The organism is Streptomyces sp. NBC_01431, assembly GCF_036231355.1.
In the GTDB taxonomy this organism is placed as follows: Bacteria; Actinomycetota; Actinomycetes; order Streptomycetales; family Streptomycetaceae; genus Streptomyces.
Window position 1 is genome coordinate 456,327 of record NZ_CP109497.1, and the last position, 57,671, is coordinate 513,997.

Sequence of the window (57,671 nt, forward strand, 5' to 3'; positions counted from 1 at the left end):
CGTGATCAACTTCCGGCATGTCTTCTACGGCCTCTCCTTCCCGCTGCGCGAACTGGGCGGCAAAGCGCGCCGTGCCTATGGGGTGTTCGCACTCACCGACGAGACCTACTCATTGGTCGTCGCGAAGGCGGGGGAATCCCTGTCGGGCCGCCGCATCCAGTTCATCCAACTCTTCAGCCATGCCTGGTGGATCATCGGATCCACCTGCTGTACGGAGCGGTGGCAGGGACGGTGGGAATCTTCGCGGAAGCAATGGGGGCTGTCGCGGTTGTGGGGGCCGTGACCCTCGCCCCGCGTGCCGCTCCCTTCGTGGTGCTGCGGCGGGTGTGTCGGCGCCTACGCTGGATCCGCGCTGGATCCGTGCTGGATCGCGTTCCGCAACCGGGGAGGGGACGCTGGTCATGGCGGAGTCGTCGGCGTACCGGTTCAACGTCTGATGGCTGAGAACGCACTATGCCGCTGAGCCGACATACGTGCAGATCAGAAGGGGTCCGACGCTTCGGTGCCGGGCCCTGGTGCGTGACCGGGGACGGGATGGTACGGGCGACAGGACGGCCGGGAGGCTCGTGATATTCGACCTGTGCCCATGCGGTGCCGTCGCTTATCATCCTCTGCGGCATGGTCATGACCTGGCCTTTTGCTGACACGAGAGGCTGCGAGAACATATGGCGAAGCAGGAGGGCGGGGGGCTGAGTTTCCATCTGCTCGGCCCCTTTGAAGCCTGGTCCGGCGATACGCGGCTGCGGTTGGGCGGGGCGATCCACGAGCGCGTTCTGTCGAGCCTGCTGTTGGAGACGGGCCGGACCGTTCCGGTTTCCCGGCTGGTTCAGGTGGCTTGGAATGACAGCCCGCCCGCGACGGCGGCCCACCAGGTGCGCAAGGCCGTAGCCGATCTTCGACGGCGGTTGCCGGGGGGAAGCGACCTCATCGTCACCCAGGGGCCGGGCTACCGGTCCACGGCGACCACCGCCGAGCTGGACTTCCTGGAGTTCGGCGAGCACGTCCACGAGGCGGCCCGCGCTGTCGCCGACGGGCGTCACTCGGACGGCCGCGCCGCACTGCGCACCGCGTTGTCGCTGTGGCGTGGCCGTGCCCTGTCGGGTTCGGGCAGCGATCTGCTGGAGTCGGTCGCCGCCGGACTGGAGGAGCGGCGGGTGGCCGCCGCCGAGCAGTACTTCGACCTCCGCCTGGCGGAGGGGGAAGCCGCGGCGCTCGTCGCCGACCTGCGCGACCTGATAGCCCAGCACCCGCTGCGAGAGCCGCTCCGCGGCAAATTGATGCTCGCCCTGTATCGCAGCGGCCGCTCGGCAGAAGCCCTAGACGAGTACCGCAAGGTCCGCGAACTCCTGGTGGAGGAGCTGGGCATAGATCCCGGTGCGCAGCTCAGCGGTCTGTACAAGGCGATCCTGCGGGAGGCGCCCGAACTGGGGCTCGACGCGGACGAGTCGTCCGCGGAGCCCCGCCGGACGCCGTCCGAGACGGTGCCGGACCGGACGCACTGCACCCTGCCGCACGACCTGCCCGACTTCACCGGCCGCCGCCACGAACTCGACGTGCTGCTGGCCGCCATGACGCACCGGGCGCGGTCGCGCGGCTCCCGGCGGATCGTGGCGCTCGACGGGATGGGGGGCAGCGGCAAGACGTCGTTGGCCGTTCATGCCGCGCACCAAGTGGCGGCCGAGTTCCCCGACGGCCAGCTGTACATCGATCTGCGGGGGTTCACACCCGGGGAGATGCCGGTCGCCCCCGGTGCCGCCCTGCACGGCTTGCTGCGTTCCCTTGGGGTGCCCGGCGAGCGCATACCGGAAGACCTGGACGGGCGGGCCGCGTTGTGGCGTGCCCAACTGAGGGGGCGCCGGATGCTGCTCCTGCTGGACAACGCGGCGGACGCGGTCCAGGTGCTGCCACTGCTTCCGGCCTCCTCGGCGTGCCTGGTCGTGGTCACCAGCCGGGCCCGACTGGTCGATCTCGACGGCGCGGAATGGCTGTCCATCGGACCCATGTCACTGGCGGACGGCACGCTGCTGGTGGAGCAGGTGCTCGGAGCCGTCCGGATCGGCGCCGAGCCGGACGCGGGCCGGGAGCTGGTGCGCATGTGCGGACAGCTCCCCCTCGCCCTGCGCATCGTGGCCGCCCGGCTGCGCAACCGGCCGCGGTGGACGCTGCAGTACCTGGTGGACCGGCTACAGGACGAGACGCGTCGCCTTGGCGAGCTGAGCGCGGGCGACCGCAGTGTCGCGGCCACCCTCCAGCTGTCGTTCCAGGCCATGGACGAGGAGCACCGCACGGCCTTCCGGCTGCTCGCCCTGCATCCCGGTACGGATGTCGACGTGTACGCGGCCGCGGCCCTGCTGGGCCTGGACGTGCACGCCACCGAGGCCACCCTGGAACGGCTGCTGGACGTGCATCTGCTCCAGCAGCCCGAGCTCGGGCTCTACCGGTTCCACGACCTGGTGCGCGATTTCGCACGCACGTTGAGTTGCCCGGCCACGGCACGGGAGGACCACGCGGCGGTCCGGTCGCTGCTCGGCTACTACGTCACGGTGACGGAGGCCGCTTGCGGCGTGCTGTTCCCCGGCCGCAAGGCCAGTGCTGCGGCCATCGCCCCGTATGACGGCGCGCTGCCGCCGCTCGGCACGATGTCCGGGGCCGCCGGCTGGTTCGACCAGGAGCAGGACGGCCTCATCGCGGCCGTGCACCTCGCCGACCGGGAGGGCCTCGACCGCGAGGCGGCCTGCCTGACCAGGAACGTCGTGTTCCGGCTCAACTCCCTCGGCAGATTCAACGAGTTCCGCGACATCAGCCGGGTCGCGGTGGCCGCAGCCAGGCGCGCCGACGATCTGCCGCTGCTCGGGGTGAGCCTGTCCAGTCTCGGAGTCGTCTGCTGGAAGCTGGGCCATCTCGACGAGGGGGTGGAGGCCGCGCAGGAGGGGCGTGACGTCGCCGCGGAACTGGGCGACCGGCGCACCGAGTCGCACGCCGAGTCCACCCTCGGGCTGCTGCTGACCGTGCTCGGCCGGCACACCGAGGCCCTTCCGCGTCTGGAGCGCGCACTCGACCTCGAACGGTCGCTGGACGCACCGCAGGCCGAGGTCGAGAGCCTGAGCAACCTCAGCACCCTGTACATGCAGTGGGGGCGTTATGAGGAGGCTGCGGCGGCGGCCCGGCAGGCGCTGGAGATCCACCGCACGCTGGACTACCGCGACAACCACGTGATGGTCCTGACCGATCTGGCCTTCGCCCTCACCGGGCTGGGTGCGGTCGAGGAGGCCCACGAGCACCTGGCTCGGGCGCGAACTTTGTGCGACGTGTCCAGCCCGCCCGCCGACGTGGCGCTGGTGCTCGCCCTGTCCGCGGACATCGGCGAGCGTCTGGGCCGACACGCCGTGGTGAAAGGCCTCGCCGAGCGGGCCCTGGCCCTGGCCGGGGCGGGCGCGAGCCCCACGCGCCAGGCGAAGACCGAGAACCTGCTCGGCCGGCTGCACCTGCGCCGAGGGGACGTCGGGCGGGCGCTCTCGCTGCATCTGCACGCGTACGAGATCGCCGCCGCGATGCCCTACCGGGCCGAGCAGGCGCATGCGCTGTTCGGCCTGGCGGCGGTGCGGACGGCCATGGGCGACGACAAGGCGGCGCACCAGCTGCGAGCCCAGGCGGACGAGCTCCTGCGCTCGATGGACGTGCGGGTCCGCTCGGCGGCCTGGTGCCTCAGTGGCTGATGACGGCGGGACCCTGGTGGTCAGCGAGCACCTGCTGGGGTGCGTGTGCGTGTGCGTGTACCTGGGCCTGGCCGGTGTGTGCCGCGGCCACGCCGACGCCCAGAGCCAGGACGGCCGCCGTGAAGAGGCCCGTGGTCTTGGTGAAAATGCCCCGCATATTCTCGTATCCCCCGTGTTGGTGGTGCCGTTCCGCTGACCCCACCGACATTCCTCGTCGTCGTTCCTGAACCGTTCCCATCCCGTTCCCGGCGGCTCACCGACCGGGCAGGGACAGCGCCGCCCACCGTTCCCGCACCGCCGCGAGGCGGTGAGCGACGGTGAGCGGCGCATCGGCCTGGACGATAGCTTCTATCCGGATGCCGCTGTGTGCCCCGCCCACGACCCGGACATCGCGGACATCCGCCATCGCCCGCAGGACATCCAGGTCCGCGGCGTGCGGCAGCGCCATGGCCGGGCAGTCGAGGCGGGCGAGCGCGGCGTACCGGGCGGGCTCCCGCCGTGGCTGCGGGCGGCCGGCCAAGCGGGCCAGGATCTCCGTCTCCGCGGGACGTTCGGTGGCGGCCTGGGTGAGACGCGCGACCGCGTCGGCCGCCGACGGCAGGTGCACCGCGGCCACCCGGGGGCCGTCCCCGGTCAGGACCACGTCGGTGCGCATCAGGCCCTCCTCGTGGCCGACGAGGTCCAGCAGGGCACGGACGACTGACCGCACGGCGGCGGCGTCCCGCGAGGGGAGGGGTGCTGCCGGGTACAGGAGGTCCACTCCCGCCGGCGTGGCACCCCGGCCGCCGGTCATGCCGACGATGTGATGCATGCCCGCGCGGCTGACGCTGTCCACGATCAGGCACGGGCCCACCAGGAGTTCCTCGATGACACACGACACCGGGGGCGTGCCGGCCGCCCAGCGGGCCAGGCCTTCCGAGCCCCGGACGATGTCGGACCGTTGCCCATCGACGGTCTTGACGACTCGGGGCGGGACGAGGTGCTCCAGCCAGGCCCGGGCGATGTCCGGCGACGGGACCGTCACCGCCTCGACACGGGAGACACCGCTCTGGTTGAGGATCCGCCGCAGAGCCGCGGGATCTCTCAGCCGACCCAGGACCTGCGCGCGGGCCGGGAACACCCGGTCCGAGGCCCGCTGCGCGGCCCGCCACAGCACCGGTGAGCGGCCGAAGTACAGGATGTGCGCGACCCGGTGCGCACGGGCGGCGGCCGCCAACTGCTCCGCGTGGACGGCTGCGGACGCCCACGCCTCGAAGCCCAGCTCCGCCGCCGCGTGCAGAACGCGCGGCTCGGGCCTGACCAGCAGGATCCGGTGCGCGTTCTCGTTCACTGGCTCACCTCGTGTCCGTCCAACCGATGTGCGCGGGCGCCCGCCGCAGCAGGGCGCGTCAGCGTAGTGACGCGCTCAGTGCCCGGCAAGGGACCCGGTGAACGCCGCCCGGGCGGCGAACTCGACGATCTGCCCCGCCATGGCGACGAGTTGGCCCTGGATGCGTGGATCGCCGCACACCCCGGCCTCGAAGGGGACCGCGGCGCTGTTCACCGCCACCCCGAGGGGGGTGGGCCAGCCGCGCAGGGCGTGGGTGATGTCCCGCAGGGCCGCCATCGTGGACAGGGCACCCTGCCAGCCGTGGCCGACCGCCACGCAACCGACGGCACGCCCACTGAGATAGGGGCGGTCGGCGTCGCTCAGGTCCTCCAGGTGGTCCAAGGCGTTCTTCACGAGGCCGGACACGCTGCCGTGGTAGGCGGGGCTGGCCAGCACCACGCCGTCCGCGCGGAGCACCTCCTGGATCAGCCGACGGGCCGCGGGTGAGCGCACGGGGCGCGCCGGGTCGTACAGCGGGAGATCGAGATCCGGTCCGCCGAGCAGGGTGGTCTCGGCGCCGAGCCGAGCCGCCTCGGCCAGCACTACCCGCAGCGCCTGCTCGGCGGTCGAACCGGCCCGGGGCGAGCCGCCGATCCCCACGATCCTCACTGTGCTGGACATGGCACCGCCCACGCCTCCCGGCCGTCCACGTGGGGGGCTACGATCCGTCGGAACTCCTCGCTGGCCACGTTTCCTCCCGACAGCACGACGCCGATGCGCAGTCCCCGCGAGTCCGTCCGGCGCGCCAGCACCCCGGCCAGGGCGACGGCGCCGGTCGGCTCCGCCATGAGCCGGCCGTGGGTCCACAACGCGCCCATGGCGGCGGCGATCTCGTCGTCCGAGACGGTCTCGATCCGGTCCACCAGCTTCCGGTTGACTTCGAAGGTGAACTGGCCGGGGCTCTGGTGGCGCAGCCCGTCGGCCAGGGTGGTGGGCGCCGGCACGCGTACCCGGTGCCCCGCCCGCAACGACCGCGCGGTGTCGTCCCCTTCGACGGGTTCCACCCCGATCACCTCGATGCCGGGGCACAGGGCCTTGGCGACGGTGGCGCAGCCGGCCGCGAGCCCGCCCCCGCCGACCGGCACGACCAGTTGGTCCAGCGCACCGGTCTCGGCCAGCAGTTCCAGGGCGACGGTTCCGTGCCCCGCCGCGACCACCGGGTCGTCGGACGACGGCAGCACCGCCAGGCCCTCCTGCGCGGCGATCCGCGCCGTGATGGCGTCACGGTCGTCGCGCACCGGGTCGTAGGTGACGATCCGGGCGCCGCGACGCGCGACCGCCTCCAGCTTGACGTCGGGCGCGTCCCGCGGCAGGACGAGGACCGCCGGGACCGTGAGCATCTGCGCCAGCAGCGCGACCGCCTGGCCGTGGTTGCCGGAGGACGCCGCGACGACACCACGGCCGCGGGTCTCTGGCGGCAGTGAGAGCAGTTTGTTCAGCGCGCCCCGGATCTTGAACGCGCCGGTGAGCTGGTGGAGTTCGGCCTTGAGGTGGAGGGTGGCGCCGAGCCGGGCGTCCAGCTCGGGCAGGCGCAGTACGGGCGTGCGCACGACACGGCCGGCGATCCGGTCGGCGGCGCGGCGCACGTCATCGATTAGCATGGGCCAACTCCTTCGCCGGTTCCGGACCGCGCAGCAGCAGCCACGGCAGGGCGCCCGCGACGGCCACCGCGCCGCCCACCAGCCACCAGACCGGCGCCCCGGAGTGGAGCAGGGCGGTGCCGAGCAGGACCGGGCCCACCAGGTCCTGGCCCACCCGGCCGAGGTTGTAGAAGGACAGGTACCTGCCGCGGGCCTGCGGCGGGGCCAGGGAGAACGACAGCGGGGTGCTCGCGATGTGCAGGCACTCGCCGGCCGTGTGCGCCAGCATCGCCACCACCAGGACGGCCAGCGCGGCGAGCGCCGAGGTGGCGGTGCCCGAGGCCGCGTAGGCCACACAGGCCGCGAGTACGGCGACCCCGGCGAGGGCGGAGGCCCGGGAGGCCGCGTGGTAGCTGGAGAAGAGGCGGTTGACCGGGACCTGGCAGGCCATGGCCAGCACGCCGTTGAGGGCGAGCAGTGTGGTGAGCGCCCAGCGGGGTGCCGCGGTGTGCTCCGTGACCCACAGCGGCAGGACCACGGTGAGCAGCGTGTTGTGCAGCAGCAGCACCGCGTTGACGACGGTGATCATCAGATACGGGGCGCTCCGCAGCGGCGAGCGGATCGTGGTGGCGACGGCCTCGCCGGGCGAGGCCGCGGCGGCTCCGGTGGTCCTGGACGTGTTCGGCATACGCGTCAGGACCGCGGCGGCGACGAGGAACGTCACGGCGTTGACCGCGACACACACCATGTACAGGGCGGGGGAGTTGAACATGACCGGCACCGTCGCGGCGAGCGATCCCAGCACGATGGCGCCGTTGCGCACGGAGAAGACGGTGCCCAGGATCGTCGCCCGTTCCTTCTCGCCGAACAGGCTGCCCATCAGGCTCTGGTTGATGGGCGAGCTGGCCCGGTCGACGGTGGTGACCACACAACTGAGCACGAGGAACGCCCAGTAGGGCTCGGCGAGCAGGTACAGGGTGTATCCGACGGCGCGGGCCACGAAGACGACGATGAGGGTGGACCGCGCCCCGTAGCGGTCGGCGAGGCGGCCCAGGTGCATGCTGAACAGCAGCGCGCAGATGCTGCCGGCGGAGATGCCGATGCCCACCGCGGCGAACGAGAAGTGGCGTACCTGCGTAAAGAACAGCATGGACGTGGCGCTGTACATGCCGGTGCCGAACGAGTCGACACCGGCCGTCAGGAGCAGCAGCCGTGTCTCGCGCCGCCTGAGCATCAGGGCGGCGGCGAGCCTGCTCCACAGGGAGGCGCTCATGCGTACCTGCCCGCCAGCACGGTCAGCGGGGCGATGCCCGCCAGCATGTCCTGGGCGGACAGACCGAAGTCGACCAGGCAGGCGATGTCGTCGACACCGGCCTCGGCGAAGCGGTTGACGGTCGCCGCGCAGGTGTCCGGGGAGCCGATCAGGGAGCCCTGGTGCAGATAGCGCTCGTACGTGACGTCGAGAAGTTCCTCGATGAGGTCCTCGGGTATCTCCTCGTCGGGCAGGGACAGACCGCCGCTGATGGTGCCGCCACCGCCGGCCGCCTGCCGCTCCAGGCCGACCGCCGACCGCAGGTAGGCGCGGAACGGATCGCGGGTGCGGGCCACGGCCGCGTCGGGGTCCGCGTCGAGATGGGTGTGGAGCATCAGCGAGACGACGCCGTCCTCGGGGCGGTGCCCGTGCTCGGCCCTCGCCTTGCGGTACAGACCGATCTTCCCGGCCAGTTCCTCGATGTCCTGGCCGATGAGGTGGGTGAGGATGTTGGTTCCGCGGGCGCCCGCCTCGACGAAGGTGTCGGGGTTGCCGGACGAGGTGAGCCAGACCGGCAGCTGTTCCTGGACCGGGCGGGGGTGCAGCCGGACCTCGGTGGGCCGGTCGGCGCCGTTGGGCAGGGTGACGGGGTCGCCCTGCCACAACGTACGTACGGTTTCGAGCTGTTGCAGCATGACCTCGCGCCGGGTGGCGTAGTGCTGCGGGTTGAGCACGAAGTCGTTGGTGTTCCAGCCCGCCCCGAAGGAGACGGCAGCCCGGCCGCCCGACAGGTTGTCGACCATCGACCATTCCTCGGCGATCCGCACGGTCTGGTGCAGCGGCGAGATGAGGCTGCCGGCCCGCAGCTGGATGCGGGAGGTCGCGGCCGCCAGGGCGGCGCTGGTGATCGCGGGGTTGGCGAAGACACCGCCGAAGGCGTCGAAGTGCCGCTCGGGGGTCCACACCGCGTCCAGGCCGCCTCCGTCGGCGAGGCGGGCGGCGGCCAGCATGGTGGCGTAGGTCTCCTGGGCATCGCCCGTTGCGGAGGAGAAGAACATGATGCCGAAGCGCATGGGGTTCCGATTCGTTTCGAAGGGTGCGGGCGTCACCGGGTCAGCCGCGGGCGGCGGACAGCGGCCGGGCCGTGCAGGCGTACACGTGCCCATATGCCGGGAAGCTCGCGGGCGTCGTACCGCGCTCCAGGGTGGCGGCCGCGTCCTCGATGAGCCGGTCGCCGTCGACGGCGCGCAGCGGCCAGCTGATGGCGATCACGTTGCGGCCGCGGCGCAGCAGTTCGGCAGGCACCGCCAGGTCGCTGTTCTGCCAGCCGATGCCCAGGCGCCGGGGCTCCAGGGCCGTGCCGTTGACCGCGATGCCGACGGTGTCCGTCTCGGACTCCCCGGCGGGCAGCCGCCAGGTGAGCGACAGCGCGGTGTCGGCGGGCTCGTCGACGACGAGGTGGAACTCGCTGGTCAGGTCGGCCGCACGGAGATAGGCGGTAGGTGTCCCGACGCCGGTGCCCATGCGCTCACGGAAGGTGGCGGCCTGCGCCGCGTCCGTCAGCAGGTCGGTCTCGGTACGTGCCTGTTCGGCGATGAGGAGGTCCTCGTAGCGCTTGGCCGTGGGGATGCCGACGTCCTCAAGTGCCTGAACGATGGCCTCGCGCAGGTCGTGGTCGGCGAGCTTGCCGGTCAGACGGGTGTCCGAGACCACGAGGTAGCGGGCGAGTTCGGGGGTCCGTGCGGACTGCTCGAAGCTGGCGCACATCCAGTGCGGTGCGCTGCGGGTCTGGTAGTCGAGGTAGTTCTCCATATGGGCCGAGACCCCCGCGTCCAGGGCGAGGGCACGGTCCAGGTGGTGGCGCAGCACGTGCACGGGCTGCCCGTAGTGGGAGTTGTGCACCGCGGCCAGGAAGTGGGCGACCGCGAGGGTGGCGGGCGCGGGCCGGGTCAGCGCGGGCAGCAGGTCATCGGCGGTGACGGCTGGGGCGCCCAGCTGGTCGGCGAGCCGGGTGGCGGCGGACGCGGCGGTCAGGGCGAGGCCCTCGTAGCTGAGGTGGCAGTAGTCCATGAAGAAGCGCCGGCCCGGGGTGCGGTCGGCGTCGGCCGTGCGCAGCAGCTTGGGCAGGTCCACCACGAGGAACCCGTGCTCGGCCGCCTTGCGCCGCATCTCGTCCTGGACCACGGACAGGACCCGTGGCGAGTGGATGGTGAAGGGTGACACGACGGTGTCCTTGGCCGTTTCCAGGGCCCGCTCGGCGTCCCCGGGGCTCTGTCCGGCCAGTGCGTCGGCGAGCAGCCGCGAGCCGACGTGGCTGGAGCCGCCGTCCAGGCTCAGCATCTGCCGGGCGGCCTCGGCGCACTGCTCGTGTTCGCCGCGTGCCAGGTGCGTCCGTGCTTGCTCGCGCAGTTCCAGCCAGGTACGGGAGTCCCGGGCGGGCAGCACCGGACAGACCAGGGACCGCTCGTCCTGCCAGTCGGCGAGGTTGAACTCGGGGACGACCAGGGTGACCGGGGTGTTGGTGGTGCGGGCGGCGGCGGCCAGGGCGTCCAGGGTGCGGGCCGCCTGGTCGACGACCAGCTCGTGGAAGAGGGCGCGGGCCGCACCGAAGCCGCCGGTGCGCAGTTCCCCGGCGAGCAACTGCAACTGATCCGGCGTCAGTTCGAGGTTGTGCCAGTTGTTGCCGGCGAACACGACCAGGGCGTCCGGAGCGAGGGCCGAGGCCTGCCGTGCGGCTGCCTCCAGGTCGAGGTGGGTGGCGTTGGTGCGGGCGAGGTCGACGACGTCGACATCGGCGAGACCGGATATCCGGCCCAGGGCTTCGCCGAGGAGGGTGGCCAGATTGTGGGAAGGGTCGAAGAAGTAGCCGCGGGCTGCGGACTCGCCCAGCAGGACGACGCGGCGCCGGTCCGCGGGCAGCGGGACGTCGTCCTGGTCGGCCCAGTAGCGCCACTCGTCACGGCGGTCCGGGTCGCGGACGAGTCCGGTGTCCGTGCGGCGCCACACGCCCACGGTGTCGTCGGCGGCCGGCGTGCCCGGACCGTCGGCCCCGGCGGGCTCGGCGCCGCTGACGCGCTGCAGTTTCTGCAGTATGGCGAGCGTGGCGGCGCCGTCCGCCGAGGACAGCAGCTCGCTCAGGCGCCGGGTGTAGGTGCGGTTCAGGTCGTGGGTGTTCATGGATGCCCCGAACTAGAGAAGGGTGTAGACGGAGTCGCTGACGGCCGAGGTGCGCGGCGGGCGGGTTCCTTCGAACCAGGTCCGCCACGCGGCTGGCAGGGCGGCGCGGTCGATCACGAAGTCCTCGATCACGAGGCAGTCGATGGACGAGCGCAGGAAGCACAGCAGCGCGTCCTCGGGTGTGCGCACGATGGGCTCGCCCCGCAGGTTGAACGAGGTGTTGAGCACGATGGGGCAGTCGGTGCGCTCCTCGAAGGCCCGGATGAGGCGGTAGAAGCGACCGTTGTCCTCCTCGGTCACCGTCTGCACGCGGGCGGAGCGGTCCACGTGGGTGATGGCCGGCAGGTCGAGCGGCGAGGTCACCTCGCAGGTCTCCAGCATGAACGGGGAGGGGTGGTCGAGCCCGAAGTGCTCCGTGGCCTTCTCGGCGAGCACCGCGGGAGCGAAGGGGCGGAACGCCTCCCGCATCTTGACCGACGCGTTGATGCGGTCACGCATGTCGGCGCCGCGCGGGTCGGCGAGGATGGAGCGGCCGCCCAGAGCGCGGGGGCCGAACTCCATGCGGCCGTGGTACCACCCGATGACCTTGCCCTCGGCCAACCGGTCGGCGACGGCTGCCAGCAAGTCCTCCTCGCGGTCCCGGAAGTCGAGGAAGTCCCGCGTCCCGGCAGCCTTGAGTGTGCGGGCCACCTCGTCGGCGGGGGTGGCCGGGCCCAGCAGGGCCGATCGCATGCGCCGTGCCGCGATGCGCCGGCCGGTGAGGCGCTGGTGCGCGACGGCTGCCGCGCCGAGGCTGCCGCCCGCGTCGCCGGCCGCCGGCTGGACGAACACGTGCTTGAAGGGGCCCTCCTCGACCACCCGGCGGGTGGCCACCACGTTCAGGGCGACGCCGCCGGCCATGCACAGGTTGTCGCTGGGCACGAGCCGCTTGGCCCGGTCGGCCAGCGCGAGCAGGGTCTCCTCGGTCACCAGCTGGAGGCTGCGGGCCAGGTCGCAGTGGATCTGCTCGATCTCGGACTCGGGCACGCGCGGCGGGATGCCGAGCAGCTCCGTGAGCTTCTCGGTGCCCATGCCCTGCGGATTGCGGAAGTCGAAGTAGGACAGGTCGAGTTCGAAGGTGCCGTCGGGGGCGACGCTGATGAGCTTGCGCACGCGGTCTGCGAAGCGGGGCGTGCCGTACGGCGCGAGGCCCATCACCTTGTACTCGCCCTCGTTCACCTCGAAGCCGAGGTGGCCCGTGATGGTGCTGTAGAGCAGGCCGAGGGAGTGCGGGAAGCGGGTCTCGCCGACGAGTTCGAGATGGTCTCCGTCGCCGCGGCCCCAGGTGGTGGTGGCCCATTCCCCGACGGCGTCCACGGTCAGCACGGCACTGTCGGCGAAGCCGGAGAAGTAGTAGGCGCTGGCGGCGTGGGAGAGGTGGTGGTCGACGATCTCCACGCGCCCGTCGAAGCCGAGGGCCTCGCGGATGTCACGGCGCGGCCGGTCGGCGTCCAGGCGGAACAGCGCGTCGGGGCGGTTGTCGGGCATCTGGGGCAGGCCCATCCACAGCTGCCGGTCGAGCTTCTTGACCGGGTCCTCGTAGTAGGCGACGCAGTCGACGTCCGCGAGGGTGAGACCGGCCTCGCGCAGGGTGTGGCGCAGCGCCTCGCGGGGGATGCGCGGGTCCTGCTTGACGCGGGTGAAGCGTTCCTCGTGGGCGGCACCGGCCAGTTCGCCGCCGACGAGCACCGCGACGGCGGAGTCGTGGAAGTGTGCGGAGATGCCGACGACTACCGGGCCTTCGGTGTGCTTCTTCATCAGTTCCCCCGCCGCGGCAGCTCGTACTCGTCGAGGAGTAGATTGAATGTGATGACCGTCATGAGTAGATCCTTCTCGAATGGGACGTTGATCCTGAATCCCGGCTCGGAGTACCGCGCGGTGAGCCGGGAGACCTCGTCGGCGTCGAAGTAGCCGTCGGCGCGGATCCGTTCGGGGTCGATCAGCGACGTGATGCGTTCGTCGCGCTGGCGCAGCAGGTAGGGGCTGCCGGGCGCGGTGAAGCCGAACTTCTCGCGGTCGACGATCTCTTGCGGGATCCAGTTCCGCGCGACCTGCTTGAGGAGGTACTTCTCCTCCAGGCCGCGGACCTTGAGGTCGGTCGGGACGGTGGTGAGGAACTCCACCAGCTCGCGGTCGAGGAACGGGTGCCGGGACTCCACGGAGTTGGCGAAGGCCATCCGGTCGCCGTGGTCGCCCAGCAGGTGGTCGGCGAGCCGCACCTTGAGGTCGATGTAGGAGCGGCGGTGCAGCGGATGCAGTCCGACGAGGCGCTCGCGGTCGAGCAGGGGGTGTTCCAGGCAGTCGATGTCGGGGTGGTCCGCCAGCAGGCCGGGTGCGTACAGGCGGCGCTTGGTGGTGCGGAAGGCGACGTCGTCGCCCTCGTAGAAGAAGTTCTCGTCGCCCCACACCCTGGCCCGCAGCTCCGCCTCGCGCAGGGAGTCGCCGTCGAAGCCGGCCTTCTGGCCGGCCCGCACCTGGTCGAAGCGGTAGCCGATGTAACCGCCGAAGAACTCGTCGGCGCCCTGACCGGTGAGCACCACCCGCATGCCGAGCTCGTTGACGCTCTCCGACAGGGCCATCGCCGCGGCATCGAAGGACTCCTTGAGAGGGCACTCGGTGTGCCGGATCACGTCCGGGAGGCGTTCGCTGATCTCGTCACCGTGGATGAAGCGCTCGTGGTGATCCGTCCGCAGGAAGCGGCTCATGGTCCGCTGGTGGCCGGCCTCCGACAACTCCCGCTCGGGGAAGGCCGCGGAGAACGACAGGATCTCCTCCTGCGGCATCAGGCGCCGCATGATGGCACCGACCAGGGAGGAGTCGAGGCCGCCGCTGAGGTAGAGGCCGACGCCGACGTCGGACTGCAGCCGCTTCTCCACCGAGGCGACGAGCAACTCCTCCAGGCGCTGGGCGTAGTAGGTGTCGCTGTGCCGTTCCACCTCCTCGTCCGCGCGCGGATAGACCAGGTCCCAGTACTGCCTCTCGCGCGGCTCCTCGCCCAGCCGGTGGACGACCATGGTGCCGGGCGGGACGCTGCGCACCCCGCGGAACATGGTGCGGGGGCTGACCAGACCGGGCAGGGTGAAGACCTGGTCGAGGCCGACGGGGTCCACGGCGCGCACGACAGAGGGGTGTTCGAGGATCGCCTTGATCTCCGAGCCGAAGACCAGAGTGCCGCCGGTGTACGTGTAGAAGAGCGGCGTCACACCGAAGTGGTCGCGCGCGCCGACGAACAGGCGCTCACGGCGGTCGTAGAGGACCACGGCGAACTGGCCGTCGAGGTGCGTGACGAAGTCGGGACCGTACTCCTCGTACAGGTGCGGCACGACCTCGGTGTCGCAGGAGCTCTTGAACACGTGCCCCTTCGCCGTGAGGCGGGCGCGTAGTTCGCGCTGGTTGTAGATCTCCCCGGTGGTCATCGCGACGACGCGGCCGTCCTCGCTGTACATCGGCTGCTGGCCGCCGCCGAGGTCGTTGATGGCGAGGCGCGCGAACCCGAAGGCGATGCCGGGCTCCACGTGCGTGCCGAAGGAGTCCGGACCGCGGTGCCGGATCGGGCGGTGCATGGACCGGAGCCGTTCTTCGAGCACGGGTGAGGGTTCTCCCCCGCCGACGAATCCGAAAAGGCCGCACATCTGCGAACCTCACCCCCAGGTATTGGCAAATGGTTTCTGACGCAGGACCGCATGGCTTGTCGAAGGCACATGTACGGGACGCCGATACGGTTCGCGCAAAGGGCGAAGAGAACGCGACGGCGGCGGCGAACGTAACATCGCCGCTCTCCGTCGAACAAGGCCCATCGGCGCGGTAACTGGGGGGTATTTCCGCGGGATCGATACGGGAACGCTTTCAGGAATGCTGCTCAGGTCCGCGAGAAATGGAGTCGGAGCGTGGAATCAGTGGATCACAAGAAGCGTCTGTGCCTGGTGGGAGCGAGGGGGGCCTTTCTGCGCGAGGCGCTCTCGCTGGGCGTCGAGATTCTGGCCGTGCAGACCCCGGAGGAGTACCGGGGCCTGCCGGCCGATCTCGCGGCCGAGGTGACCTCGCTCGTCCTGGACTACCAGGACACCGACCGACTCGTGGAGCTGGTCTCCGCGCTGCACGCGGTTCGGCCGCTGGACGCCGTGGTGACCGTCTTCGAAGAGGCGCTGCTGCCCGTGGCCCGGCTGGTGGACGCCCTCGGGCTGCCGGGCGTCCCGCACGCGACGGTGACGCTGCTCACCGACAAGTGGGCGATGCGCCGACACCTGCGCGAGGCGGGGGTCAGCTCGGTCCTCGCGGAGCTGGGCACCGGCCGCGCGGATCTCGCCGCCTTCGGCGGCATGGCCGGATACCCGTTCATCGCCAAGCCGGTTGCCGGTTCCGCGAGCCTGGGAATCTTCAAGGTGGAGTCGGCGGACGACATCGACCGGGTCCACGAGGGTCTCACCGCCGTCGGTCTCGGTACGTTCCTCATGGAGGAATTCCTTGAGGGCCCCGAGATCAGCGTCGACGGACTTTCCTTCCACGGCCGCTATGTCCCGGTGGCGATCTGCGACAAGATTCTCGGTCCGGATTTCGTCGAATTTGGTCACTGTTTGCCCGCACGGCTCTCCCCGGAGACCGAGCAGGAAGTCGTCGAACTGGTCGCGGAATTCCTCGACTGCGTCGGTCTGGCCGAGGGGCTCTCCCACGTCGAGGTCAAACTGACGCCGGCCGGACCGCGCATCGTCGAGGGGCACAACCGGCGCGGCGGCGACCGTCTCAACACCATGGCCGAGTCCGTCTACGGCTTCAGCCTGGAGCGCACGGCCCTCGAATTGGCGCTGGGCGTCATGCCCGAACGGCACGCCCGCCCCGAGGCGAAGGGCGCCTCTTCCGTCTGCTTCTTCGCGGCCGAGCGCGGTGTGGTGAAGGAGGTCACCGGCGCCGAGGAGGTCCGCGCCCACGCGCAGGTGCTCGAACTGCACATCAACTTCCCCGCAGGGCAGGAGGTTCCACCGCTGCGCTGGTCCCTGGACCGGGCCGGATACGTCGTCGTGCACGCCGACACCGCCGACGCGGCGGAGGCCCTCGCCAGGGATCTGGCGGGCCGGATCGCCTTCGCCGTCGAGCCGAAGGACTTCGACACGTCGGCCGAGCGGGACGACCTGCGGGCGCTGGTCGGCGAGATCGACCAGTCGAACCGGCTGGGTTACGCCCGCCCCGCGGCGGACGCGGCACAGGAGCGGCACCCGGCATGAGCGACGGCATGCCGACGACCCTTGACGGGCTCGTGACCCTGCAGTGCGCGCGCACCCCCGACGCGGTGGCCGTGGTGTGCGACGAGGCCTCACTGACCTACGCCGAGCTGGACCGCCGGGCGGCCGCGGTGGCAGCGGTGCTGCGTGCCCGTGGGGCCGGGCCCGATTCGGTCGTCGCGCTGTGCCTGCCCCGCTCGACCGACCTGGCGGTCGCCGTGCTCGCGGTGGTGCGGGCCGGCGCCGCGTATCTGCCGCTGGCCGTGGACGACCCCGGCGACCGGCTGAGGCTGCTGGTGCGCGACTCCCGCGCGGTGGCGGTCCTCGCCTGTGCCGAGACGGCCGGGACGGCCGACCCGTGGGGCGTCCCGGTGCTCGACATCGCCGACTGCCCCGCCGCGCCCGTCGGCCCGGTGCCGGTCACGGCGGGCGAACGGAACCTCGCCTACGTCCTGTACACCTCGGGATCGACGGGGCTGCCCAAGGGCGTGCTCACCGAGCACGCGGCGATCCGCAACCGTCTGGAGTGGATGCAGCGGGCCCTGCCGATCGGCCCGGGGGACACGGTTCTGCAGAAGACCCCGTACACGTTCGACGTGTCTGTCTGGGAGTTCTTCTGGCCGCTGATGACCGGAGCCCGGCTGGCCTTCGTCCGCCCCGGCGGCCACCGTGACCCGCGCTGCCTGCTGCGCGCGATCCACGACAACTCGGTGACGGTGCTGCACTTCGTGCCGAGCATGCTGGAGGAGTTCCTGCATGAGGTGCCGCACGCGCACACGGCATCGGTGCGGCGGGTGCTGGTGAGCGGCGAGGAGCTCAAACTCGCCACCCAGCAGCGGTTCTTCGAGCGGCTGCCCGGCGTGGAACTGCACAACCTCTACGGGCCCACCGAGGCCGCGATCGACGTCACGCACTGGCGCTGCGATCCGCTCCAGCGGACCGGCCGGGTGCCCATCGGGCACGCCATCGACGGTGTGCCGCTGTACGTCGTCGACTCCGAGCTGCGGCCTGTGGCACCCGGCGGGACCGGCGAGCTGTACATCGGCGGTGTCGCCGTGGCCCGCGGGTACCTCAACCGGCCCGAGGCCGATCGGGCGGCCTTCGTGCCGGACCCGTTCCGGCCCGGGGCCCGCATGTACCGCACGGGCGATCTGGCGTCCGTACGTCCCGACGGGGCCCTGGACTACCACGGCCGGATCGACCACCAGGTCAAGCTGGGAGGAGTGCGCATCGAGGCCGGGGAGGTGGAGAGCGCCCTGGAGCGGCTCGACCCGGTGGACCAGGCGGTCGTGGGACTGAGCCCCGGCGCCGACGGACAGCCCCGGCTCGTGGCCTGGGTCACCGGCCGCTTCACCGATGCGGACGCCCCCGCGGTGCGGGCCGCGCTCTCCCGGACACTGCCCGCCGCCTACCTGCCCAGCGCGTTCGTCGCCGTCGGTGAGTTCCCGTTGAGCCGACACGGCAAGGTCGATCGCGGGGCACTGCCCCGGCCCCCGTACGAGGCGGATCCGGCGGGAGCGCCCGACGACGCCGGATGCGACCACGCGGACGGCGCCGCGGGCACGGTGGCGGACCGGCTGCGTCACCTGTGGCGGACCGTGCTGGGCTGCGACCCGGACACCCACGGCTTCTTCCAGGGGGGCGGCACCTCCCTGACGGCGGTGCGGCTGGTCTCGGCCGCGCGGCGGGAGTTCGACGTCGAGCTCGACATCAGCGACTTCCTCGCCCAGGCCGAATTCGGCCTCCTGCTGAACGCCGTGACCAAGGCGCAGGCGTCCGGCGCCGTCGGGCGCGCCCGCATCGAGCGCGTACCGCGGGACGGCCAACTGGCGCTTTCGTCCGCGCAGTTGCGCATGTGGCTGCTGCAACGCGCCGACCCCAACGACATCACGATGAACATCCACGGCGGGCTGCGCCTGACCGGCCCGCTCGGCCACGACACGGTGGTGCGTGTCGTCGGCCGGCTGCTGGAGCGCCACGAGGTGCTGCGCACCTCGTTCCCCGACTTCGACGGTCGGCCCGTCCCCGTGGTGGACGACCGGGTCCGCGTCGAGGTGCCCCTGGTGGACCGCCGGGGGCTCGCGGCGGACCAACGCGCCGCGGCCGCGGACGAGATGTGCCGCGCCGTCGGCGCCGAACCCTTCGACCTGGCCGCGGGGCCGCTGGTGCGCCCGGTGCTTGTCGCGTTCGACGACGACGACCACTTCCTCGTGCTGACGCTGCATCACATCGTGACCGACGGCTGGTCGTGGTCGGTCATCGCCGAGGACTTCTGCGCCCTGTGGGCCGCCGAGACCGGCGCGGCCCCGGCTCCGCCGGACCCGCTCGCCGTCCAGTACGCCGACTACGCGGCGTGGGAAACGCGACAGGAGCCGGATCCGGCCGCGCTCGGCTACTGGGCCGAGGAGCTGAACGACCTGCCGCCGCTGCCGGGCCTGGCCGGGGCCCGCGAGCGCCCGCGCACGCTGAGCCTGGCCGCGGCGACGGTGGACGTGTCGTGGCCGCAGAACTTCGCCGCACGGCTTGCCGCGTTCTGCGCGCGGCACGGGACGACGGCCTTCAGCGTGCTGCTGGCCGGATACGCGGCCCTGCTCGGACGGCTGTCCCAGCAGGAGGACCTGATCGTCGCGGCCCCGCTGGCGAACCGCACCGACGTGGACGTCGAGCCGCTGGTGGGCTGCTTCATCAACACCCTGCCGCTGCGGATCCGTCCGGACGAGGACGTGACGTTCCTGGCCCTCGTGCGACAGGCGGCGGCCGTCGCCGCGGCCGCACAGACGCACGGTGCCCTGCCGGTTGAGCGCATGCACACGCCCTCGGCCGCCGAGCGCACGGCGCCCGGCCTGTCGCCGCTGCTCCAGGCGCTGCTGGTGGTGCAGAACACCCCGGCGTGGCGGGCCGAGCGGGCAGGGCTGCGGGCCGAGGTCGTCGAACTGCCCAGCCCGCGCACGCACTACGCGCTGAAGCTGGAGGTCCGCTCGCTCGAAGCTCCGCTGCCCACCCGGCTCGTCCACGCCCGCGACGTGCTCGGAGCGGAGCAGGCGGCCACCTTCGCGGCCCAACTGGCCGGCTTGCTGGACCAGGCCCTCGCCGACCCGGAGGCGTACGTCTACGACTACTCGCTGCTGAGCACCCTGCGCTGACCCGCGACTCCCCACCCGTGATCGAAATGGAGAAAGCCGCGCCATGAGTGGCACCAACACCGACAACCGCACGTGGGTGGGCACGACCACGCCGCCCACCCCGGCCGAGGCCGGGAGCCCGCTCACCGCCCCCGTACCGCCGCCCGTCACCGAGCTCATCGAGCGGCAGGCGGCCGAGCATCCCACCCGGGTGGCGCTGCGCCGCGGCGAGCGCAGCTGGGACTACGCGACGCTCGCCGCGACAGCACGACGGGTTGCCACCGGCCTGCTGGGCGAGGGGATCTCTCCCGGCCAGGTGGTTGCCGTGCACGGCGGCCGCAGCTTCGAGACCATGGCCGCCGTACTGGGCGTGATGCGAGCACGCGCCGTCGTGTTGCTGCTGGACGCGGCGCTGCCCACGGGCCGGGCCAGCGACCTGCTCACCGCGTCGGGCGCCGAGCTGATCGTCGCCACCGGCGACGAGGCCGCGCTCGCGCCGGAGCGGACGCGCGCTTTCGCGGCGCTCGCGTACGGCCCCGAGGGCGCGCTTCCCGCGCTCGACGCTCAGGACGCCGCCTATGTGTTCTTCACGTCGGGCACCACCGGACGCCCCAAGGGCGTGCTGGGCTGGCACGGTGCGCTGTCGCACTACGTGGGCTGGGAGCAGGAGGCGTTCGGGTTCGGGCCCGGAGACCGGGTGGGCCAGGTCGCGGCCTCGCTGTCGTTCGACGCGGCGCTGCGCGACATCTTCCTCGCGCTGACCTGCGGGGCCACGCTGGTCCTGCCGGACTCGGACCGGCCCTACGAGGATCCGGCGGGCATGCTGCGCTGGTTCGACCGACAGGGCGTGACGATCGTTCACACCGTGCCGAGCGTGCTGGCGTCGTGGTTGCACGCGGCGCCGCAGGAGGCGGCCCGGTTCGCCACCGTGCGGCTGCTGTGTTTGGCGGGCGAACCGTTGCAGGGCGCGCTGGTGCGCCGCTGGCGCGAGCAGTTCCCGCAGTTCGCCGGCCGGGTGCTCAATCTGTACGGCACCACCGAGGGAACCATCCTGCAGTCCTGCCAGGAAGTCCCCGAGCAGGTGCCGGACGGCATCCTGGCGGTGGGCGGCCCCATCGCCGACACACAACTGCTCGTCCTGAACCGGCGCGGCGCCCTGTGCGGAGTGGGTGAGCCGGGCGAGGTCGTGGTGCGTACGCCGTTCCTGACCCGTGGCTACCTCGACGGTGACGAGACGTCGGACGCGTTCAGCACGAACCCGTTCACCGACGACCCCACCGACCGGGTCTACCGAACCGGCGACGTGGGCCGCTGGTCGGTCGACGGCACGCTGGCCATCAGCGGCCGGGTCGACGACCAGGTCAAGATCCGCGGCGTGCGGATCCAGCCGGTCGAGGTGGCGGCGGTGCTCAGCGGGCACGCGAGCGTGCGCGAAGCCGTGGTGATCGTCCGGCACGACGCGGAGCAACGGCCGCACCTGCACGCCTATGTGGTGCCGGCGGGTGCCGTGACGGCCGCGTGGCGCCAGGAACTGCGCGATCTGGTGGCCGCCCGGCTGTCGACGGCGGCCGTTCCCTCCCAGCTGATCGAACTGGCGGTGCTGCCGCTGTCCTCCAACGGCAAGGTGGACCGCGCCGCGCTGCCGGAGGTGCGCGAGGCGGGTGCCGAGGAGGCCGCACCGGCGCAGCGTCCCGTGGGCCGCGACGAGCAGCGCCTGGCCGCGCTGTGGGCGGAGATCCTCGGCCTGCCGGTGGCGGCCGTCGCCCGCGACACTCACTTCTTCGACCTCGGCGGTGATTCGCTGAGCATGGTCCGCGTACTGTCACGGGTGCGGCGGCAACTGGGCGCGGACATCGGAATGCAGGAGTTCTTCCGGCACCCCACTGTGGCCCAACTCGCCGCACTCATCGAGCAGTTCACCGAGGGCGGTGCGCGCAAGGCTGCGGCCATCGAGCGCCGGACGGACGCCGGACCGCTGCCGTTGTCGCACGAGCAGGAGGGCCTGTGGTTCCTGCACCAGCTGGTGCAGGACAGCTTCGCGTACAACATGGCGGGCGCCTTCGAGCTGCCGCTGGACACCGAGGTCTCCCGCGTCGAGAAGGCGCTGACGGAGGTGCTCGGCCTGCACGAGTCGCTGCGCACCGTGTTCCGCGCGGACGGCGACCGGCCGGTGCAGGTGGTCACGGACCGGACCGCGCCCGACCTGCGTGAGCTGCCCGCCGCCGCCGGCCGCGCGGCGGCCCTCGCGGCCCTGGCGGCCGAGGCCGCACTTCCCTTCGACCTGGAGGCCGGACCGCTGCTGCGCGCCCGCCTGGTGCGCACCCCGCGGGAGCTGGTGCTCGGCCTTGTCATCCATCACATCGTCTGCGACGGCTGGTCCTGGGAGATCATCGCTGCCGACCTCGACGCGGCCCTGGCCGGCCGGCCCCCCGCACCCGACGGGCCTGCGGCCCTGCAGTACGCCGACTTCGCCCGCTGGCAGCGCGAGCAGACCGACGACGCGGTGCTCGCGCGGGCCCTCGACTTCTGGACCGACCGGCTGCGGGACGCCCCGCAGCTGGAACTGCCGACCGACCGGCCCCGCTCCGCCGCCACCCAGCGCGGAACGATCCACCGCTTCCCCGTCCCCGCCGCCACGGCCGCGCGGTTGGACCGCTTCTGCCGCGAGCGGGGCGTGACCCGTTACCAGGCGATGCTGGCCGCCTTCGGACTGCTGCTTTCGCGCACCGCGCACCAGGACGACGTGGTCGTCGGCGTCGACAGCGCGGGGCGCGACCGGCTCGAACTGGAGCAGACGGTCGGGTTCTTCGTACGCACCCACGCGGTCCGCATGGACTTCGCGGGGTCACCCGGTTTCGCCGACGCGGTGCGCGGCGTGCACGACACCCTGCTCGCCTCCTACGAACACCAGGAACTGCCGTTCCCGCGGATCGTCGAGGCGCTGCGCCCGGACCGGGACAGCGGCCGGACCCCGCTGTTCCAGGCGATGTTCCGGATGCCGCCCGCGGACGTGCCCACGGGACCGCTGTCGATGCTGCGGCCCGTCGACCTCGAAGGCACCTTCGCCACCTCCAAGTTCGACCTGACGATGGTGGTGCGCACGCTCGGCGGCGAGCTGGTGTGTGAACTGGAGTACAACACCGACCTGTTCGACTCGGAGTTCGCCGAGGGCCTCGTCGAGCGCTACACCTCACTGCTGTCCGAGGGAGTGCGCACCCCGGACGTCCCCGAGTCCCGGCTCGGCCTGCCCGCCGCAGAGGCCGCCGCTGTCGGCGACACCGCCGCTCCCGCCCCGGTGACGCGGCTGATCCGCGACCTCGCCGAGCTCCGGCCGGCCACGGTGGCCGTCCGCAACGGCGAGTACTCCTGGACGTACCAGGAGCTTCTGGCCGCGGTGGACCGGATCGACATGGCGCTGCCCGAGCGGACGGTCGTCGCGGTGGTCGGCGACAAGAGCCCCGCTTCGGTGGCGGCCCTGATCGCCGGCATGGAGCGCGGCCGGGTGATCGTGCCCATCGACGCGGCCCTGCCCGCGGCCCGGCGTGCCCAGATGGTGGCGCGGGCAGGCGCCCAGCTCGCCGTGGTCGCCACGGCCGCGCCGCTCGACGTGGAACTCCCGGTGCCGACGGTGCGGCTGTCCGCCGACGGCACACCCGCGGCGGCCGTTGTGCCGGTGGCCCCCGCGTCGGTGCCCGAGGGCGCCGCGTACGTCTTCTTCACCTCCGGGACCACCGGTGAGCCCAAGCCCGTGCTCGGCCGCCGCGCGTCGCTCGATCATTTCGTCGCCTGGGAGCGTGCCGAGTTCGCGGTCGGCGCGGACGACCGGGTGGCCCAGCTGACGGCGTTCTCCTTCGACGCAGTCCTGCGCGACATTTTCCTCCCCCTGTCGTGCGGCGCCTCGATTGTGCTGCCGCCCGCGGGCACCCAGGACGACGCACAGCGGCTGCTGGCCTGGCTGGAGGACGAGCGGGTGACGGTGGTGCACACCACGCCCAGCGTCCTCGGTTCGCTGCTCACCCTCGGTGGGGACGCGGGCGACATCCGCCTCGCCTCGCTGCGTCTGGTGTGCCTGGCCGGCGAGCCGCTCCAGGACACCACGGTGGCCGCCTTCCGATCCCAGTTCCCGCGCTGCGGCGCCCAGTTGGTGAACTTCTACGGGCCGACCGAGACCACCATGATCCGCAGCTTCCACAAGATCCCCGACGCCGTCACGGCCGGCGTGCAGCCGATCGGCCGGCCGCTGCCCGACACCCGCGTCACGGTGACCGGCCGCGGGGGCCGGCCGTGCGCCCCGGGCGAGCGCGGGGAGATCGTCATCGACACCGACTTCGGCACCCTGGGCTATCTGGCTCCCGCCGGTGAGCCGGGTCGGCTGACGGTCACCGACGAGATCCACGCCGGACACCCGTACCGCACCGGGGACATTGCGGTCCTGCGTCACGACGGCACCATCGTGCCCCAGGGACGCAGGGACGGGACGGTCAAGATACGCGGCGTGCGCGTGCACCCCACCGAGATCGCCACCGCCGTTCTGACCTGCCCCGGAGTCCTCGCCTGCCACGTGGAAGCGGTCACCCACGACGGGGAGACCCGGCTGGTCGCCTTCTTCACCGCGCAGGACGGCGGGCCGGCCACCGTCGAGAGGCTCCGCTCCCACCTGGTCGAGCGGCTGCCCGCGCCGGTCGTCCCTGCGTTGCTCCTGGCACTGCCCGCGCTGCCGCTGCAGCCCAACGGCAAGGTCGACCGGCGCGCGTTGCTGTCGTACACGGGCACGGCGGCGGCCACCCCCTATGTCGCGCCGCGCACCGCGACGGAGCGGGCGCTCGCGCAGATCTGGTCCGACCTGCTGAAGAAGGACGACACCGGAGTCGAGTCCGACTTCTTCGAGAGCGGCGGACACTCGCTCCTGGCCACCGTGATGATCACCCGGGTGCGCAAGCAGTTCGGTGCCGGTCTGACCTTGCGTCAGGTCCTGGAACAGCCCACCATCGCCAAGCTGGCCGCGGCGATCGACGCCGCGCAAGATCCGTCGCGGTCCGAGCACAGCGGCGACCTCGTCGCGCTGTCCGACGCCGCGCAGGGCAGTCCGCTGTTCTGCGTGCACGGCATCGGCGGCGACGTGCTGGCCTTCCGACCGCTGGCCCGGCTGCTGGCCGACGCGGTCCCGGTGTTCGCGTTCCGCGCCCAGGGCACGGACCTGGGCGAGCGGCCGCGCTCCGACATCCGGCAGATCGCCGCTGCGTACCTGTACGAGATGCGGCAGGTGCAGCCCAGCGGGCCCTATCGGATCGCGGGCTGGTCGGTGGGCGGTCTGATCGCGTACGAGATGGTGCGCCAGCTGGCCTTCGACGGCGAGCGGGTCGAACTGCTTGCGCTCATCGACTCCTACGCCCCGGGCGCCCGCGCCTATGACGGCTTCGACGCGACCCCGCAAGAGCGCGCCGCCTCGTTCGTGGCGGACCTGGCGGGCACCGGCTTCGACGGGCCCGTCCCCGACCCGGCCGACCTCACCGCGCCCACGGGCCCGGCCCGGGCACCGGCGGGCGACGGCACGGACGCCGAGCTGCGCCGCCGTTTCGGCGTCTACCTCGCGCACTCCAAGGCCGCATCGAAGTACCGGCCCGCCGCCAGGCCCGTGGAGGCCGACCTCCTTCTGCTGCTGCGCGCCCAGGAGCAGCAGCGACCGGAGGGCACCTCGCCGGCTCTCGGCTGGGAACGCCTCGTCGACGGGTCCGGCGAGCCGGGCGCGGCCGACGGCCGGCTTGAGGTCCTGCCCGTGCCCGCGGACCACTACTCCGCGCTGCGGCAGCCCGCGGTGCAGACGCTGGCGGATCGCCTCCGCACAGCCTTCTCCCGAGCCGGGCAGTGACGCCCGTGCACGTACCGCAGGCCGCCACCCCCGCGACGGCCCCGGCCCTCGCGGGGCTCCGCCCGCCGAGAAGGCCCCACCGCCGTACCGCAATCGGAGGTTCCCGATGATTCCGCCGTCCCCCCTCGCGGGCGAGCGCTTCCGTGCGCTCGGCCCCCGGCACCTCGACGAGATAGCCCGCCGTTACGGCCTCCCGGACCGGCTGAGGGAGTCGGTGCGGGCCATCTCGCAGGTGCTGCCCTTCCGGGTCAACGAGTACGTGCTCGACCAGCTCATCGACTGGGACCGGGTACCGCATGACCCGCTGTACCAGCTGACCTTCCCGCAGCAGGGCATGCTGGGCGAGCAGGACGAGAATGAGCTCGCCAAGCTCTCCACCGACCGGGCAGACCGACAACTGCTGAGGGAGAAGGTCGCCGAGGTGCGCCGGCGTCTCAATCCGCATCCGTCGGGCCAGCAGCTCAACGTGCCGCTGCACGCCGGGGAGCCGCTGCCGGGCGTACAGCACAAGTACCGCGAGACGGTGCTCTATTTCCCCGGCCAGGGCCAGACGTGCCACTCGTACTGCACGTACTGCTTCCGCTGGGCCCAGTTCATCGGCGACCCCGACCTGAAGTTCGCGGCCCCGGAACCCAGCGGCCTGGTGCGGTACCTCGGCAGCCACCCCGACGTCCACGACGTGCTGATCACCGGCGGCGACCCCATGGTCATGTCGACCGAGCGGCTGCGCAGCCACATCGAGCCGCTGCTCGCCGTGGACACGGTGCGCACGATCCGCATCGGCACCAAGTCGGTGGCGTACTGGCCGCAGCGCTTCGTCACCGACCAGGACGCCGACGACGCCCTGCGGCTGTTCGAGCAGGTCGTCGCCTCCGGGCGGCAGTTGGCCGTCATGGCCCACTTCAGCCACCCGCGCGAGCTGGAAGGCGACATCGTGCGCACCGCGCTGTCCCGGATCCGCGCCACGGGCGCGGTCGTGTACTGCCAGGCCCCGCTGATCGCCCACGTCAACGACGACCCCGAGGTCTGGAGCACCTTGTGGCGGATGGAGCTGGCCGCGGGCGCGGTCCCTTACTACATGTTCGTGGAGCGCGACACCGGCCCGCAGGAGTACTTCCGGGTGCCGCTCGCCCGAGCGGCGGACATCTTCGCGCGGGCCTACCGGACGCTGCCCGGCCTTGCCCGCACGGTGCGCGGCCCGGTCATGTCGGCGACGCCGGGCAAGGCGGTGGTCGACGGGGTCGAGGAGACCGCCGAGGGCTCCTTCTTCCGGCTGCGCCTGTTGCAGGCCCGCGACCCCGAACTGGTCGGCCGCCCGTTCCGCGCCCGGTTCAGCCCCGACGCGGCCTGGCTCGACGACCTGGTCCTCGATCCGGCCACCCCGGGCGACCTGCGGGCGGCGCTGTCGTAGCCGTATGACGCCGTCGTGGCGTTCCGGTTCAACGTTTGGTCGGCGCCAGAGCATTGGCGTCGCTGCCTGGCAAACATGCAGGTGGAACGGGGTCGGTCCGATCAGGGACCGGCCCCGTTCGCGTCCCCCGCGCTGGATCCGCGCTCGCTGACCTGACGCCTCGTCATCCGTCGTCGTCCCTGGTTGTCAGGGCGACACCCCCAGGACAGCCGACACCAGCCGCGGTCTCCAGGTGACGGGATGGGTGATCGCTCGCTGCGCGACAGCCACCGCCGGTACAGGAAGTAGCTACCGTGCGGCTAGTGTCCTTCTGCCCGGGGAATTCGGTGAGTCGGCCGTTCCAGCTGACGGCGAGCAGGTCTGGGATCCCGTCGCCGTCGGTGTCGCCGTCGCTGGTGAGTGCGGGGTAGGAGGGGGGCATGAGGCCGCTGTTGATCTGCTTGCGGGTGGTCGCGTCGCCACGCCTACGACGCGGGCAAGACGGGCGGCGCCAAGGTCGTGATCTGGGACTGCCACGGTCAGACCAACCAGAAGTGGCGGGTGAACAGCGACGGCTCGCTCACGAACGTCAACGCCGGCCTGTGCCTGGACGCCTACAACAACGGCACCGGCAACGGCACCCAGCTGGTGCGGTGGTCCTGCAACGGCCAGAACAACCAGAAGTGGACGGCGTAGCAGCCCCGGCCTGGGCCGGGGCACTTCCCAGGCCCGCGCGGCATCGTCGTGCGGTCAGCCACGGCATGAGCCTGCCGGCCGGCGGGCGCCGAACGCGCAAGGGTCGCAGGACTGTGTCCGCCCGGACCCTTGCGCATCTCACTGGGTCGCCTGCTACAACGACCGTCGGTCATCCTGGCCGCCCCGCCAGGCCGCGTCCGGCGAACCCCGCCAGCCAGACAGAGCAGAGGACCCCGGCCACTGGCAGGTCCTCTCAGCGTTCACGATCAACCGAGGTACTCGCCAACGTCGATCGCATCCGACGCGGATACACCCCCTCGTCACCCTCGACGGTGGCTCCGCGATCATGGTCCTTGTCTACTGGAAGACCCTGATCTGCCGAAAGGGACTCATGGCCGGCGCCCGGATGCTCCTTGCCACTGCCCTCGTCGTCGTACTGGCCGGTTGTAGCGCAGGCCACCGTGCCGGCGACAGTGACCGGACGTCACCTCGATCCTCTTCGTCCGTCGGCGGCGCGAACCCGGCCGAGACGTCCGCGCTGCCCGGCCTTGAGGCATGGGTCTACCCCGGATCCACGGGGGAGGACACCTGCGGGGCCGCCGCCGAGTACCGCGACGGCAGGCTCCGCCATGGAGTGCTCAAACCGCAGTACTGGGACGTCGACTCACGTGGCGCGCTGAAGCTGCTGGACTCCGACCTACACCCCTGCAACGGCTTCAGCGAGGCCAACGCCGCGGACGTCAAGGGGCATTCGGCCGCCCAGTACACCACCGTCTCCGCGATGGACCGGTCCGCGATAGCCGCGTTGGTCAGCGACCCGGCCCGTCGTACGGCTGCGGTCGGCTCGCTCACCGAGCTCGCGAAACGTATCGGATTCACCGGTGTGGACATCGACTTCGAGGACTTCTGGGCCTGGACGGCCGACGACGAGCGCGGGTACGAGGCATTTCTCACCGAGCTCGCGGGGAGTCTGCACCGCGCCGGCCTCAAACTCCAGGTCGACGCTCCGGTCGAAACCCATGACGGCGACTCGGTGTTCAACTATGCGGCCGTCATGCGCACCGGTGTGGACCAGTTGGTCGTCATGGACTACGGCCGACAGTTCAACACCCCCGAGGGAGAAAGGTGCTGGCCTGTATCGCCGCACAGCTGGGTGCGTGAAGCCGTTACCTACGCCCAGTCCCAGGTGCCGGACAAGGACCGGTTGGTCATCGGCCTCCCGTCGTACGGCTTCACCGCTCCCGACCCTTGCGTCCCGGACAAGGTGAAGGACAGCGTCGCGCTCGCCACGATCCGCCGGGCGCCTGGCTACTCCGACGACCGCAGGACAACGGCCGCCCGCCGGGACTCAGCCTCCGGCGAAGTCCGCTGGACAGCGGGTGGCACGCTCTACGACTACACCGACCAGCAGGGTATGGACGCCAAGTTGGCCGTCCTTCAACAGCTCGGGGTCACGCACGTGTCGGTGTGGACGCTGGGCGGAAACCCATGGTTCTCGGCTGGGGCATTGCGTCGCGCCGCCCGCTGAGCCGTGGCAGCTCGCGTACTCGCCGCAGCGCTCCTTTACGCCAATTCGGGCGCGGGGTGAGCTGGCCCGATGGGCGGACGGTGGGGGTGTGGGCCGGTGGGTTTGTCCGGCAGTGAGGCCCGGATGTCATGGGGCTACGAGTTTCTGGTACCGGCCCCTTGGCGGAACCCACGCCTGATAGGGGCCGACGCGGTGGACTATGACGGGGGTGACTGTGTGTACCTGACGTGATCGTTGGCATGCTCGAAGAGAAGCTGGAAGCGCTCTCGCGGGTGACGTCCGAGCACATGGCCATGCCGTTCCCACCCGGGTTTCGCCGCGTGGATGTCGAGGACCGGGACATGCTGATCCTCGACGTGGCCGCCTACGGCTATGAGGCGGACGTCCTCAATGGGGCCTTTCCCCGAACGCCAACGCGCAGGCCTCATACGGCTGGTGACGAAGTTCGACACGGTGCTACCGGCAATCGGTGACGTACGCGGTCAGGTACTACACGCACGTGCGGCACATGGCCCTGCTGGCCGCCGAGGCCGAGGACCTGCGGCCAAGCCGTACTCCGGCGGGGCAACGGCAGGCGGGTACCTTCGGGCGTTTGACCGTGGTCGCCACTCCGCCCCCCCGCTCCCGCGTCCGTCCCCGGCCGCCCGCTGCGTTCTGGCACCCGCACCCATCCACCGGCACCGGCTGTGCGACGCAAATCCGGCCCCGGGGCACCGGTCGTGACAGGCGTGCCGGCTGTCGGAGATCAGTCGGCCGGAGCCGCCGTCGCCGCTGTCCGCCTGCTCCTGGCGCAGCCGGAGCGGACCGTCGTAGAGCTTGTAGTCGAACGCGTACGAGTTGTCCTCGCGACGAGTCTGGACGGTTACCAGGCTGGTGCTGGTGCTGGTGCTGGTGTTGTTGGGGGAGCGCGAGAACCTCGTCCTTGGGCGCCCCGGGCCCCGTCATCAAGACTTGTCTTGGTTGCGCAACTGAGGAACTATCTAGGCGCGCGTGCCGTTGATCGCGTTGAGAACAGGAACCTGGACAGTTGCGGGAGTAGTTCATGGGTGTGTCCTTGTCCAAGGGCGGCAACGTGTCGTTGAGCAAGCAGGCTCCCGGCCTGACCACTGTGACCGTGGGGCTGGGGTGGCGCGTCAGCCCTGCCACGGGCGCCGGGTTCGACTTGGACGCCAGTGCGCTGCTGTGCGATCAGGCGGGGAAGGTCCTCTCCGACCAGCACTTTGTCTTCTTCAACAACCTTCGCAGCCCTGATGGTTCGGTCACTCACTCCGGAAACAGCACGCCGGCCGATGGAACGGACAACGAGCAGATCCGCGTGGACGTGGCCCGGGTCCCGGCCGACGTCACGAAGATCGTCTTCGCTGTGTCCGTTTACGAGGCAGGGCCGCGGAGCCAGAACTTCGGGCAGATCGACAGTGCGTACATCCGTGTCGTCGACCAGGACAGTGGTGGCGAGCTGGCTCGCTACGACCTCAGAGGCGACGCTTCGGCCGAGGTCGCGATGGTCTTCGGTGAGCTGTACCGGCATGGTGCGGAGTGGAAGTTCCGTGCCATCGGCCAGGGGTACCTCTCGGGACTCGCCGGCATTGCCAACGACTACGGTGTCGACGTCCTGCGCGAAGCCCCAGTCGCAGGCGGCGCCACCGCCAGCTTTCCGCCGCCGCCCTCCGCGCCGCCCGCAGTTCCCGCACAGCCCGTGGTTCCCGCACAGCCCACCCCCGCGGTCGCCGTCCCCCGAGCGTCGACGGCCGCAGCACCCCAACACCCCGCAGGGAGTTCTTTCGTGACGTGCTTCTTCGACCCCAACCACGGCCCCGGTACGACGTCCGTGATGTGGTACCCGCAGTGGGGCGTCCCCCGCCCGATCGAGACGTGCGGCAGCTGCGCGCAACGGGTGCAGAACACGCCGCCGCCGTACTACACCGCCCCTGCGGCTCAGGCGGGATATCCGCAACCGGTGCAGCAGGGGTACCCGCAATCGGTGCAGCAGGGGTACCCGCAGCCTGTACAGCAGGGGTATCCGCAGCCGGTGCAGCAGCAGGGGTACCCGCAGCAGCCCGGCGGACAGCCGGGACAGCCCCGTCGCTTCGGCACGGGCGCGCTGATCGGCGCCGGTGCGGCCGGCCTCGTCGGTGGTGCTCTCCTGAACGAGGCGCTGAGCGACGACGAGCCGAACGTGGTCGTCAACAACTACTACGAGGACGACGACTTCTAAAGAGAACGGCGATCAGCGCGGCAGCCGTATCCAGATATGCCCAAGAAGCACGCCAGAGGACCACGCGTAGCGCGTGGTCCTCGCCCTCCCCGTAGGGGGAGGACCGGCTGGCTACGGCTCAACTGCCGTGTCTGCAGGTATCGCAACACCAGAGGGAGGCGTTCTTCGAGGCAGGGACCGGGAGTTGACCACGTATACGCACAGTCGGTGGTGATCATGTTGTTCCACCGCTTGGGGGAAACGGGATCGCACTCGTGGCGCTCGGGACCGCGTTCGGATTCTCGCGATCCAGTTACGCACGTCCGGCTACGAGCCCTACGTCCGGGACGTAGCCCTTGCGTCCGTCCTGATGTACTTCACGCGATCATGGCTGCCGTGACGTGGGAGCGAGCCCGCCGGAGCTACTGAACTGAGCTCCACGGCCAGTTGGTCAGGGTCTCGGGGCGGCCCGTTTCCCAAGGTCAATCAGATGCTTCTCGATGCCAAGCGCTCTCGGTGTCTCCGACCGTGATGCCCAGAAGCGCGGCGACCAGGCCGCTGGCGTATCAGTACCTGGATCCGGCTGTGTCAGGCTTGGGGGTGGCTCTGATCCCAGCTTGGCCGTCCAGCCCGCAGCGTCCCGATGTGGTGGGAACGATCGACCAGGTGCGCGATGTCCACGTAGGGGTCGGCGTCGAGCAACAGTGCGTCGGCAATGGATCCGACGGTGATCGTGCCCGGTGTGGTCGCCTGCTGACCTATCTTCTCGGCCGAATGCCGGGTTCCGGCCGCCAGGACCGCGGGCAGCGGTAGTCCTGCCTTTGCCAGCAAGTGCAGTTCTCGCAACAGGGCGACGGGTGGCGAGGGCAGCAACATGGCTACGTCGCTGCCCGCGGTGATCTTCACTCCCGCGTCGTGCATCAGCGCCAGCGTGCGCATCGCATAGTCGAAACGGATGTGGGAGTCCTGCGCGGAATGCCGGGGGAACTGGCGCCCGTAGATCGGGCGGCTGGTGATCTGCCGGATGTCGTCGTGGGTGGCGAAACCATCATCGAGCAGCTGCTGCATATAGCCGGCGTCGCCGTTGTGCGCGATCTGCTCCCAGGTGACCAGGGTGGGGCAGTAATAGGTGTTCGTCTCCGCCAGCAGCGCGGCGACGTCGCGGGCCTCTGCCGTACTGCCGGGGTCCTGCGGCCGGAAAGCGTGTTCGATGCCGTCCGCGCCGGATGCCACCGCTTCCTCCAGATCGATGCGTTCGTGGACATGCACGAGTACCTTCTTGCCCTTCTCGTGCGCGGCCGCGACGATGGCTTTGAGGGCGCTGAGGGGCAGCTTGTCCGGCGCGCCGGGCTCGCCGTCGTAGATGCACTTGATGAAGTCGACCTGATCGGCCAGCTCCAGTGCCTGACGATGGGCGACATCGGCATTGTCGGTCTGGTAGGCGATGGGGGCACGTGCAGGATCGTCCAGTACCGGCCAGCCCTTGACGCCGGTGAACACTGGCCCGGCGAAGAACAACCTGGCAGCGGCGTCGGTGGCCTTGTCGCGGTAGTCGCGGGCGGCGAGCTCGGTCGCCAGTGGACCGCCGAGGTCGAGGACGTTGGTCACCCCGGCACTCAGGAAGTCGGTGAGTAGCTGGGAGATGTACTTCGCCCGCTCGTTCTCGGGCTTGAAGTAGGCGTGCCCGCCCAGATGTGTATGACTCTCCCACAGGCCGGGCACCAGGTAGCCCCCCCGCCCGTCGAGCACGGGAGAGCCACCCGTCGCTGCCGGTGCGTCGACCGTCGGCCGGATGGCGCTGAACCGTCCGTCGGTCACCACCACTTCGGCATCGGCGATTGGGGCGGCTCCCTGCCCGTCGATGACGGTCACGTTGCGAATGATCACGAAGGTCTCCTTATTTGACGGGCGAACTGCATAGGATCCTATGCATGAGACTGTATAGGTACCTATGTAGTTGGTCAATAGGGGCCTATATACTTGCCGCGTGACGCACTCCAGCTTCGGCTCCGCGCCCGCCGCGTTGATCAACATCGCCTCGCGTGCGTTGTCCCGCATCAACGACCGGCGACTGCGGCCGCTGGGGTTGACCTTCGCGCAGATGCCTGTGCTGGCGGCACTGAGCAAGGCCGACGCGCTCTCCCAGAAGGAATTGGCGGGGTTGGCCCGGATCGAGCAGCCCTCCATGGCCCAGCTGCTCGCCCGGATGGAGCGCGATGGCCTCATTCGGCGCACGGCCGCCCAGCATGATCGACGGGTCAGCCTGATCTCGCTGACCGAGGCCGGTCTGGCAAAGCTCACACAGGTGCACTCGGCGCTGTTCGAGACCAACGATCAGGCGTTGCGAGGCTTCAGCGCCGAAGAAACCGATCTCCTTGTAGACCTGCTGAGAAGGCTTGTCGCCAATCTCGAGGAGAATCCGGCCGACAGCGCGTCGGGTGCCGCAGCGACTGGTCCCGCATCCGCCGAGGATCGTGTGCCCGACCACCGGTCGTGATCGGGCGGCAAGCGAAGTCGACGAGGCCTGGCGTCGACCGAACCATACTCAGACCGTGTCCTACACGGTCGGTTTGGGGAAGCGTTTGTAGCAGCAGATGGCTGCGGCGAGGCCGAGAAAGGAGCTGACCCCGAGTTCCCGGGCGACGGCGGTGACCGTCTTGCCCGCGGAGTCGACGAGCGCGATCGCGTCCCGCTTGAACTCCTCGGGGTACCGCTTCGTGTACTTGCTTCCCACCTGGTGCTACTTCCTCTGGAACCTAATTCCTTGGTAACAGCTCCGGTGGTGCTTCCCGAAGGGGCCCGGAGCGTTCGAGTACGGGACTGCGGCGTCTTTCTGGAACCCGGCACACGAGGCCTCACCTAATTCCTTGGTAACAGCTCCGGTGGTGCTTCCCGAAGGGGCCCGGAGCGTTCGAGTACGGGACTGCGGCGTCTTTCTGGAACCCGGCACACGAGGCCTCACCTGAGAGCGACGCGCAACCTCGTACTCGAGAGCGCCTGGGCATGATGACTTACGTCTTCCCGGGTGTTCTCGGTGGTGGCCACGTGGGCGCCGGGCGGACGCCTCAGGAGGCCCGGGCCTCGACGTCTCACAACAGAGCGGCGGCGTCCAGCGTCTCCGTGGCCGCCACCGGGTTGGTGTCGGCGTTCGTCGGCACCGGGCAGACGCCTTTGCTAGACCCGGCCTTGATGCCTTGCGCTAGAGCGGCGGTGCCCGACGCCGTCGAGCGTCAACACCCTTCATGCGCCTGCTCGTTGCTGTTTGTGGTGCGAGCCCACTACACGGTGACCTCTTGATATGCCCGAGCCCCCTGAGCTCTCGCATAGACCGAGGCCCGCGTGGTGCGCTGGTGCCACGAACGGCTAGTGAGGTGGCGGACCGGCCGCATGGGTCGAGTCCTGGAATTAGGTCGCTGCGTGGCCCGCATGCGCTCGTGACCAGCGCAGACACCCCGCGCCATGGGAGGGAAACATCTTGATCTACTGCGGCATCGACTGGGCCGAAAAGACACACGACGTCGCCCTGGTCGACGACACCGGCCAGCTGCTGGCCAAGCGGCATATCACCGACGACGCGGTCGGCTACAAGATCCTGCTGGACCTGCTCGCCGAGTACGGCGACACTGAGCAGGACCCGATCCCGGTCGCGATCGAGACGTCCCGCGGCCTACTGGTCGCCGTCCTGCGGACCGGCAAGCGCAAGGTGTTCGCGATCAACCCTATGGCGGCGGCCCGCTACCGTGACCGCCACTCGGTCTCGCGCAAGAAGTCCGATCCCGGCGACGCGCTCGTGCTGGCGAACATCCTGCGCACCGACATGCACGCCCACCGGCCGCTGCCCGATGACAGCGACCTGGCCCGGGCGATCGCCGTCCTGGCGCGCGCTCAGCAGGACGCCACGTGGAACCGGCAGCAGATCGCCAACCAGCTCCGCTCACTCCTGCGCGAGTACTACCCCGCCGCCCTGGACACCTGCGCTACCTGGGCGAACGGACTGTGCCGGCCCGAGGTCCGTGAACTCCTCAAGGCCGCACCGACACCCGCCAGAGCCGCGCGCCTGACCCGGACGCAGATCCAGGCCGCGCTCAGGAGAGCTGGCCGTAAGCGCGGCATCGCCGCAGAGGCCGACCGGATCCGTGATGTCCTCCGCGTTGACTACGCCCACCAGCCGCCCCTCGTTGAAGAGGCCCTCGGCCAGCAGATGCTCGCCCTCCTCATCCAGTTGGAGGCCGCCTGCACGGCCGCCGACGATCTCGCCCAGGCGGTGGACGAGGCTTTCCCTCAGCACCCGGACGCTGACGTGATCCTGAGCTTCCCGGGGCTCGGCACTCAGCTCGGCGCCCGGGTCCTCGCCGAGATCGGGGACGACCACGAGCGCTTCGCCGACGCACGCGGCCTGAAGGCGTACGCAGGCTCCTCGCCCATCACCAGAGCATCCGGAAAGAAGTCCAGCATCACCCGTCGCTGGGTCAAGAACGACCGCCTCAACCACGCCGGCTACCTCTGGGCGTTCTCCGCGATCACCGCCTCTCCCGGAGCCAAGGCGCACTACCGGCGACGGCGAGATGACCACGGAGACTGGCACGCGGCGGCCCAGCGCAACCTCTTCAATCGCATGCTCGGCCAGCTCTACCACTGCATCCAGAAACACGAACTGTTCGACGAACACACCGCGTTCTCCGCCCAACTCGCCGCCGCGGCTTGACTCGTAGCACCGTGAGGTGTCTCAAGTCCCAGTCTCCAGGTGTCCATGATCAAGGGGAAACTACAAGCGGCGGTTTGCCCTTGATGTGCTCCAGTGCGTCCCTGGCCACCGCGACATCGGCGTACTGGCACCCCCGACACGACGGGCACTCCGATGCGGTCAACCTCAGCTTCCGACCGGGTTGCCGCAAGAACTTCCGGTAGCTGTAGAGGCACTGAGAGGTCCGCCCGGGTTGGACCTCGTAGCTGCAGAGGGCGGTAAGTGACGTGGCGTCCGTTTCGCGGTTTCAGTTGGGGTAGGTGGCCTGGTCGCGAACTCGCCGGCCTCCTATGGCCGCGGCTGGGTGAGCAGCCTCTGCCGGGTTCGACCATCGATCGCCTCGCACGCCGGCGTGGCCCGCAGCGAAACTCCCGGCCGTGCGGCCGGTGGAGCGCCGGGCGACGGGCCGAACGGCTCCCGATACCCACCGTCTCCCCATCGTCGGCGACCGGCTGCGGTTGTCGGCTGCGTTTCGCCCCGGCCGCCGCCCCCGCCCGACGACGTGATCGCCAGCCGGCGCTCGGTGCCCGAAAAACTTTCGCGGTCCGGGGCAACCTTTCCGGGGGCGGTGACAACTGGGTGGTGTCCGGACACGCGGTCTGGTCAGAGGCAACGGCTGAAAGAGAGCTTCGACATGTTCCCTCGCCCATCGACGTCGTCGAAGGCGTCGCCCGGCGGCCGCGCCCGCCGAGGTCGCGCGTCGTTCCGCTCGGCCGCTCCGGGGCGGCGGCCGACTCATCGTGGTCGTCGGTTGTACCAGCGTCGGAGTTTCTGGGCGGCCGTCAGCCTGGCGGTCGTGGGCGGCTCCGTGGTCGTGGTCAACACGGCCTCGGCGGGAACCGTGGACACGAGCGTCTGGTACGTGCTGGTCAACCGCGACACCGGCAAGGCACTGGACGACCTCGGCTACGCCACGAACAACGGTGCTTCGCTGGGGCAGTGGAGCCGCACCGGCGCGGCGAACCAGCAGTGGAAGTTCATCGATGCGGGTGACGGCAACTACCGGCTGCAGAACCGGAACTCCGGCAACGTGCTGGACGACTACAACTGGTCGAAGACCGAGGGCTCCGAGCTGGTGCAGTGGCGCGACCTGAACGGCGCCAACCAGCAGTTCCACGTGAAGAAGTCGTCGGACGGCTACGTGCGTCTGATCAACCGCTTCAGTGGCAAGGCCGTTGAGGTCCCGGGCGGCGCCAAGGCCGACGGGGCTCACATCGCCCAGTACCACGACTGGAACGGCCCCCAGCAGCAGTGGCAGCTCGTCCCGGCCGGTAGCGCCAGCGGCACCGGGAACGCGGGGAGCTCCGGCAGCAGCGCCACGCCCACCACCCCTGCCACGCCCGGCGGCAGCGGGCCGGCGAGCCAGGCTCCGAGCGGTACCCACCCGGCGTCGGCGCCGCCTGCCGCCGGCGGCACCTCGGCGAAGAGTTTCATGGGCAGCAACACGGTGCTCATCGGCGGCTCGATGAACGACGCCTCGGCGAGCGCCGCGCCGTTCGACGTGCAGTATGCCTATGTGCACAGTCGGCCCGCACCCTCGTCGGACTACTACACGGCGGCCCGCTGCAAGGACGCGTGGACGGGCTGGTGGGGCTGCTGGAACGGCAGCACCACGGCACCCGGCACGTACGTGACCTGGCGGGACGCCAAGGCGGCCCAGGAGACCTATCAGGGCAAGCCGCGCCCGCAGAAGTTCCTCTGGACCTGGTACTCGCTGCGCGACCTCGGCGACGCGGCGGGCCAGGGCGACGGTCCGGGCGAGGTTCAAGCCATCAACAGGGCCGACCTGCTCACCCGCTACATGAACGACTACCGCTTCTTCCTCCAGAAGATCGGCACCTCGCACGACATGATCGACATCGAGCCCGACTTCTGGGGCTACGTCCGGTCGCTCGGAAACCCGCACCAGGTCGCCGCGCAGGTCACGGCCGCGAATCCGACGGACTGCGGATCGCAGGAGAACAGCGCTGCCGGCCTGGCTCAGTGCCTGATATCGATGGCGCACAAGTACGCGCCGAACACGGGCGCCGGGTTCCACCTCACCTGCTGGGACTGGCAGAGCAACACGCAGGCCTGCGTCAAGGACTACGCGGACCTCGGGGCGAAGAACGCCGACTTCCTGGCCACCGACGTGGTGGACCGCGACGCGGGCTGGTACGCGCTGCCGGCGAACGGTGGCCGTGACACCTTCTGGAACGACCAGAAGGCCGCCGCCCAACTGGCGTTCTACAAGACGATGGCCGAGTCGGTGGGCAAGCCGGTGGTCCTGTGGCAGATCCCCCTGGGCAACATGGCGCAGAACAACACCCGCAACCACTACAAGGACGACAAGGTCGACTGGCTCCTGTCGCACATGGACCAGGTGGCGAACGCGCACATCGCCGGTCTGCTGTTCGGTGCCGGGCAGCAGGAGCAGACCGCGGTCGAGTCCGACGGCGGGAACCTGATCAACAAGACGATCGCGTACCGCAACTCGGGCGGCACGCCGCTCAAGTAGCCACACGCAGCCGGTCGGCCCACCCTTCGACGGGGCCGCGTTCATCCCCCCGTCGTCCCGCCGAGCACTTCTCGGCCGGTGCCGACCGGCTGCCGCCGGCCGTAGCGCGGCAGAGCAAGACGATGGACCGCTACATCGCCCGCTCCGGACGGAGGCCCACCGGCCCCGAGCGCGCGGCGATCGCGCTGTTCCCCAGCAAGGTCCGCAACCGGGACGGCACGGTCTCGACCTCCTACCAGTGGTTCCACAGCCACTTCAAGCCCTGGGTCGAAGACCTCGACCTCGGCCGCTGGGTCCCGCACCAGGCTCGCCATACTCTGGCCACCAGCCTGTTGCGGCACGGCGCGACCTTGACCCACATCCGTCGCTACCTCGGCCAGTTCTCCGACCGGATGGCTGAGCATTACGTCCACCTGACCAGCTCGGATCTGGAGAACGTCCTCCAGCACGTCTGGGTGGCCGGCCCGGGCACCGCCAGCCCCGGCGCACTCCTGACCGAAGACGTCACTGCCCCGCTCAGCCTCAAGCAGGCCCAGGCCCTCGCCATCGACCTCTCGCGCCGCAGCACCCCTGCGGAAGGCGGGTTCTGCACCTTCCAGCCGGTCGTCGACGGCGGTGCTTGCCCCTGGAACCTCGACTGTCGCAACTGCGGCAAGTTCGTTCTCTCCGGCGCTGACCTTCTCTACTGGCGGCGCAAACGTGAACAGTGGCGGCTGCTGGCCGAGGGCGCCCGCGACGACGCCACTGCCGAATACCTGCACCGCTACTTCGAGCCCACCGCCCGCGCGATCGACGGGCTGTAGAAGGCCCTGGCCGGTCTCGGCCTCCTCGACGACGCTCTCGCTCTGGACCTGCGCAAGCCCCAGGACTACTTCCACCGCGTGTGGTCAACGGCCTTCCGCGCGGCCGATCTCGCGGATACGGGCGCCACCGAGCAGGACGAGTACAGCGATACGTGCACACCCGAGGACGGCACCCCCGAACAGGACTTGGACTCATGAAGACCGCCACCGTTCCCGAACCCCGCGCGGCCGCCGCCCTGGCCGCCCGCCACCGCAAGACCGAGACCGCCCCGGAGCGGGTCCACCAGGCCATCGCCCGACTCCGGCGCGAGAAGGCCCAGGTGAGCGTCGCCGCCGTCGCCCGCCGCGCGGACGTCTCCCGCACCTTCCTCTACGACAACCCTGAGGCCAGGACCGCAGTCGCCGCTGCGATGGCCGAAGCCGGCGAACGCCGGTTCCGGACGCTCGCCGAGCAGGACGACGAGCGCGAGGCGACCTGGCGCGAACCCGCGCTGAACGCCGAGGGCGCCCTCAAGGCCGCCCACGCCGAGGTCCTTGCCCAACGCACCCGCATCGGCGAACTCCTTGGCCAGATCCGGGACTTGCAGGCCGAGTGGACCGAGGACGCCATCCAGCGGATCACCACCGAGAACACCACGCTCAAGCAGCGTGTCCGCCAGCTCACCGCCGACAACCGCACCCTCGACGAACGGCTCAAGGCCGCCCGCTCCAACCTCCGCTTCCAGGACCGCCGCGTCGCCGATCTCGAGGCCCGCATAGCCGACCCGGGAACAGCAACCTGATCCTGTCCGGCCGAGGCCCGTGGATGTCAGTGCTGCGGGCCATACTCGTGCCGTTGCGCCGTCCGGGCGCCGCGGTACGAGGGGAGCGACATGGCTGAGGTGCTGGTCTTCCACCATGGACACGGGCTGACCGCCGGCGTTCGCGAGTTCGCCGAGCAGTTGCGACGGGCCGGACACACCGTCCACGCCCCAGACATATACGAGGGGCAGGTATTCGACAGCCTCGAGGAGGGCGCCGGCTACGCCGAGAACGCCGGGTTCGACACGATCACCGCGCGCGGAACCGCCGCCGCCGAGGGGCTGCCTCCGGAGCTCGTCTATGTTGGCTTCTCGCTCGGTGTCCTGCCAGCACAGAAGCTGGCCCAGACCCGCCCCGGCGCAAAAGGCGCACTGCTGCTCGAGGCATGCGTCCCGATCTCGGAGTTCGGCGGCGCCTGGCCCCAGGACGTCCCGGTCCAGATCCACGGCATGGACACAGATCCCTTCTTCGCCGGGGAGGGCGATGTGGACGCCGCCCGCGCGCTCGTCGAGACGGCGACGGATGCCGAGCTGTTCCTCTACCCGGGCGCCAGCCACCTGTTCACCGACAGCAGCCTGCCGTCCTACGACGAACAGACCGCACAGCAGGTCAACCATCGGGTGCTCGGCTTCCTCGACCGCATCAAGTAGGGGCAACAACAATCTGCTCCTGCCCGACAGACGACCTCGCGGCCCGTCCACCGTCCCGGTGGACGGGCCGTCGCGCAGATCGTCCCGGGCGCTGTCCTCAAGGTCTACGAGGGCGGCTCCCACGGCATCGCCGTCGTTCCGGGCGAGAAGGAACGGTTCAACCGGGATCTCCTCGACTTCATCCAGAGCTGACCCACCACGCCCTGACGCACAGTGGTCCAGTCGCTGAAAGCGAGCCGACACGGGCTCCGGCGGCCGGACCACCCCCAGGCAGTCGGAGCTGGCGACGTACGTTTTCAGCGGACGCGGCGCGGTCGGGCACGGCCGGCCGCTTCGTCATATCAGGCTCCCCAAGCGGCAGTTGGGGCCCGAGGCCCCCTGTCGCCACGCTCCGCCGCCGACAAAGCACCGCTAGGCGCAGCGGGCCCGTTCGGCGAGCCAGCCCGCCATGGCACGGACACCCAGGCCGATGGCCCGCTCGTCCGGGGTGAAGTCCGGGAAGTGTGGATAGGAGGTCGTGATGGCGGCCCCGGGGGTACGGACCCCGAGGAACGTGTAGGTACCCGGGATGCGGTTCAGGTAGAGGGCGAAGTCCTCGCCGCTGAACGGGATCGCCGCGTGCATCGCGGTCACGGCGTCCGTGCCGAGCGTGCGGCGCAGATGACGTTCGGCGGCACGGGCATCGTCCACCGGGCAGACCATGGCGGGGAACGGCTCGGCGGGGAAGGTGACCTGAGCGCCCTCGTACCGCCCGGCCAGTCGGCGGATGTTCTCGCGCACCTCCTGGTAGCGGTCCGGTGGCCAGCAACGACTCGACACGCTCACCTTGGAGTCCTCTGCCCGTGCCTGGGTGGCCACGAATCGGGTCAGCGGGCCGCCCGGCGTCTGCAGTTCCGCCACCAGCCGTGCCAGTCCGACTTCGGTCGTGGGCGGCGTCACCGTGGCAAGGGCGCCGATCTCGGTGGCGAGCCGCTGTGCGGCCGCGGGCGCGTCCGGACCCGACAGGGTTATCCCGGCGTGGTCCTGTCCGGGCAGCCCGTAGCCCGGGGTCACAGCGAACTGTCCCACCGGGAACGGTCCGCAGTGCAACGCGTGGATCTCCTGGACTCCGGTGCGCTCCAGGACCCCCGAGTCCAGCACGCTACGCGCTCCCGCCAGCGACTCCTCGGCCGGCTGGAAGAGGAACACCACGGTGCCGCTCAGCCGTTGACGCATCTGGGCCAGGGCGCGTGCGATGCCGACGGCCACCGTGGTGTGGATGTCATGCCCGCAGACGTGAGCGGTCGCGGGCCCGCCACCGATGATGCTCTGCGGCGGCACCGCGTCCATGTCGGCCCGGTAGGCGACCGTACGGCCTGGCAGCGAGCCGCGCAGGATACCGACGACGCCGTTGCCGCCCACTCCTGTGGTGACGCTCAGCCCCGCGTTCCGGAGCTGCCGGGCCACCAGTCCGGCGGTGCGGAACTCCTGCCCCGGCGCCTCGGGGTGCCGGTGGATGTCCCGCCGCAGCGCGATCAACTCGCGCTCCAGCCGGGCCATATCGGGGTGCCCTGGGCTGTGCGTCACCGGCCGCCCGTTCCCCTCGGCAAAGGCCGTCCCTCCGCAGAGGATCCCCGCCCCGGCCGCCACCACCCCACCCAGCATCACACGACGCGCGAGTCCCTGCTCCATCGGTCGGTCCACTCTCTTCCCCTTGCTTTCCCTGCCTCCTGATGTGGCCTCTCAAGCCTGTCGAGAACACTCCCGACCGCCCAACCGGCCAACCCCCCGCTTCAGGGTGCGGAAAACCCCCGGGCCACAACCCACGAGCAGCCGACGGCGTCGGCCGACACCGACGCTTCACCTCCGCCATATCGCCGGGCCCCCGGCCTTGCGTGCACCGTCCACCCGCCGGGCACTCCGGGCCAGAGCGCACTGGTCCTGTGCGCGCCGGGATCGCCGCCACACCGGTCTGCTACCGACGTCCGGACCGGGCGAGCAGTTCAGACGGCACCGAGGAAGCCCGGATCGACTCCATCGAACTGTCGGCATGAGTCCCTGGCGACACCGAGCAACTCCGCCATGGGCACAGCACGGCGACTGGTCCCGGCGATGTTCTGACGCGCCTCGGCAGACCACAACGGCGGAAACAGCGACAGGCCCTGATCGTTCTTCAGCGTCCGGGCCTCGTCCCGCCACCCGGGCCAGCGAAGGCCCTCATAGAACTCATCAAGCGCCCCCGACACCAACCAGGCCAGCCACGCCGAGTGACCCATCCCCAGAGCCTCCCACCGCAGTGAATCCGGGCCGAAGTACGCGACCTCTCCCGGCGCCCCGGGCCGACCAGCGTCTGCGGGCGATCCGCCGTTGAGAGCAAAGACGCCGCCCAGCACGTCATGGGCCACCACCAGGCCGGCATCCGGCCGCCACGCGGAATCGCAGGATTCGGGAAACCGATTGACCCGGGCCAGACTAGGCATCCCGTGCGCCGCCCCGTCCACGGGACTGCCGAACATCCGCAGCCACCCGTCATCCACCAGCAGACCGCCACAGTGCAGTACCGCTGCGCCCAGGTACGACCTGGCCGTGACCTGCAACTGGAGGAGCGACGCGTCGCCCACGGCGCCATCGGGCTGGAGCACCTCGACGGACACGGACCCCGCACCGAGGGTCTCCCTGAGCTCCGGCCAAGCCGGCTCCTCGACATCGATCAGCTGCCTCAACTCACGCATGCCCGCATCGTCGCACCCCCGTCCTGCGGCCCCCACCGGCAGGGCACTCGACGAACCACCCGTCCATCGAGATGGTCACTTACTGCCGCGCGCAGTTCGCCCGCGTCCGGCCAATGGTGATCAAATGTCGCTGTCACAACCGGCGTTGGTCAAGGTTCGGATTCAACCGCTCAGCTTCAGCAGCGAACAGGCCCCGCACACCTGGCCGTGCTCCCCCGCTGCGGAAAGTCGGAATGTCGGATGCGGGTGTCGCACGGCGACCTCTAGGCTGCGCGGGCGGGCGAGGCTCCGTATCGGCGGTCAGTGGATCGGAGATGCACGGGATATGTCCAGTCAGCTGTTCGCGATCTGCTTCAATGCGATCCGGCCGTCGGACCTGGCTCGGTTCTGGTCCGGGCTCCTGGGCTGGGAGTTGGCCGACGGTCCGGACGACGACGTAGCGGTCCTGCCCCCTGACACCGCCGGAATCCGCATCCTCTTCCTGCCGGGCCAGGAGCCGAAGGCCGGTCAGAACCGGGCGCACTTCGACCTGACGAGCGCCTCCCCAGAGGGGCAGCAGCAGACGGTGGCCAGGGCGCTGGCACTCGGCGGGAAGCACATCGACGTGGGCCAACTCCCGGAAGACGGGCATGTGGTGCTCGCCGATCCAGACGGCAACGAGTTCTGCGTCATCGAGGCGGGCAACAAGTTCCTCGCCGACACCGGCTTCATCGGAGCGGTGGCCTGCGACGGTACGCAGGAGGTCGGTTACTTCTGGAGCGAGGCGCTGCGGTGGCCGCTGGTCTGGGATCAGGACCAGGAGACCGCGATCCAATCGCCGAACGGCGGTCCGAAGATCACGTGGGGTGGTCCTCCGGTGGCGCCGAAGGCGGGCACGAACAGGCTGTACTTCGAGCTGTCGCTCCCCGCCGACGATGACTGGGAGGCGGAGGTCGACCGCCTGGTCTCGCTCGGCGCGACGCGCACCGACACCGCCGAGGGCGACGGCGGCCAGGTGCTGATGTTCGACCCCGACGGCAACGAGTTCTCCGTACGGAGGCCGGGATAACGCGGCTGGTCCGGGCCGGGGCTCCAGTGGCAGCCGTCTGGCCGCGCGCTCCGCTGGACTTCGCCTGCTGCTGGGGCGCGAGCCACCTCATGTTCCCGGACGGCTCGGCGAGCTGGTGGCGAGGCTCGCCATGTCCCGTCGCTCGCACTCCAACGCCGGAGATGGCGGCTTCCGCCCGTGGTGGGCCCGACGCCCATGGTCCGCTCTTTGGGCCACCTGGCCGATGATGCCAGCAGCTTCGTCAGCCGGCCAGGATCACAGAGGCGACGGTCCGCCACCCCGCGTCGGTCCGGGCGGTCAGGTAGAGCACGCGTACGCGCTGGAACTCCCGCCCCTGGCGGTCCTGGCGTGCCCAGGTCACCTCGATCTCCGCGGCCCGCTCGTTGAGCCCGCGCACCACCGGGTCGAGGGCCGTGCTTCCCCCGTAGTCGGCGTCGCGCAGTGCGCGCAGTTCGTGTGCGAGTCCCTGGGTGAGCGCCTCGGCGGAGGCCAGGACGGTGTGGGCCGTTCCCGTGGTCATGCTGATCGGCACGGAGAAGTAGTCGAGGAGCGGGGCGGGATCGGTGCTCCCGTTCGCCGCCAGTTCGATGAACGTCTCGACGTAGCCCTCGAACCACGCATGTGCCTCGTTCGCGACGGCGGCCAGATCGGTCTGCGTCATGTTTTGGTGAACCTTTCTTGCAGGGATTTCAGACGTGGGTTTCTTGAGGGAGTGGGGCTCCCCGCCGTGTCACCGGCTCGCGAACGCGTTGGTGCCGGTCAGCTGCGCGGACAGGGTCCACAGGCGTGCGGCTTGTTCGGGGTCGACCGCGTAGGGCCGTACCCCGGGTGCGTCGTCCCGGGAGAGCGGGGCGACGTCGCAGTCGTTCAGGTAGACGCCGCCCTCGTGAGCCAGCCGCGGGGATGTGGCCGCCCAAACCTGGGTGGCGGCGCCCTGTTCGGGGGTCTTGAAGCCGGGGGCGGTGTTGCCCTGGCCGTCGATCCAGCCGAAGGCGACCATCTCCTCCCGGGTCATGTGCCGCTGGAGCGGAGTCATGATGGCGCCAGGAGCGACAGCGAAGGCCCGCACCTGGTGCTCGCGGGCGAGGGCGTCGAGGTGGATGGCGAACAGCGCGTTCGCGGTCTTGGACTGTCCGTAGGCGACGGCCTTGTCGTAGTCGTTTTCGAACATGACGTCGTCCCAGCGGATCGGCGAGTAGCGGTGTCCGGAGGAGCTGAGCGCGACCACGCGCGCGCCGCCGTCGGCTGCGAGTGCGGGCCACAGCCGGTTCGTGAGCGTGTAGTGGCCCAGGTGGTTGGTGGCGAACTGCGCCTCCCAGCCGGGTCCCAGGCGGGTCTCGGGCAGGGCCATCACGCCGGCGTTGTTGATGAGGATGTCGATGCCGCGGTCGCTTGCCAGGAACTCGTCCGCGAAGGTGTGCACGCTGGCCTGGTCGCCCAGGTCGAGGCGGCGCACCTCGACCCGGTCCAGTGCGTCGAAGGCTTCCGCGGCCGCCTCCGGTCGGCGGACGGCGGCGACGACGGTCGCGCCGGCTCCCCGCAGAGCGCGTGTGGTCTCAAGCCCCAGTCCGGAGCTGGCGCCGGTCACGACGGCGAGCCTTCCGGTGAGGTCGAGGCCGGTCAGGACGTCGCCCGCGGTGCTGTGCGCCCCGAAGCCGGAGCCGAGGGGCTGCTGTGCTGTCATGATCGCCATTCCTTGCGCGTGGAGTGATGCGGCGGCGTCGGCGGAGCGAGCCCTCGGAACGTCGCGCGGTTGGGGGTCGTCCGGGCTGCCTCCCGGCACGCCCCGGGGGTCAGCCGTTGAGGTTCTGCATCAGCTCGGGGGCATAGCGGTCGCCGGAGACGACGCCGCGCGGGGCGACGGCTTCGATCGCGGCCAAGTCCTCATCGGTGATCGTCACGGTGGTGGCGGCGACGTTCTCCTCCAGGTAGCGGCGGCGCTTGGTGCCGGGGATGGCGACCGCGCCCTGGCGCAGCACCCAGGCGAGAGCCAGCTGGGACGGCGAGACCTGCTTGGCGGCGGCGATGCGGCGGACCTCGTCCACCACAGCCAGGTTGCGGGCGAAGTTCTCACCCTGGAAGCGGGGGTCGGTGCGGCGGAAGTCGTCGGCGGCGAAGTCGTCCGGGCCGGCGATCGCACCGGACAGGAAGCCGCGGCCGAGCGGCGAGTAGGCGACCAGGCCGATCCCGAGCTCGTTCAGGGTGGCCACGACCCCGTCGTCCTCGATGCCGCGCTCGAAGAGCGAGTACTCGGTCTGGACCGCCGTGATCGGGTGGACGGCGTGGGCGCGGCGGATGGTCTGCGGGGCGACTTCGGACAGGCCGATGTAGCGGACCTTGCCCGCGGCCACCATGTCGCCCATGGCGCCGACGGTCTCCTCGATGGGCACCTGCGGGTCGACCCGGTGCAGGTAGTAGAGGTCGACGTGGTCGGTGTCCAGGTGGCGCAGGGAGCGGTCCAGGGAATGACGGATGTACTCGGGGCGCCCGTTGTGGCCGACGAGTGTGCCGTCGTCGGTGAACTCGATGCCGGTCTTCGTGGCGACGACGGCCTGCGCGCGGCGGCCGGCGAGGGCCTTGCCGAGGAGCTGCTCGTTGATGAACGGGCCATAGCTCTCGGCGGTGTCCAGCAGGGTCACGCCCAGTTCCAGGGCGCGGTCGATGGTGGCGAGGGATTCGGCCTCGTCGGTGCTGCCATAGAAGGCGCTCATGCCCATGCAGCCGAGTCCTTCGGCGGAGACGGTCAGGCCCTGGCTGCCGAGGGTGCGGAGTTCCATGGTGATCTTCCTTGCAGTTGCGGGTCGTCCCGCAGTGGGTGATTGGTTGGTTGTGCGTCCGGTGCGCTGCGGCCCTCGGTCTGGGCCGGATGCCGGTCCCGGGGGGCGCGGCGGTGGTGTGGCATCGACGGGCGGTAATGCTGTGGCGGCTGCCACTTCCGGCGTCGGCAGTGCACTCGCCGGGATGCGGGGGGCGTCAGCGCACCCAGGCACCGGTGAGGGCCTGGACGGCGGAGCCGTCGAGGTCGGCGAGGGTGGTGGCGACGAAGTCGCGGGCCCACTGCGAGGTCTGGACGCGGAAGGGCGGGCGGGCGACGGTCAGGGCGTCGACAATCGGGGCGGCTGCCTCGGCCGGGGTCTGGGCGCTGCCGAACGACTGCTGTGTGCGGGTGATGTAGGCCTCGAGCGCCGGGCCGTAGGGCCCGGCGGCGGCGATCAGCGTCGGGACGTCCAGGCCGAGATTGGCGACGAACTCGCTCGCTACCGCGCCCGGCTCGACCACGGTGACGTCGACGCCGACGGTGGCGGCGACCGGCGCGAGGGACTGCATGAAGCCCTCGACGGCGAACTTTGCCGCGCAGTACGCCTCATTGAAGGGCTGGCCGACGACGCCGCCGACGCTGGTGACGGTGATCACCCGGCCCTTCGACGCCCGCAGGTGCGGCAGGGCGGCCCGGGTCACCGCCACCACGCCGAAGAAGTTGACCTCCATGGCCGCGCGGACGTCGTCGACGCTGCCCTGCTCGATGGTGCCGACCTGGGCGGCGCCGGCGTTGTTGACCAGCGCGTCCAGACGGCCGTGTTCGGCCACGACCTTGTCCAGGCAGGCAGCGATGCCGGCGGAGTCGGTCACATCCAGGCGCTTGACCTGGATCCGGTCCGCGACACCCGACTCGGCGGCCGCCTTGAGCAGGGCCTCGGCCTTACTGGTGTCGCGCATGGTGGCGATGGTCGTCCAGCCCGCCTGGGCGGCGCCGATGGCGGTGGCCAGCCCAATACCGGAGGACGTACCGGTGATCAGAACCGTCTTCGGAGAAGTCATGAGGGTCTTCCTTGCCTGGGGAGCACAAACGGGCCGACACCCGTAACCGGGGAGTTCCCCAGTTATTTGCAACCGTAAGCGGGGAACTCCCCGGTTGTCCAGCTAGACTGGTTCCCCCGACGAAAGGAGCAGCCTTGACCAGCAAGCCGAGCGTGTTGCGTGCCGATGCCCGCCGCAACCGGGAGCGCATCCTCGAAGCGGCCGTGCGCGCCTTCTCCGAGAAGGGCCCGGACGTCGCGATCGACACGATCGCCAAAGCCGCGGGCGTCGGCTCGGCCACGCTCTACCGCCACTTCCCCACGCGCGAGGCGCTGGTCGAGGCGGCCTACCGCAACGAGCTGGCCCGCGTCTGCGACGGCGTCGAGAAGCTGCTCGCCGAGAACCCGCCCGACCGGGCGATCCGCCTGTGGATGGACGACTTCATCGACTACCTGGCTGCCAAGCAGGGCATGGCGGACGCCCTGCGGGCCGCGGTCGCATCCGGTGCGGACCCGTTCGCCGAGACCCTCGACAAGCTCGGCACCGCGCTCGCCACCCTGCTGCGCGCCGGTGCCGACGCCGGTCTCCTGCGCCCGGACATCGACCCCTTCGACGTGGGCTTCAGCCTGGCCGGCGTCGCGCTGATCACCAGCGCTCCCGACCAACGCGAACGGGCCGGCCGCCTCCTCGACCTGCTCCTCGACGGCCTGCGGTACGGAGCGGACGGGCCGCGTCCGGCCAAGTGAGACGGCGGCAAGGAGCGGAGGCGTGGCCCACCATCCGCCAGGCTCGCCTCGGCACCTTCTGCCGGGTCGGCCGCTGCACCGCTCGCAGACGCGACCGGCTCGCGGCCCTCACGTTATCCACCGGCGGCTGACCTCATGGAACCCTCACACCGGTCCGGTGCGTGTCTGTCACTGGCATGCCAGAATGCCGACCGGCCGTATCAGGCAGGTAAATGGGGGTAGTTGGTGGAGGCGCTGGACGCGCTAGACCCGCGCGGCGTGAGCGGGTACCGCATTCTGGGGCGGCTCGGGGAGGGCGGTATGGGCCGGGTGTACCTGGCCCGCAATCGCGGCGGACGCTCGGTTGCGCTCAAGTTGATCCACTCCGACATGGCGGCCGTTCCCGGCTTCCGCGACCGCTTCCGGCGCGAGGTGGACGTCGTCCAGCGCGTGGCCGGGACCGGCACCGTGCCGGTCGTGGACGCCGGGGCCGACGACCAACACCCCTGGTACGCCTCGGACTACCTACCCGGGCCCTCCGTGCAGGAGGCCGTCGACCAGTTCGGTCCGCTGCCCGAGGAGACGCTGTGGAGGTTCGCCGCCGACCTCGCGGAAACCCTGGAGGACGTCCACAGCAAGAGTCTGGTCCACCGCGATCTGAAGCCGTCCAATGTGCTGCTGTCCTCCTCGGGGCCGAAGCTCATCGACTTCGGGATCGTGCACGCGGCCCTGGACACCGGCTTGACCATGTCGGGCGCCCGGATCGGTACGCCCGTGTACATGTCGCCGGAGCAGGCGTACGGCGAACGCGTCACCACCGCGAGCGACATCTACAGCTTCGGTCTGACACTCGCCTTCGCGGCCACCGGGCGCACCCGGCGGCGCGGCAGCGAGGCCCCCGAGCTGTCCGGTGTCGACAACAGGCTGGCCCTGCTGATCCTGCACTGTCTGGACCCGGAGCCCGAACGCCGTCCGACCGCGGCGGAACTCCACGTCCAGGCAAGGGCGTTCGACACGACGACGGACACCTGGCTCCCGGCGCAGGTGGCGTCGGCCATTGCCCGTACGTCGGAGCAGTTGCTCAACCTGGAGGCGCTGGACGACCTCACACAGGCGCGGACGGACACCGTGACGGACGACGCGCGAGCTCCGGGGGCCGGTTTCCACAGTGCCACCACGCACGGACCGCCCCCGCCGCATACCGCGCCGTCGACACCCCCGCCCCCACCGCCTCCGCCACCCGGCACGCCGTACAGCACGCCCCGGGCCGACTACGGCTACGGCTACCCGCAGCAGCCCACCGTCCCGGCCTACGGTTACCCGCCGACCGGACCCGGCGCGCCGAACGGTGTCGGTCAGTGGCAGGGCAGCCGGGACTGGGTGTACGGAGGCCTTCTCGGGCGGCCGCTGCTCGGGCTGATCTGGCTGCTGCCGCTGGGGATCGGCTCGTATCTCGTGGTCTTCGCGCAGCCCACCTTCATGGGGTGCCTCCGGGTGCTGACCGTGCCCGCGCTGCTCGGGATGTGTGTCTGGCTCACGGCGGTACGCAACCGGATGCCGGCCGGGAAGTGGTGTGGATGGAACCAGACGTTCTGGCTCGTCCTGGCGTTCTTCGAGGTACAGGGCTGGTGGGGCATCAGCTCGTACAGCGCGATGGGGGTCGCCATCGAGACCAAGGGGAAAGTGACGGCCTATCAGAACGTGGTCGACTCCCTGAACGGCCTCTTCTCGTTGGCCCTCGCGCTTGGCTCGCTCGCCCTGATCTACGTCGTCCCCGCAGCGATCGCCCGCGGAATGCGGCGCCGCAAGGAAGGTTTCTGAGCCGGGGGCAGGCGGTGCGCCATGACCGACGGCGACTCCGTTGGGTGCCGCGTCGGCGCCACCCCCCTGGCCGGCCGGGACCGGCGAGCCGGACCCTGTGGGTGCCGACAATCCTGTCACCTACGCTGAGCTGCGGCTTGAGGGTCACGAAGTGATCACATCGACGGTGCTCGTGAGCCCGCCGGCGCACGCTTGGGAAGCGTGACGTTCCGTTTGGTCTACCGATTCGGCTGCCTCCTGCTCGGCTGGCTGCACATGCTGGCCCGGTCCTCCGCGGCCAAGGATGTCGAGATATTGGTGCTCCGGCACCAGCTGGCCGTCCTGCAGCGCAGCAGTCCCAAGCCCGTCTTCACCGGCGGGGACCGCGCGGTGCTCGCCGCCCTGCTCCGGCTCCTGAACAAGCGTCACCGTTCGGCGCTGAAGCTGCTGGCGTCCCCGCATACCGTGCTGCGCTGGCACGCCCGGCTGGTCGCGAAGAAGTGGACCCATCCGCACCGCCGTCCAGGCCGCCCGGCCAAGCCCGAGGCGCTGCGCGCTCTGGTGCTGCGCCTGGCCCGTGAAAACGACGGATGGGGATATCGCCGGATCCAGGGCGAACTGCTCAACTTGGGCTGGAAGGTCGCCGCTTCCACGGTGTGGGAGATCTTGCAGCGTGCCGGGGTCTATCCGGCGCCCCAGCGCGCCGACCGCTCCTGGGCGAAGTTCCTGAAGGCCCAGGCCGGGAGCATCCTCGCCGTCGATGTCTTCCACGTGGACACGGTCATCCTGAGGCGCCTGGTCGTCCTGTTCTTCGTCGAGCACGGCACCCGGCGGGTGCACATCGCCGGCGTCACTCGCAATGTCACCGCCGCATGGGTCGTCCAGCAGGCCCGGAACCTCCTGATGAGCTGGGACGACACCCGCACCGCCGGCGTCCGGTACCTGCTCCGGGACAACGCCGGCTACTTCACCAACGGCTTCGACGCGGTGTTCGAGTCGATCGGTGCGCGCGTGGTGCCGATCCTGCCGGGCGTTCCCCGGATGAACGCGATCTGCGAACGTTGGGTGGGATCCTGCCGGCGCGAGGCCACCGACCGCATCCTGATCACCGGCGAACGGCACCTGCGCCTCATCGTCGGCGAGTACGCCGACCACCACAACGCCCACCGGCCGCACCGATCCCTCGGGCAACGGTCCCCGGACGGTTTCAGCAGACCCGAGCCACCTGCCGCCGACGAACAGACCCGCATCATCCGGCACGATCGCCTCGACGGCCTCATCCACGAATACAAGCAGGTCGCATAGGGTGACATGTTTCTCGGCACGCACAGGCGCGATGCTCGGCGTCGACCAGGCCCACGTGCCCCAGGACCTCGACCAGGCACGCCAGCTCTCCGACCTGTACATGACCCGCCACATGGGACCGTCCGAAGAGGGCGCCCACCTGACCCGCCGGCTCATCGACCTCTTCGAGGAGGTCGTCCCGGGCACCTTCTTCGACCCCCTGGTCAGCTCCCTCATCCGCTACCTGATCGGCGGCACCTGCGCCGACTGGCTCCAAGTCCCCCGCACCCGCTGGGACACCACCGTCAAAGCGGCCCCCGCCCTCCTCGGCATCCTGGAGACGATCGAGGACAACTCGCCTCTGGGCGCCTGGGCGTTGGACCGCCTGGGCCACCTGCCCTCTTCGAACTGAGCTCCCTGACCCGCGGCCGCGTCATGCACTACGCCATCCCCGAGCACCTGAAGAAGGAGTACGACATCTCCTCCACACTCCCCCGAACCCGCCGCTGGACCCCACCGGCGCCGACGCTGGCGGGATACTGAACGGCACCACCGAGGGCGCATGGTGCAGGATGCGCGAAGCGGAGAAAGACCTGCCGACAGCCCCCGTCGCGACCAAGTGCGCCAGGTCAGCCGCCCCGACGGGAGCGGCCCTCTTCTCCGGCGGATTGATCATTTTCCGGTGGTGAAATTTTCTCGGATGTGGTCGCAACCTCAGGGGGTGCCGCACGTCTGGTGTGTTGAAGGCGCCCTTCACCACTTGTTCCAGACCGTGTTTCGATCACTTCCTCGGGAGAGTCCCATGTCTGTGCACGCCAAGCGGAACTACCGCCCCCGCCCCCGGGTCCTGGGTGCCGTCACCGGTATCACGCTGCTGCTGGGCGGCGCCTTCGCCGCGCAGGCCGTCGCCGACTCCGGCCCCGCCACGCCGAAGGTCGCCACGGCCGGCGACACGGCCCCGCAGGCCGCGTCGAAGCCCGGCGTCTCGACGCCCGCCGGCACCCCGAAGGTCGAGGCGGGCAAGTCGGCCGACACGGCCAAGCCCGCCGCCGGGTCCGCCACCTCCGGGGACGCGCCCAAGGTGATCCACCCGGGCAGCGGAGTCAAGAAGTAGCAGCAGCGGCAGCACCACGGGGCGGGCGGGCCTCCGCGCAGGCCCGCCCGCCCCTCCCGCAACGGATCGAGGCCCATGCAGTACTCCATCCCCGCAGCGCATCCCTGGTGGTCGCGGCTGCTCTCCCGCATGCCCCGGACCGAGGACAGGCCGGTCCGGGGCCGTCATCTGCGGGCACTCGATACGCCGTACGACGATGAGCCGCCGCCCACGCTGACCGAGCTGTACCGGGCGCGGCGGCTCGACATGGTGCGGCTCGCGCTCTTCCTGGTGGACGATCTGCCCACCGCCGAGGACGTCGTCCAGGATGCCTTCGCCGCCGTCTGCCGCACGTACGGCACCTCGCTGGACGGCCTCCAGGACCCCGGGGCCTATCTGCGTACCGCCGTGGTCAACGCGGCCCGCTCCGTGCTGCGCCGACGCCGTACCTCACGCGCCTACACCCCGCCCCACCAGGGCTACGGACCGCCGGTGGACGAGGGACTGCTGCTCGCCGAGGAGCACCGCCAAGTCCTGGACGCTCTAGCACAATTGACGCAGCGTCAGCGAGAGGTGCTGGTGTTGCGATACTGGTCGGAGCTGTCCGAGGCGCAGATCGCGCAGACGCTGGGACTGGCGCGCGGCACGGTGAAGTCCACCGCGAGCCGCGCGCTGGACATTCTGGAGAAGAAGCTGGGGGCGGGCCGATGAACCCGGATGCCGAAGACCGCCGGTTCGCGACCGACGACCGGGTGCGCGCCGCGCTGGCCGCCCGCGGCGCACTTGTCACGCACAGCGATCTGCGCCGCGACGACCCTCCGCGGGGCCGCAGTTGGGGAGTGGCCCGGGTGCGCAGGGTTGCCTTCGCCGCGCTCGGTGTGGCTGCGACCGTGGTGGCCGTGTGCCTGCTGGTGCCAGGCAGCCCGTTGAACCCGGCTCCGGCACCGCCCGCCCACACCCCGGGCATCAGCGAACCACCCCCGTCCACACCGAGCCCGGTCGGCCCGTCCAGTACGGACCCACGGGTCATCGACAAGCCGTAGACGGGGATCGGGTGAGGCCCGGGGCGCGCTGTACTCGTCAGAGTGTGGGCTCTGGGCTCAAACACCTTGTCGGATACGCCTGTTGCCGTTGGTCAACCAAATGAGTGGCGTACGCCGAGATCTTGGCGGTCCGTATCCCCGCCTCCCGCACACTGGTGCTGTCACCGGCCCCATGGAGGGTGGTGCGTGGTCCCGCTGCCCCTGGAGTATCCGTGTCACTTGTGCCTGAGCCGCCGTGCGATGCCCGAGCGGGCAGGGACGTGCAGGTGCTGGTGGTCGGTGCGGGGTTCTCCGGTATCGGTGCGGCCATCCGGTTGCGCCAGGAAGGTGTACGTGACCTTCTGGTGCTGGAGAAGGCTCCGCACATCGGGGGCACCTGGCGGGAGAACACCTATCCGGGGTGTGCGTGCGATGTGCCGTCCTCGCTGTATTCCTACTCGTTCGCCCCGAACCCGGACTGGAGCAGGACCTTTGCCGGGCAGCGGGAGATCCACGGCTATCTGCGGGTGACCGCCGACCGGTACGGAGTCGGGGACGTATTGCGGTGCGGTGTCCAGGTCCTGCGGGCCTGGTGGGACGGGGCGCGCTGGCAGCTGGAAACCACCGACGGCGCCTACAGCGCCAAGGCGTTGGTCCTGGCCACCGGGCCGTGGCACGAGCCGCGGCGGCTCGACGTGCCGGGGCTCGGCGAGTTCCCCGGACCCGTGTTCCATACCGCCGAATGGGACCATTCCGTGGACCTCACCGGCCGGCGCGTGGCTGTGGTCGGCAGTGGTGCCTCCGCCGTTCAGATCATCCCCGCCATCCAGGCCCAGGCGGCGGCGGTGCACCTCTTCCAGCGCACCGCCCAGTGGCTGCTGCCCAGACCCGACCTGCCGGTTCCCCCCGCTCTGCACTGGTGTCTGGCTCATCTTCCCGGCGTGCAACGCACCATCCGGGCCTGCCAGTACGGGCTGCAGGAGGGGTTCGGCTACGCCTTCCGCCACCCGCGGCTCGTCGGCCCGGTACAGGCCGCGGCCCGCGCCCATCTGCGCCTCGCGGTCCGTGACCGGGCGCTGCGCCAGGCGCTGACGCCCGATTACCGGCTGGGCTGCAAACGCCTGCTGACGTCGAGCACGTTCTACCCGGCGCTGACCCAGCCGCACGTCCATCTTCACCCCACCGCCGTCAGCGCGGTCCGCGGCAGGAGTGTCATCGGTGCCGACGGCACCGGCACCGAGGCCGACGTGCTGATCACCGCCACGGGCTTCCGCATCGGCGAGCTGCCGCTCGCCCGGAGCGTGCACGGCGTGAACGCCGGGACGCTGCACGAGACGTGGGACGAGGACGGACCCCAGGCCTACCTCGGCACCAGCATCAGCGGGTTTCCCAACCTCTTCCTCCTCCTGGGCCCCAACCTCCTGGCCGGCTCCACCTCCGCCATCAGCGTCCTCGAAGCCCAACTCACCTACCTGTGCGCCGCGTTGAAGCACCTCCGGCTCGGCGGCTACACCTCCATGGATGTGCGGCCGGCCGCCCAGGCCGCGTACAACACCTCGGTGCAGGAGGCGCTCAGGACCACCGTGTACAACGTGGGCGGCTGCTCCAGCTACTACTTCACCCCCAGCGGGCGGAACACCTTCTGCTGGCCCTGGTCCACCGGCCGGCTCGTCCGTCGGCTCAGCCGCTTCGACGCCAGCGCCTACACCTGCCACGCACCCGCCACCCCGGTGCCGGTGCCCCGGGCGGCCGCGGACGACAGCTGTCCGGCGGACGAGGAAGGAATCACCGCATGACGCGGGGGCGGCGCCCACGGCCGCAGCGATACACGTTCGCGCCGTAGACCTCGGCCAGGCGCGAGGAGATCCCGCCGTGCGTGAGACCCTTCGCGGACAGCGACAGGACCATCTCGTCGACGCCGGCCTGACGGCGCTGCCGCTTCTTGACGATGGCCGGCTCGAAGGAACCGTCCCGGTCCCGCGGCACGTCGATCTCGACCGGCCCGATGTCGGTCAGCACCGTCTTGGAGCGGGTGCCGTTGCGGGAGTTGCCGCCGTCCTTGCCCGCCGGGTCGTGCTTGTCGCAGCCGAGATGGCCGGTGATCCCGCCCTCCAGGGCGGACTCCAGCACCGTCTTGGTCAGCTGCTGCAGCAGCCCGCCCTCACCGGTCAGCTGCAGACCCTTACTCCGGGCCTGCGCGACGAGCTGGCGATGAGCTTCTGCTCGACCGTCGCGGCATCCAACGACGGTCCCGCCTGGTCATCGACGGTCACGGACTCGGTCACGGTGTCAGTCACTTGATGTCTCTTCCATGATCATCAATTACACCGGTGAGCGTACAGATCCCCGAGGTCGCTGGGAGTGTTCCTGACGAATACGAAGGCGCGGTGTGGGAGGGTCACGGTGGACATGCTCGGGTAACTGGCCGGCCTCGCACTGGAGTGGGCCGGGTCGGCCACGGGCTATCCAGGTGGGCCGTCATCAGATGACGGCCCACCTTGTGGGATCGAGCGGCAGATGTTCAGCTCGGGGAGGGCGGGGGCATCGCTCGTAGCGGCCCGGGGCACCTACCGCACGTGGACGGAGGCCGCGCAACCGTCTGATTGAACTCGGCCGCAAGGTCAACGGCGCCGTGGGCTGGAACCCGAGGTCCGAGCAGGTCCCCAATGGCCTGGGCGGCACGAGCGAGGAGCGCCTCTACGTGCGCGAGTCCTGGGAGCGCTCCTGAACCTGCCAGGTCGGGCGGCCCCCAGGTGGCGCAGTGCTGATGCCGCCGCCCCGGCGCCGCACATGCCGTGCACCCCAGGGCCGGGTGGGGTGGCCGCTGAGCACAGGAACACTCCGGGCAGGCCAGTGGCATAGGGGTCCAGCGCCGGGCGGGCGCCCAGGAGGAGCTGGGAAACTGTCTTCGCTCCGGTGAGGATGTCGCCGCCGGTGAAGTTGGGGTTGGCCGCTTCGAAGTCGGCGGGGTGGGTGATGTGTCGGCCCACGATTCGCTCGTGTACGCCGGGGGCGAAGCGTTCGAGCTGCCGGAGGATCGCCTCCGTGGCGTCCCCGTCGTAGCCGTGCGGGACATGGGCGTACGCCCAGACGGGGTGGACGTCGCCCACCGACCGGGAGGGGTCGGCAAGGTACTGCTGGCCGACCAGGACGAAGGGCCGCTCGGGCATCCGGCCCTGCGTCACGTCCCGTTCCGTCCGGGCCACTTCGGCGAGCGGCCCACCGAGGTGCACGGTCCCGGCCCGTCGTGCCCGCTCGTCCCTCCAAGGCACGCCGCCCTCGACGGCCAGGTCCACCTTGAAGGCGCCAGGGCCACGGCGGAAGCGCCGGTACGCGCCCGTCACGCGGGCGGGCAGCCTGTCGCCGTAGAGGGCGGCGACCTGGCCGGGGTCGAGGACGAGCAGAGTCACGTCAGCGGGCGGGATCTGCCGCCGGGTGGTGATCCGCACGCCGGTCTCGATCGTGCCGCCGGCGGCGAGGAGAGCCGCGGCCATGCTGCGGGCGATGGACTGCGAGCCGCCCTCGGCGACGGCCCACCCGGCGGCGT

Annotated in this window: 42 protein-coding genes and 5 pseudogenes (2 of these 47 cut by a window edge); 27 read left to right on the plus strand and 20 right to left on the minus strand. The window is 70.6% G+C overall.

From position 1 onward, the window contains the following. Window positions 1-283 carry the 3' portion of an AzlC family ABC transporter permease gene (locus tag OG522_RS39485; protein ID WP_443074872.1) on the plus strand. 218 nt of this gene lie to the left of the window's left edge, so the window shows 283 of its 501 coding nt (coding positions 219-501); the start codon falls outside the window, past its left edge; its stop codon occupies window positions 281-283. A 382-nt stretch (window positions 284-665) separates the two neighbouring features. Next, entirely contained in the window at window positions 666-3,716 is a 3,051-nt protein-coding gene (locus tag OG522_RS39490; protein ID WP_329468284.1) for an AfsR/SARP family transcriptional regulator, read from the plus strand. Here the strand turns inward: OG522_RS39490 and OG522_RS39495 are convergent. The 9 genes from OG522_RS39495 to asnB form a co-directional block, all read right to left on the minus strand. After that, a complete protein-coding gene (locus OG522_RS39495) occupies window positions 3,706-3,873 on the minus strand; it encodes a hypothetical protein (RefSeq protein ID WP_329468285.1) in 168 nt (55 codons plus the stop codon). The genes OG522_RS39490 and OG522_RS39495 overlap by 11 nt on opposite strands. A 96-nt stretch (window positions 3,874-3,969) precedes the next feature. Next, a complete protein-coding gene (locus OG522_RS39500) occupies window positions 3,970-5,046 on the minus strand; it encodes a hypothetical protein (RefSeq protein ID WP_329468286.1) in 1,077 nt (358 codons plus the stop codon). 75 nt (window positions 5,047-5,121) lie between these two features. Further along, window positions 5,122-5,706, minus strand: a complete 585-nt coding sequence (locus OG522_RS39505; protein ID WP_329468287.1) for an NADPH-dependent FMN reductase — start codon at window positions 5,704-5,706, stop codon at window positions 5,122-5,124. Further along, complete coding sequence (locus OG522_RS39510) at window positions 5,691-6,686, minus strand: threonine ammonia-lyase (RefSeq protein ID WP_329468288.1); 996 nt, start codon at window positions 6,684-6,686, stop codon at window positions 5,691-5,693. Before OG522_RS39510 ends, OG522_RS39505 begins: the two co-directional genes overlap by 16 nt. Next, window positions 6,673-7,938: an MFS transporter gene (locus OG522_RS39515; protein WP_329468289.1), complete on the minus strand. Its 1,266-nt coding sequence runs from the start codon at window positions 7,936-7,938 to the stop codon at window positions 6,673-6,675. Before OG522_RS39515 ends, OG522_RS39510 begins: the two co-directional genes overlap by 14 nt. Further along, the gene (locus tag OG522_RS39520) at window positions 7,935-8,990 is read right to left on the minus strand and encodes a MupA/Atu3671 family FMN-dependent luciferase-like monooxygenase (protein ID WP_329468290.1); all 1,056 of its coding nucleotides are present in this window, start codon (window positions 8,988-8,990) and stop codon (window positions 7,935-7,937) included. Before OG522_RS39520 ends, OG522_RS39515 begins: the two co-directional genes overlap by 4 nt. A 40-nt stretch (window positions 8,991-9,030) precedes the next feature. Beyond that, on the minus strand, window positions 9,031-11,094 hold the full coding sequence (locus tag OG522_RS39525) for a hypothetical protein (RefSeq protein WP_329468292.1): 2,064 nt from the start codon (window positions 11,092-11,094) through the stop codon (window positions 9,031-9,033). A 12-nt stretch (window positions 11,095-11,106) separates the two neighbouring features. After that, a complete protein-coding gene (locus tag OG522_RS39530) occupies window positions 11,107-12,891 on the minus strand; it encodes a carbamoyltransferase family protein (RefSeq protein ID WP_329468293.1) in 1,785 nt (594 codons plus the stop codon). Next, window positions 12,891-14,765: an asparagine synthase (glutamine-hydrolyzing) gene (gene asnB / locus OG522_RS39535; RefSeq protein WP_329468294.1), complete on the minus strand. Its 1,875-nt coding sequence runs from the start codon at window positions 14,763-14,765 to the stop codon at window positions 12,891-12,893. The genes OG522_RS39530 and asnB overlap by 1 nt, the downstream gene beginning before the upstream one ends. Window positions 14,766-15,020: 255 nt before the next feature. Between asnB and OG522_RS39540 the strand changes: the two genes are divergently transcribed. The 9 genes and pseudogenes from OG522_RS39540 to OG522_RS39580 all read left to right on the plus strand — a co-directional run bounded on the left by OG522_RS39540 (window position 15,021) and on the right by OG522_RS39580 (window position 31,548). Then, window positions 15,021-16,352: an ATP-grasp domain-containing protein gene (locus OG522_RS39540; protein WP_329468295.1), complete on the plus strand. Its 1,332-nt coding sequence runs from the start codon at window positions 15,021-15,023 to the stop codon at window positions 16,350-16,352. Further along, window positions 16,349-19,492 carry an amino acid adenylation domain-containing protein gene (locus OG522_RS39545; protein WP_329468296.1) on the plus strand — a complete coding sequence of 1,048 codons (3,144 nt, stop codon included), beginning with the start codon at window positions 16,349-16,351 and terminating at the stop codon, window positions 19,490-19,492. The genes OG522_RS39540 and OG522_RS39545 overlap by 4 nt, the downstream gene beginning before the upstream one ends. A gap of 43 nt (window positions 19,493-19,535) precedes the next feature. After that, complete coding sequence (locus tag OG522_RS39550; RefSeq protein ID WP_329468297.1) at window positions 19,536-25,340, plus strand: non-ribosomal peptide synthetase; 5,805 nt, start codon at window positions 19,536-19,538, stop codon at window positions 25,338-25,340. A gap of 106 nt (window positions 25,341-25,446) precedes the next feature. Then, complete coding sequence (locus tag OG522_RS39555; protein ID WP_329468299.1) at window positions 25,447-26,751, plus strand: KamA family radical SAM protein; 1,305 nt, start codon at window positions 25,447-25,449, stop codon at window positions 26,749-26,751. Window positions 26,752-27,213: 462 nt separating this feature from the next. Beyond that, window positions 27,214-27,426, plus strand: a pseudogene (locus tag OG522_RS39560) (ricin-type beta-trefoil lectin domain protein); the annotation flags it as partial. Between the two features lie 346 nt (window positions 27,427-27,772). Continuing rightward, window positions 27,773-28,954: a glycosyl hydrolase family 18 protein gene (locus OG522_RS39565; RefSeq protein WP_329468301.1), complete on the plus strand. Its 1,182-nt coding sequence runs from the start codon at window positions 27,773-27,775 to the stop codon at window positions 28,952-28,954. Between the two features lie 239 nt (window positions 28,955-29,193). Continuing rightward, on the plus strand, window positions 29,194-29,427 hold the full coding sequence (locus tag OG522_RS39570; RefSeq protein WP_329468303.1) for a hypothetical protein: 234 nt from the start codon (window positions 29,194-29,196) through the stop codon (window positions 29,425-29,427). Window positions 29,428-29,996: 569 nt separating this feature from the next. Continuing rightward, window positions 29,997-31,169, plus strand: coding sequence for a TerD family protein (locus OG522_RS39575; protein WP_329468305.1), 1,173 nt, complete (start codon window positions 29,997-29,999; stop codon window positions 31,167-31,169). Between the two features lie 286 nt (window positions 31,170-31,455). Beyond that, window positions 31,456-31,548: an SCO3870 family protein gene (locus OG522_RS39580; protein ID WP_329468637.1), complete on the plus strand. Its 93-nt coding sequence runs from the start codon at window positions 31,456-31,458 to the stop codon at window positions 31,546-31,548. Window positions 31,549-31,736: 188 nt separating this feature from the next. Here OG522_RS39580 and OG522_RS39585 read toward each other — a convergent pair whose 3' ends face one another. Further along, a complete protein-coding gene (locus OG522_RS39585; protein WP_329468306.1) occupies window positions 31,737-33,035 on the minus strand; it encodes an amidohydrolase family protein in 1,299 nt (432 codons plus the stop codon). Between the two features lie 100 nt (window positions 33,036-33,135). Between OG522_RS39585 and OG522_RS39590 the strand changes: the two genes are divergently transcribed. After that, window positions 33,136-33,645, plus strand: coding sequence for a MarR family winged helix-turn-helix transcriptional regulator (locus OG522_RS39590; RefSeq protein WP_329468307.1), 510 nt, complete (start codon window positions 33,136-33,138; stop codon window positions 33,643-33,645). A gap of 60 nt (window positions 33,646-33,705) precedes the next feature. Here OG522_RS39590 and OG522_RS39595 read toward each other — a convergent pair whose 3' ends face one another. After that, window positions 33,706-33,882 (minus strand): transposase, encoded by a 177-nt coding sequence (locus tag OG522_RS39595; protein WP_329468309.1) that lies wholly within the window; start codon window positions 33,880-33,882, stop codon window positions 33,706-33,708. Window positions 33,883-34,623: 741 nt separating this feature from the next. Here OG522_RS39595 and OG522_RS39600 point away from each other — a divergent pair. The 6 genes and pseudogenes from OG522_RS39600 to OG522_RS39625 form a co-directional block, all read left to right on the plus strand. Continuing rightward, window positions 34,624-35,853 carry an IS110 family transposase gene (locus tag OG522_RS39600; RefSeq protein WP_329468311.1) on the plus strand — a complete coding sequence of 410 codons (1,230 nt, stop codon included), beginning with the start codon at window positions 34,624-34,626 and terminating at the stop codon, window positions 35,851-35,853. Window positions 35,854-36,688: 835 nt separating this feature from the next. Next, on the plus strand, window positions 36,689-38,389 hold the full coding sequence (locus OG522_RS39605) for an RICIN domain-containing protein (RefSeq protein WP_329468313.1): 1,701 nt from the start codon (window positions 36,689-36,691) through the stop codon (window positions 38,387-38,389). A gap of 122 nt (window positions 38,390-38,511) precedes the next feature. Next, a complete protein-coding gene (locus OG522_RS39610; RefSeq protein ID WP_329468315.1) occupies window positions 38,512-39,192 on the plus strand; it encodes a tyrosine-type recombinase/integrase in 681 nt (226 codons plus the stop codon). Window positions 39,193-39,386: 194 nt separating this feature from the next. Further along, window positions 39,387-39,974 (plus strand): DUF6262 family protein, encoded by a 588-nt coding sequence (locus OG522_RS39615; RefSeq protein ID WP_329468317.1) that lies wholly within the window; start codon window positions 39,387-39,389, stop codon window positions 39,972-39,974. Between the two features lie 90 nt (window positions 39,975-40,064). After that, a complete protein-coding gene (locus OG522_RS39620; protein WP_329468319.1) occupies window positions 40,065-40,643 on the plus strand; it encodes a dienelactone hydrolase family protein in 579 nt (192 codons plus the stop codon). A gap of 60 nt (window positions 40,644-40,703) precedes the next feature. After that, a pseudogene (locus OG522_RS39625) lies at window positions 40,704-40,835 on the plus strand (alpha/beta fold hydrolase); the annotation flags it as partial. Window positions 40,836-41,054: 219 nt separating this feature from the next. Here the strand turns inward: OG522_RS39625 and OG522_RS39630 are convergent. Next, a complete protein-coding gene (locus OG522_RS39630) occupies window positions 41,055-42,314 on the minus strand; it encodes a M20 metallopeptidase family protein (protein WP_329468638.1) in 1,260 nt (419 codons plus the stop codon). 311 nt (window positions 42,315-42,625) lie between these two features. Then, window positions 42,626-43,354 (minus strand): DUF2625 domain-containing protein, encoded by a 729-nt coding sequence (locus OG522_RS39635; protein WP_329468321.1) that lies wholly within the window; start codon window positions 43,352-43,354, stop codon window positions 42,626-42,628. A gap of 325 nt (window positions 43,355-43,679) precedes the next feature. Here OG522_RS39635 and OG522_RS39640 point away from each other — a divergent pair, with 325 nt between their 5' ends. After that, complete coding sequence (locus OG522_RS39640) at window positions 43,680-44,402, plus strand: VOC family protein (protein WP_329468322.1); 723 nt, start codon at window positions 43,680-43,682, stop codon at window positions 44,400-44,402. Window positions 44,403-44,643: 241 nt separating this feature from the next. On the opposite strand, the gene OG522_RS39645 is transcribed toward OG522_RS39640, so the two are convergent. From OG522_RS39645 to OG522_RS39660, 4 genes are all read right to left on the minus strand, one after another. Beyond that, entirely contained in the window at window positions 44,644-45,063 is a 420-nt protein-coding gene (locus OG522_RS39645; RefSeq protein WP_329468323.1) for a DUF6841 family protein, read from the minus strand. 69 nt (window positions 45,064-45,132) lie between these two features. After that, window positions 45,133-46,089: an SDR family NAD(P)-dependent oxidoreductase gene (locus OG522_RS39650; protein ID WP_329468640.1), complete on the minus strand. Its 957-nt coding sequence runs from the start codon at window positions 46,087-46,089 to the stop codon at window positions 45,133-45,135. A 106-nt stretch (window positions 46,090-46,195) separates the two neighbouring features. Continuing rightward, window positions 46,196-47,179 carry an aldo/keto reductase gene (locus tag OG522_RS39655; protein WP_329468324.1) on the minus strand — a complete coding sequence of 328 codons (984 nt, stop codon included), beginning with the start codon at window positions 47,177-47,179 and terminating at the stop codon, window positions 46,196-46,198. Between the two features lie 196 nt (window positions 47,180-47,375). After that, a complete protein-coding gene (locus tag OG522_RS39660) occupies window positions 47,376-48,221 on the minus strand; it encodes an SDR family oxidoreductase (protein WP_329468325.1) in 846 nt (281 codons plus the stop codon). Window positions 48,222-48,355: 134 nt separating this feature from the next. Between OG522_RS39660 and OG522_RS39665 the strand changes: the two genes are divergently transcribed. The 8 genes and pseudogenes from OG522_RS39665 to OG522_RS39700 all read left to right on the plus strand — a co-directional run bounded on the left by OG522_RS39665 (window position 48,356) and on the right by OG522_RS39700 (window position 55,920). Beyond that, on the plus strand, window positions 48,356-48,946 hold the full coding sequence (locus OG522_RS39665) for a TetR/AcrR family transcriptional regulator (RefSeq protein ID WP_329468326.1): 591 nt from the start codon (window positions 48,356-48,358) through the stop codon (window positions 48,944-48,946). Window positions 48,947-49,204: 258 nt separating this feature from the next. After that, window positions 49,205-50,746 carry a serine/threonine-protein kinase gene (locus OG522_RS39670; RefSeq protein ID WP_329468327.1) on the plus strand — a complete coding sequence of 514 codons (1,542 nt, stop codon included), beginning with the start codon at window positions 49,205-49,207 and terminating at the stop codon, window positions 50,744-50,746. Window positions 50,747-50,947: 201 nt separating this feature from the next. After that, the gene (locus OG522_RS39675) at window positions 50,948-52,030 is read left to right on the plus strand and encodes an integrase core domain-containing protein (RefSeq protein ID WP_329468328.1); all 1,083 of its coding nucleotides are present in this window, start codon (window positions 50,948-50,950) and stop codon (window positions 52,028-52,030) included. 25 nt (window positions 52,031-52,055) lie between these two features. Then, window positions 52,056-52,552, plus strand: a pseudogene (locus OG522_RS39680) (oxygenase MpaB family protein); the annotation flags it as partial. A 259-nt stretch (window positions 52,553-52,811) separates the two neighbouring features. Next, window positions 52,812-53,123 (plus strand): hypothetical protein, encoded by a 312-nt coding sequence (locus OG522_RS39685; RefSeq protein ID WP_329468330.1) that lies wholly within the window; start codon window positions 52,812-52,814, stop codon window positions 53,121-53,123. Window positions 53,124-53,198: 75 nt separating this feature from the next. Next, the gene (locus OG522_RS39690) at window positions 53,199-53,813 is read left to right on the plus strand and encodes an RNA polymerase sigma factor (protein WP_329468331.1); all 615 of its coding nucleotides are present in this window, start codon (window positions 53,199-53,201) and stop codon (window positions 53,811-53,813) included. Further along, window positions 53,810-54,145 (plus strand): hypothetical protein, encoded by a 336-nt coding sequence (locus OG522_RS39695; protein WP_329468332.1) that lies wholly within the window; start codon window positions 53,810-53,812, stop codon window positions 54,143-54,145. Before OG522_RS39690 ends, OG522_RS39695 begins: the two co-directional genes overlap by 4 nt. Before the next feature lie 212 nt (window positions 54,146-54,357). Next, the gene (locus OG522_RS39700) at window positions 54,358-55,920 is read left to right on the plus strand and encodes a flavin-containing monooxygenase (protein WP_329468333.1); all 1,563 of its coding nucleotides are present in this window, start codon (window positions 54,358-54,360) and stop codon (window positions 55,918-55,920) included. A 31-nt stretch (window positions 55,921-55,951) separates the two neighbouring features. Here the strand turns inward: OG522_RS39700 and OG522_RS39705 are convergent. The 3 genes and pseudogenes from OG522_RS39705 to OG522_RS39715 all read right to left on the minus strand — a co-directional run. Continuing rightward, window positions 55,952-56,347, minus strand: a pseudogene (locus OG522_RS39705) (transposase); the annotation flags it as partial. Further along, window positions 56,293-56,421: a hypothetical protein gene (locus tag OG522_RS39710; protein ID WP_329468334.1), complete on the minus strand. Its 129-nt coding sequence runs from the start codon at window positions 56,419-56,421 to the stop codon at window positions 56,293-56,295. The pseudogene OG522_RS39705 and the gene OG522_RS39710, both read right to left, overlap by 55 nt. 450 nt (window positions 56,422-56,871) lie before the next feature. Then, window positions 56,872-57,671: pseudogene (locus OG522_RS39715) on the minus strand (phytoene desaturase family protein) (its annotated part continues 609 nt past the right edge of the window); the annotation flags it as partial.

Coding starts and splice junctions, on each gene's coding strand:
- OG522_RS39545 (WP_329468296.1), top strand. CDS start 16,349: ATGAGCGACGGCATGCCGACGACCCTTGACGGGCTCGTGACCCTGCAG.
- OG522_RS39660 (WP_329468325.1), bottom strand. CDS start 48,221: ATGACTTCTCCGAAGACGGTTCTGATCACCGGTACGTCCTCCGGTATT.
- OG522_RS39640 (WP_329468322.1), top strand. CDS start 43,680: ATGTCCAGTCAGCTGTTCGCGATCTGCTTCAATGCGATCCGGCCGTCG.
- OG522_RS39490 (WP_329468284.1), top strand. CDS start 666: ATGGCGAAGCAGGAGGGCGGGGGGCTGAGTTTCCATCTGCTCGGCCCC.
- OG522_RS39550 (WP_329468297.1), top strand. CDS start 19,536: ATGAGTGGCACCAACACCGACAACCGCACGTGGGTGGGCACGACCACG.
- OG522_RS39610 (WP_329468315.1), top strand. CDS start 38,512: ATGGACCGCTACATCGCCCGCTCCGGACGGAGGCCCACCGGCCCCGAG.
- OG522_RS39510 (WP_329468288.1), bottom strand. CDS start 6,686: ATGCTAATCGATGACGTGCGCCGCGCCGCCGACCGGATCGCCGGCCGT.
- OG522_RS39520 (WP_329468290.1), bottom strand. CDS start 8,990: ATGCGCTTCGGCATCATGTTCTTCTCCTCCGCAACGGGCGATGCCCAG.
- OG522_RS39495 (WP_329468285.1), bottom strand. CDS start 3,873: ATGCGGGGCATTTTCACCAAGACCACGGGCCTCTTCACGGCGGCCGTC.
- OG522_RS39555 (WP_329468299.1), top strand. CDS start 25,447: ATGATTCCGCCGTCCCCCCTCGCGGGCGAGCGCTTCCGTGCGCTCGGC.
- OG522_RS39570 (WP_329468303.1), top strand. CDS start 29,194: ATGCTCGAAGAGAAGCTGGAAGCGCTCTCGCGGGTGACGTCCGAGCAC.
- OG522_RS39695 (WP_329468332.1), top strand. CDS start 53,810: ATGAACCCGGATGCCGAAGACCGCCGGTTCGCGACCGACGACCGGGTG.
- OG522_RS39525 (WP_329468292.1), bottom strand. CDS start 11,094: ATGAACACCCACGACCTGAACCGCACCTACACCCGGCGCCTGAGCGAG.
- OG522_RS39565 (WP_329468301.1), top strand. CDS start 27,773: ATGGTCCTTGTCTACTGGAAGACCCTGATCTGCCGAAAGGGACTCATG.
- OG522_RS39515 (WP_329468289.1), bottom strand. CDS start 7,938: ATGAGCGCCTCCCTGTGGAGCAGGCTCGCCGCCGCCCTGATGCTCAGG.
- OG522_RS39615 (WP_329468317.1), top strand. CDS start 39,387: ATGAAGACCGCCACCGTTCCCGAACCCCGCGCGGCCGCCGCCCTGGCC.
- OG522_RS39530 (WP_329468293.1), bottom strand. CDS start 12,891: ATGAAGAAGCACACCGAAGGCCCGGTAGTCGTCGGCATCTCCGCACAC.
- OG522_RS39690 (WP_329468331.1), top strand. CDS start 53,199: ATGCAGTACTCCATCCCCGCAGCGCATCCCTGGTGGTCGCGGCTGCTC.
- OG522_RS39645 (WP_329468323.1), bottom strand. CDS start 45,063: ATGACGCAGACCGATCTGGCCGCCGTCGCGAACGAGGCACATGCGTGG.
- OG522_RS39575 (WP_329468305.1), top strand. CDS start 29,997: ATGGGTGTGTCCTTGTCCAAGGGCGGCAACGTGTCGTTGAGCAAGCAG.
- OG522_RS39685 (WP_329468330.1), top strand. CDS start 52,812: ATGTCTGTGCACGCCAAGCGGAACTACCGCCCCCGCCCCCGGGTCCTG.
- OG522_RS39505 (WP_329468287.1), bottom strand. CDS start 5,706: ATGTCCAGCACAGTGAGGATCGTGGGGATCGGCGGCTCGCCCCGGGCC.
- asnB (WP_329468294.1), bottom strand. CDS start 14,765: ATGTGCGGCCTTTTCGGATTCGTCGGCGGGGGAGAACCCTCACCCGTG.
- OG522_RS39620 (WP_329468319.1), top strand. CDS start 40,065: ATGGCTGAGGTGCTGGTCTTCCACCATGGACACGGGCTGACCGCCGGC.
- OG522_RS39655 (WP_329468324.1), bottom strand. CDS start 47,179: ATGGAACTCCGCACCCTCGGCAGCCAGGGCCTGACCGTCTCCGCCGAA.
- OG522_RS39630 (WP_329468638.1), bottom strand. CDS start 42,314: ATGGAGCAGGGACTCGCGCGTCGTGTGATGCTGGGTGGGGTGGTGGCG.
- OG522_RS39635 (WP_329468321.1), bottom strand. CDS start 43,354: ATGCGTGAGTTGAGGCAGCTGATCGATGTCGAGGAGCCGGCTTGGCCG.